The following is a 57,671-nucleotide window of genomic DNA, read 5'->3' on the forward strand; positions in this document are numbered from 1 at the left end:
CGACCCCGCCCGCGGAAAGCGTCCGCCCGTAGTGAAAATCAACGGCTTTACTTTATTTCATTGTAAAAGAAAAAAGAAGACTGTAGGCAAACTCTCAAATTTTTTGAGTTTGTCTACAGTCTGAGACCACCTAGAAAAGTGGTCTACTACATTTTTAGAAAATTTTCTTTTGATTTCTGTCATCCTTTAAAATTTCTAGAGCTGCAGCTAATTCCCCATCAGCATCACCATATTGCTCCGTTAAATACTTTGCGAGCATGGGATTACATGTACTAACCTTAACCGCAAAAATTATTCCTCCCGGACTCAGAATTTATACTTGCCATGGCCAAGGTGTATCAACCCAATTGAAAGGATAATCAGAATAACTTCTTCCAAAATTCATTAATGGCCCAAATTTTTGCTCAAATTTGACTTTAAGTTTCATACTTTTTTCAGTGTTTTCATTAAATTGCTGAATGGCATCATAGTCATCGGGATGAGTATCCAGATATAAGTTTAATTCAACAATGACAAAATCGATCGCTTGTATTTCTTCAAGTAGGGTATAAAATTCGGGTGGCATCTTTTTACTCACTTTTCATCCCTCCTTTTTGGTGGTGGGTAGGGACTAAACAATTGAGGCCATAAAGTTCCGGCTAGAAGTGCTTCTTGAGGGGTTGGGAATTGAGGTAATCCGGGTGGTTGAAAGCCCATATATAATTGTGGGGGTGTAGCATAAACTTTAACTTTTATAGGTGGACATGGATCGAATGGGCCGATATAAGGTTTCCAATACTTATATTGTGAAGACATGATATCCTCCCTTCTATAATCATTTGCATCAGTGCAATATATGGGGAGGCGATAAGTATTATTCTGAAGAAGTAAAGATATTTCAAAAGAAAGTCCTAAACCATTAAACAATTTTAAATTAAGTAGAGATTTTCAAACACCTGCCATATAATACTTATTATGCTAACCGATAATCTGGGGTACAAACTTCAATAACGGTCGTACACCCCCACTTGATTTACTTTTACAAACATTGATTTAACAATATCCTCTAGAATTACTTTAATGCGCCATTCTCTTATGATTGTGCGCCACAATGGACAATATTTATTCTATTTTAATTAAAATGAGTATGCTTGAGTTGCTTTTATTTTACGAAGTCATTAAAAACCCAACTACAAACAGTTTGTAGTTGGGTTTTCGTAGCAGGATATTCATAGCTTGTACTGCTAAATAGCTACTTAATTTTTATACATTAATTCAGTATACGTATCACCAATTGGAGTTGCAGTTTCAGTTATATACGTGTTGATGATTGTACCCATAGGGTTTTTCACTACATTTTTTACTTTGTGGTAAATAACGTCTTTTCTAACACCAACTCGGACATATTTATTAGGGTATTGCGATTCATAAGTCCTTGTAGAAGTAAAGCTATGTGAAAATGAAATACCGAACGTCGATGAACCTTGTGCAAAGGAGCCGTTTATACTCCAAGTGATGCCACCAGCAATGGATACACTTTTCACTTTATCCCAACCTGGTGTAGCAGGGTGGTAACCAATAAATGCCCGTGAAACAGTATATTTTTCAAGTGTAGTCTGTGTTGTTTGATTACATGTAGCACATAATAGTTGTTTGCTGTTATTCAGATAGGATTGATAGTCTGCTTCTGATTCAAACAGAATCATGCCGCCGTCTTCTGTTGTTATGCTATACCTATTATCTGTCACTAATTCTAATTCCTCAAAGGGTAGTAATTCTGAATCACTCTCGGCTGCATGGACTAAAAGGCTACTGCAACTAAACACTAAAAATAACACAAAGCTAAAGAGTAACGAACTAAGTAACTTATTTCCAGTTATTGCTGTCATCTTTTAACAACCTCCCCTATATTTGTAATTCAATTTCCATTATATACTAAGTGGCAATATTTGTATATAGAAGGTTTGCTTATTGTATAATATGTAAGTATTAACCAATGTTATTAAATTTTAAGAGAAGGTGGAATAAGAGTCGTGAAAAAGAGGTTAACATTTTGTGCTTTACTCGGATTATTGTTGATGCAAACGGCTTGTAGCTATGGAGTAAATGTTAACTACGAAGAAGTGAGCAATCCTGAAATGGTAATTTCCGAAAATACAAAATTGGAAAATGTAAGAGTACTAGAACTGGATATTAATCATGAAGAAAGTAAAAGGGTTCTTAACACATTTGGAGATGATTTAAAGGATGGAATTTATGCTTACGACAAGAATAAGCATAAAACATATATTTTGATAAATTCAACTACTAGGAATTACTCTGATTACTCGTTTAAATTTGATAAGGAAAAGAAAATTTTAACTCTTACCTATACAACGACAGAAGGAAGTAATACAAATAAAAAAACGCTATTTCTGTTAGAGAGTTATAAGAAGAATCCATATAATGAAATCAAACTCGTTAATAACGGGAACGATGATGGATTCATCGGAGTGTATACGCAGTAAACCATATTCAAAAAACATTTTATGTTGAGTTCAGGTACCAAAAAGATTATTCCTCCAACAGAAATACCCTGTATATTTCTACACAGAAAGAGGTAATGAATACATAGAAATGTACGAATTGTTATAGATAAGTGAAACAAACGTAACATGCCTTTGCTGATGCACGGAACTTGGAGTTTCCCCATCTCACGGTAAAGGGTGGGCTTCTACAAAACCAGTAAGACACAGATATATTGTGTTTTGCTGGTTTTGTTCTATTGGTGATAATTAAATTTTTGAACGGAATGAAGAATTACTCCATCTAATGGAGGAAGGAGGTGGAAAGGATAAAATTTGAATTAGAAAGGCACGCAATACGCAAAGGTATTTCGATTTCACGAGATGAGTAATACGTAGTGGAGTGAACACAATTTGAAGAATATAATGGAAAAGCAAAAACTTATTTGAATTATGATGCCAATCCCATGGGGGAAAATATTGAACTGAATATTCCTTTGCAATAAGAAAAAGATGTTCAAAAAGGCTCTCCTTTCTAGACATCTTTTTTATTACATCATTTAGTAGATGCATTAGGATTGATCAAAGCTGCCTAGAACCATAAAATCTACAACAACACCACTTACTGGATTTTCTGACCCTAATACATTAATGCCTAATACTGTTACACCGCTAATATTTGTCACATTTGCAGAAACATATTTTGCGGCAATATTCTTCTCTCTCATTTGTACCCGAGGTCTTAAATTAATGGTTGTATTTGTAGAGTATACGCTTGATACTGCGAAATCAATAGTTGTTAACAAAGGATTGCCACTCGCTATTGCATTGTCTGTGAAATAAAAAGTAGCGATACCATTTGCATCTGATGTAGCTTGTCCATAAATAACGCGCTTTTCTTTTTTAGGAATCGACTCTCCAGCTTTAAATACATGTAATAATGTTGGTGCGAGTTTAATAATTTCAATGCTCATAAACATTCTCCTTCGTTAAATAGTTTCGTACCCATCCTAATTATTTATGAATGATGCAATGCTATTCTATGAACTTTTTATTAGTTTATTACTTTTTTAAATCAGTTATTAAAGTGCATAAGAAAATTAAAATTTTGCTGTAGTGGCAATGCCTTGAAGTATTTGAAGGGTCACTTGGGATGTAGTGACCCTCGAACAAAAGGAATGTGAATTAATAACTCATTACGTTTGTGTAACTAATTCTACTGCTTCGATTACTAAAGGTGTACCTGCAGTAAGCGTGCCTGTAACGCCATTAAATGTTAATTCTGTCGCAGAAACTGTATAGGAGCCGCCTTCTTGTAATACCCCATTAATATAGAAATTATAGTAGCCATTAGTTACTACTGGGAAAGCAGTAGCGGCATTTCCACTATCGTTTAAAAAGGCAGTTGCAGCAATAGTTGTGCCATCTGTGACAGTTAAATTGGCTGCTAAAATATTAAAGAATTTAGTCGAAGTTCCTGTAACATTTACATGAATATTTATAATTGAAAGTGCCATTTTTTCACCTCCTTCCAAAACAATAATATTTACTGAAAAACTTCAAATTCATTTACCTATCCAATGAGATTTACGAGAGTTATACGGGTGAAAAAAGTTGATTATTTTCACAGTGAAACATGTAAGTTTTAAAAAAATACATCTTATCTTATTTTCATTAATAGTATATGAATCGAATATGGAAGATGATTGGTAATGTGTCTATTAAAAAAATTGAATATAGGATTAGAAAAAAATGGGAAATGGGAGGCAGTCGATGGCCGAACACTGCATAAACACGCGCGAGGCAAGACAAAAATGGCCGGCCGATAGATACAACATTCTTTTGGAAATTTCCTATCGACTATTATTGAAAGGCAATATGATGAGGGTAAGAATACTACTCGGATGCTTGAGTAAGTCAAGGATTATGATGAAATCAGTCGTCTAGTGTTAAAAGAGGAGACTAAACTTGTCATTTCTTGCGCTTACCCGGGAAATTATTTTTTTATTTCCTAGCTAGATAGCTTTTCACAAGGGAAATATAATACATCATCATGGGGGAATGAAATCATATCGACAAAGAGGAAATAGTCATGATCGTCTATTTCCTGTCTATTTATCTGTTGTTAACGTGTGATCTGCTTATAACCGCACTTTCTACAGGAGCAGTGAACTTTACATTTGCTCAATTCACCACGTTCTCATTCTCCCGTAGCATACTATTCTATTTAATGGCCCATTTCTTTTGAATAATTCGTACTCTTTGATGGCAAAAAATAGATTTTGAATGGGCTTTGATCCCAATCAGCTCTCTTGAGAAAGCAAGCTTGCAGGTGTTCAAGTTCAAGGGATGTGTTGGCACGCACTTCAAGCTTGTGTAGCTGATATTCTACACGAATCTTTTCATCTCATCATTTCCTCTTGATTAAAAACGCAACAGCATCACTTCAAGGGGTTTATGCCTTTTGGTTTTGCAGTTTGTTGTAAATTTGAACTCAGAAGCTTATTCACATAATGTTCTAGAAGGTGACGAAAGGAAATTTAGGCGTTCTGAAATGTGGGAAAAGGAAAAACTTATGTTGATAAAGACTTCTAATTTTTTTATTTCTACAATACATAATAATTAGAAAAAAATTCAAATTCTAACTAGCTGAGACCATTAATTCAATGAGATAATAATTAATGGGTAGGTTTGGAAATAAAGTGAATAGGTAGTGCCACTTTGATTTTATTTCCATGTTATTCACTCTTATGTAAGTTACTGTTAGTTAAAGGGGAGATTTTACATGAATGAGAAGGAGAACGTTTTAAAGGAAAAAAATAAAGAGGATATAAAATTTTCAGTTGTAATACCCGCGCATAACGAAGAACAGTACATTGGAAAATGCATAGAATCCATATTAAAAGCTTCCAAGCCATTTGAACATCAAGTGGAAATCATTGTTGTATTAAATCGATGTACAGACAGAACGGAGGATATTGCAAAATCGTACAATTGTATCGTATTAGAGAATAACGACAAGAACCTCTCTAAGATAAGGAATGCTGGTGTTGAGATAGCAAGAGGTGAAATCATCGTAACGATTGATGCAGATACACGGATGAATGACCATGTGTTGTTAAAGGCAGAGGAGTATTTAAGCTCTGGAAAATTCATTGGCGGTGGAGTTACAGGGAAGTTTGAGAGAATGTCTTTAGGAATTTTTGTTTCAGCTATGTTATTGATTGGTCCATTATTCTTTAAATATGGAGCCATATCTGTGGGAATCTTTTGGTGTAATAAAAAGGATTTTAAATCGATTAATGGTTTTAATGAAGAAATGCTTATGGCAGAAGATGCAGATTTTGCTAAACGATTAAAAGTGTGGGGAAAAAAGAACGGGAAAAAATATGGGACAATTCAAAATGGAATGATCACATCAAGTAGAAAATTTGATAAAAATGGGGATTGGATTTTACTTAAGCGTCCGACAATCATCCTAGCCTACCTAAAAGGAACAGACCGAAAATATGCGGATGAAGCTTATTATGAAAATCAAGATAGATGAATGATCTTAAGCTAGAGGTTAAAATGAGAGATAAAAAAAAGAAACATTTGTGACGTTAATCCTCCATTGATTAACGCTTTTTTTGCTGTGATAGTGATGTTGTAATAGATAACTAATAAAGGTGAATAGTAGGGTGAGGTAGAATTCTAAAGTATATGGAATGCTGGATTGGAAGGAGAGTGTATGAATGATTATTTCTAACAATAGTACCCCAATTAAAAACAGAGTGGGTGCTGTGTTTGTTCCAGTTCGTAACTTAGAGAAGGCAATAGAATGGTACAGGAAAATATTTGGTTTGGAGGGGGGAGAAGAACATTTTGGGCATTTATTCGTGGCACCCATGGAAGGAACGGCTGGGTTAATTTTAGATGCTATGCCAATGTGGAGAAAAGAGGATGGAGATATTGCCAACTACCAAGTTCCATCCATTCAGTTTGTGACGGACGATATCCAAGCTTCTTATCAATTTATGAAAGACAATCATGTTGAACTTTTAACAGAAATACAGGATGATTTTTATTTTGTGTTCAAAGATTTAGAAGGAAATGTATTAATGGTTTGTAAAAGTGTTGGAGCTTCGGAGGGCTAATAAAGTGTGAGTGATAATGAATTTTGGTAAGGTATGATCCTTATCTCATTATCAAAACATTAAAGAAAATAGTGTGGGGAGGAAGGGTGTACAGTGAAAACAACTGAAAATTTTACGGACAAGGCCGAAATATATGCGAAATATCGCCCTAGTTACCCTAATGAATATATTGATTATTTGTTTTCAGCAAACCAACTTAAAGGAGAACAGACGGTGGCAGATATTGGTTCAGGTACGGGAATATTGAGCCGTCAGTTACTTGAAAAAGGGATGAATGTTATTGGTGTGGAGCCAAATGACGACATGAGAAAGATGGCTGAGGAGTCTTTAAGCCTCCATTCTCGTTTTAAATCAATAAAAGGAACTGCTGAACATACCACATTAAAAGGCAATAGTATTGATTTAGTAACTGTGGCACAGGCATTTCATTGGTTTGATAAAAAAGCTTTTAAAATGGAATGTCAACGGATATTAAAACAAAATGCAAATGTTGCTCTTGTGTGGAATAGTAGAGATTTAACTAGTCCAATTATTCAAGAGAATGCAGCAATTTGCCAAAAGACCTGTTCGAATTTCAAAGGATTTAGCGGTGGAATGGAAGATACTCCAGCAATTTTTAACAGCTTTTTTAAGGATGGAAAGTATGAGCTTATAAAGTATCAAAATGATTTGATTTTTAATTATGAGGATTTCTTGGGAAGGAATTTATCAGCTTCGTATGCTCCAAAAAAACACGACGACGAATATGAAAATTTCATTTTTCTCCTGTCGGGGTTATTCGAAAAATACAGTAAGAATGGACAAATTGTTCTTCAGAATATAACACGAAGCTATCTAGGTAATGTATAAATAGCCAATAGAAGGGGGTTCGTTTAAGGAAATACAAAAAGCCCCAATATACAGCTTTTTAAAAGAATATTGGGGCTACGTTCCACATTAATTATTTATTCTTTTCATTTATAATTTGACTGAAATCTATTTCCTCGGCGAACTCTTCTCTGTTTTTACGCTCTCTGTTAGCATTTTGATTTTGATTCTGTTGTTTTTTGTTGTCTTGCGTTTTATTATTTTTATGTTTATTATTACCCATGATCATCTCACCTCCACCATTAGTGTGGGTGAAAGATGTTTTTTTATCCCCTTAATGTACATGAAGTGATAATAGGTAATATTTAGAGAAACTTTTACTCGTTTGTTTTAGTAGGTAAGCCAAAATGATAAGGTTGCTAATATGGATAAATTTAATGCATGAAATATTGAAACAAAAGACAGAATTTAATCTAAATGTATAGATTAAATCTGCCTTTTTGTTTTAACAGCAACAATCTTAGTAAAGCGCCATACTCTTTCTCTAGACAGTCACTTAACTTTTTTATAGGGATTTGTAAGAGCTATTGAATTAGCTGTTTACCAGATGGAAACTCGATCTTTCGGAGCTACATACATGCCATCTCCAGGCTTAATTCCATAGGTGTCATAGAATTCCTGGAAGTTTACAATCGTGCGGTTTACCCGAACTTTATTGGATGAATGTACATCATTTTTGCTCAAAATTGCTGCAAATTCTTTTGTTGTTGTGGATTTCCACATTTTTGCATTACTTTCGAAATATGCTTTAAAATCTGGTTTACTCATTTGAGAGACAACCTGCAGTGAAGCCGCCATTCCACCTAAATCAGCGCCATTCTCGCTTAATGTAAGCTGACCGTCATTCAAAACACCAGGAATAATCTCAATGGCATTATAAAACTCAATCAGCTTTTGGTTTTTCTCTTCGAATTTCTTAAAGTCTTCTTCTGTCCACCAGTTATTTGCATTTCCATTTTCGTCGTATGCAGATCCATTGTTATCAAATGCATGGCTGATTTCATGACCAATAATCATGCCAATGGCACCATAATTTTCTTCAGGTTTAGCGTTAATATCATAAAAAGGCGCTTGAAGAATACCAGCAGGGAACGTAATTTCGTTATTAAGAGGATTGTAAAAAGCATTAACGGTATAGACACTCGTTACCCATGCCGTTCTATCTACTGGTTTTCCTAGCTTAGCTTTTGTGTTATCAATGTATGCTTTGGTTACTGTGAAGGTATTAGAAAATAGCGAACCACCTTCGTCATATGTCTTGATAGTTACTTTATCTAATGTCGTATCCCACTTATCTGGGTAACCGATTTTAACAATCATTGTATCCAGCTTTTTAATTGCTTTAGCTTTTGTTGTTTCTGACATCCAATCAAGGGATTTGATTCTTTCCTCATACGTAGCAATTAACTTATCTACCATTTGTTCAACATCTTTTTTAGCTTTTGGTGAAAAATGTTCTTCGGCGAACAGTTGCTCCAAGTATCCGCTCATTGTGCTAGTTGTCTTAGCTATTGCGATTTCCTTATCTGTTTTTACGCCTGAAACTCCATATAACGTTGCAGAAAACTCATTAGCAGCATCTCCGAATTCATCTGACAACAGACCGCCAGTTGCCATAAGGAGCTGCAATTTAGAGTAAGCTTTCAGCACATTAAGGTTCTTTTCATTCAAGAGCTCCGCGCCTTTTTGCGCCAGCTTCACATCAAATACGATGACTTTATCAACACTGTCAACTTTCATCGAATTTAAAACTTGTTTCATATCTACTGTTTTGAACATGCTGTTAAATTGCTCGATTGTATAAGGGTTATAGTATTTCTTAACGTCGCCTTGTTCATGAGGGTCAAGTGATACGGAAGCTAAGCTTTTTTCCATTTCATAAATTTTCTCTGCTAGAGCAATTGCCGTAGATTCTTTTTCGCCCGATAGTACTAATAGTCTGGTCATATACTGAATATAGGCTTTTTTCGCGTTAGAGTCTTCAGTTACAAAACTGTTCTTATCCAAACCAGTAGCTAACCCAGTGTAATACAAAGCATTTTCACTGCTATTCTTTGCATCGTTCATAATGGCAAAGCTGAATAGTGAGCTTATACCTAATTCTTTCTCCAAATGAAGATCTGCTTGCACAAGTTCAGCAAGAGTTTTAGCTTCATCAATTGCTTTTACATATTTTTGAATGGGCTCAATTCCTTGTTTATTTCTATTGTTTGTATCCAATGCTGTCGAATAGAAATCGGCAATTTTCTGCTCTTTTGATCCTTTTGCAAATTGTTTGCCAGAGAGCTCATCTATTATCTTTTCGATTTTATCAGTATTCTGTTTTTGAAGCTCAGAAAATCCGCCGCCCATGATTTCTCCGACTGGAATAGTCGATTTATTTAACCATTCCTTATTGATGGCTTCATAAAAATCATCGTTTAAATGGGAGCCTTTAAGTGTCCATATTCTGGCAATCAGGTTTTGGAATTCATCGATAGTAATTTCTTCATTTGCTCCTAATGTACCGTCAGGGTTGCCTGTCAGTATGCCTGCTTTAGTCAGTTTATCGATATCTTTCTTAGCCCATGTAGGTACATCAGTATACTCAACTCCAAATGTGCCACTGCGAAGATCATTTCCAACAGGCTTTGGCAATTCGCCGAATGCTCTGCTCAACATAACTAAAGCTTCAACTTTCTTCGCTGGCTCATTTTCTCGTAAATCTTTGTTTTTAGAGCCTTGTATAATTGCCTCCTTATTTAGTCCAGGTTGATAGGTATCTGCAGCTATCAACAAGGTTTTAACAATTTCTCCTCTTGTCGCAGGTGGTGACTTTTCATCAGCATACACCGCTACACTTACGGACAGGACCATTATGACGGTCATGAGTAAGGATAAAAACTTCTTTTTCATGTTCGTGCTCCTTCACAGTAAATTTGTATAAATTAAGGTAATTGGGTAGATTTTAGAATTTCTACCATTTGTCCATTGTAGTTGATTTATTTCAGTTTGAAAATATGTTAGGAGCTTTTTCATTTTAAGGGAGCATTATCTAGCTAATTTTGCGCTAATAGAGCTGAGAAAGGTCACTTCTAACCGACTATAATAGCATTACTTTAGAGTGGATTATAGGATTTAAGTAATACTACACTCAGGTTTTATTTTTTACGAATAGTAATGAAACTATGCCCAGCTAAGGTTTTATGAACTGCTAAAATATAGCCTAGAATGACAGTGTAATTTCAGAAGAAGCAATTCAGGGATTTTGTATGAAAAAATCTATTTGACGTTTCGTACTATTTTTCGTATTATATGGAGGAAAAGAATGCCCGAACTTGATCGGGAGAGGTTCATAGCTGATACCCTCTATAAAAAACTATGGAAACATGACAATTTGCCATGTCCATATCGGACGTGGCTTTTTTATGTTTAGACGTATGTTTTAATAGATGAATTGGTAAAGCCTCTCTTGAAAGTGTTGGGAAACATTTTACAAGGAGGTTTTTTTATGTCTGGTCGAAGTCATGAAGAAGGACTGAAGGATTTAACATTATTAGGTAATCAAGGAACGAACTATTCATTTGAATATGCACCTGAGGTATTGGAGGCAGTAGATAATCTTCATTCCAATCGCGATTATTTCGTTAAGTTTAATTGTCCAGAGTTCACTAGTTTATGCCCGCTTACCAATCAACCTGATTTTGCAACGATGTACATCTCGTATATTCCAGACAAAAAAATTGTAGAGAGTAAATCACTAAAGTTGTATTTATTCAGTTTTAGAAATCACGGTGATTTCCATGAAGATTGCGTTAACATCATTATGAATGACTTAATTACATTGCTTGACCCTCGATATATCGAGGTTTGGGGGAAGTTTACGCCACGTGGGGGGATTTCAATCGATCCGTGGTGTAACTATGGGAAGCCAGAGACTAAATATGAAGAAATCGCAAATTACCGTTTAATGAACCATGACCTTTATCCAGAAAAAATTGATAATCGATAACGAGAAATTAGTTAGTCCAATCAAAAAAGAGGTTTTTAGCTACCCTCTTAAAAAAACTAAGGAGAAAGCAGCACCTTTTCTTAGCGTGCTGTTTTTTCCATCAAAGGGAGTTTTTATAGATGAAGCAGGAGAAAGCAATTGTTGTATTTAGTGGAGGTCAGGATAGTACAACTTGTCTGTTTTGGGCAAAAGAACGTTTTGCAGAGATTGAGGCCGTGACTTTTAATTATGGACAAAGACATCGCCTTGAAATTGAATGTGCGGAACAGATAGCAGAGGAGCTTGGTATTAAGCATCACATACTTGATATGACCCTCTTAAATCAGCTTGCTCCGAATGCATTGACACGACAAGACATTAAAGTGGAAGACGGTCAAAATGGTGAGCTTCCATCGACATTTGTACCTGGACGAAACCTTCTTTTTCTTTCATTCGCTGGTGTTTTAGCAAGTCAAATAGGAGCCAAGCATATTGTAACTGGTGTATGTGAAACGGATTTCAGTGGATATCCGGATTGCCGAGATGTTTTTATTAAGTCCTTGAATGTAACGTTAAATTTATCGATGGATAATTCCTTTGTGATTGATACACCGTTAATGTGGCTCAATAAAGCGCAGACATGGGAGCTTGCCGATCAGTTTGGGGCTCTAGAATTTGTTCGGGAAAGAACATTGACTTGCTATAACGGAGTAATCGCAGATGGTTGTGGGGAATGCCCCGCATGTAAACTGCGAAAAAAAGGGCTTGATGAGTATCTAAGCTATAGGAAGGAGTTTTAAGCATGTCAGATTTTAAAATCGTCGATAAGCTCCAAAAAATAGGGGTAGATATCCAAAGTAATCAATTGAACTATCATGCTAAGCGTGTGCTTGTAAGCAAAGAATTTACCTTCGATGCTGCTCATCATTTACATCATTATGAGGGCAAATGTAAAAACCTACATGGCCATACTTATCGTGTTGTATTGGGACTTAGTGGATATACAGATGAACGCGGCTTGATGATTGATTTTGGTGATATCAAAAGAATATGGAAACAAAAAATTGAGATTCATCTGGATCACCGTTATTTAAACGAAACGCTTCCACCTATGAATACCACAGCAGAAAATATAGTTGTTTGGATTTACGATACCATGGTAGTGGCCTTGCGTGATGAGCAAAGAAATAATGGTGCGCGTGTAGAATTTATCAGACTATATGAAACTCCAACAAGCTATGCAGAAGCGAGACGGGAGTGGATGGAAGTTGAGTAAGATACCTGTTATCGAGATCTTTGGACCGACAATTCAAGGCGAGGGAATGGTAGTGGGCCAAAAGACCATGTTTGTAAGAACGGCTGGCTGTGATTATTCTTGTTCGTGGTGTGATTCGTCGTTTACGTGGGACGGTAGCGGAAAGCATCTTATTGTTCAAATGACAGCGGAAGAGATTTGGGCAGAGTTGAAGCGTCTTGGGGGTAATGGCTTTTCATATGTTACGATTTCAGGCGGCAATCCTGCACTTTATGCTAATTTAGAGGCGCTTATTGCCATTTTAAAAGAAAACAACATAAAGGTTGCGGTGGAAACACAAGGAAGTAGGTGGCAGAACTGGATGTACGACATTGATGAATTGACCATTTCTCCCAAGGCGCCTAGTTCAGGTATGACAACAGAGTATTCAGTGTTGGTAGATATTTTTGGAAAACTTCATCACCATATTTCTCTAAAAATAGTCGTTTTTACTCAAGAGGATTACGATTTTGCTAAACAAATTCACCATCAATTTCCAACTATCCCCTTTTATCTTCAAGTCGGCAATGATGATCTCACAACGAATGACAATTCGCGATTAATGAAAAATTTACTAGATAAATATCATGCACTGATTGATAGCGTGTTGAAAGATGAGGAATTAAAGGATGTTAAAGTATTGCCACAGTTGCACACTCTTGTATGGGGAAATAAAAGAGGTGTATAGTGTGCCATTACGAAATGTCTAGAAATGTATTAGAGGAGTACCAGAATGAGAATTTTATTTTATTTATTATCGATTATCATCGCTAATGTGGTAACAGCAGCATTTGCGCCATTACAGTTTGGGATGTTTATTGTTCCAATGGGGACGCTTTTAATAGGGGCGACCTTTATTTTCAGGGACCTTGTGCAAAATAAATATGGTAGAACAAAGACATATTTCTTTATCGTTACAGCTTTAATTTTATCAGCAGTAGTGTCATTCATACTCGGGGATACACTTTTAATTGTGGTAGCATCGGCTGTCTCATTTGTTGTGGCTGAAACAGCTGATACAGAAATCTATAGTCGACTGAAATTACCAATGGCTTGGCGAGTGCTTTACAGTGGAATCGTGGGAGGGTTTTTGGATTCTGCAATCTTTGTAGTCATTGGATTGAGTCCACTTGGAGCTAATATATTGCCTTGGGAAGCAGTACCTGCCGCTATTGTAGGACAAATTATAGTGAAGACGATTATACAAATGTTCGGAGCCCTAATTCTTGGTCAAGTGGGATCATTAAAAGAAAAACGTCTTATTTCAGGTTAATTCTTTGTAGAAGAGGGCTACTCGTTTTCTGTGGGAAAAGTGAGTAGCCTGCAAAGAATAATCGTTATAACACATTGACATTTTCCATTTTAATACCAAATTGAAATCTAGTATGCTACAATCTTGTTTAAAGACAGGAGGTTTAGGATTTGAATAATTATAATAATGGAGATATTATATTTAGTTTATTTTCGATAGTAGGACTGTTGTTTTACATAATTCCGATTATTTTTATAATTTGGTTTGCTATTAGTACGATTAGGCAACTAAAAAGACAAACAAAATTATTAGAAGAAATGAAAGACAGTATAAATTATATCAATGGACATCCGACACGTAGTAAATGATAATGCCCTAAAAACTATAAAAAACGATGAAAAAAAACAGGTACTCGAATGAGACCTGAATTTTTTAGAACGGTAATCGCTATGAACTTGGGGATGGAATAAAGGGTTTAGGGTTTAGTCACATTAGTGTTCATAGCGATTCCCCCCTTACAAAACATATCATTTACTTATTTTGTAAATTGTATACCTTACTTGATGTAAAAAGAAAAGAATATCATGCCAGTACATATAAGCGCACTTCAATCATGGTTTATGCTTACGGCACCTATTGGAAGTTTGTTGAAAAATTGTAGAGGATGATATGGTATTCTGTGAATGAACACGCATACTAACCAAAAAACTAGGTACTCCACAAAGAGAGTACCTAGTTTTAATTGTGAAAAAAGGAAGGGCCACTTGGGATGGAGTAACCCTAGTAACAATTTCGGAGGTGTAAGGCTAATTTAGCTTTACACTATTAAGTATATGTTAGATTCGCTATGTTTAAATAGTTAATTGCCTCAGAGTCTTAAAAAGAAAATTCTTAATAATTTCAGTTATAAATTGAAAAAGAGGGATAGAAATGGTAATATGGCAATAACTTTAGGTAAAGGGGAGAAAGCTTATGAAAAAAAGATCTATCCGTTTTTTAAGCATGGGCATTGGATTCTCCACTGCTGTTTTTTTCTAGAATAGTTGAACAAGGGATAAGTCTGCACTTTTTTAGAAAAAAAGAACCTAAAGGAGATTCAACATGAAATCAAAACTAGTGCGTAAAAACCCAATACAGGCACCAAAGCCTGTAGGGAAATATAGTCATGTCACAATTATTCCAAAAGATGCAACAATGTATGTTTTTTCTGGTCAAATTGGTTTGGACCAAGATGATCAATTACCACAGACATTAGAGGAACAAATAACAAATACCTTTTATCATATTGAAACGATTTTAGCTTCAGAGGGAATTGATGCCTCTCACATTGTAAAGGTCAATATTTGGGCTACAGAGGAAATAGATTGGGATTATTTCGACGAGCAATGGCAAGGTATGTTTGGCGATTCCTATCCATCAATGACCATAGCCTATGTATCAGCACTAGGTTTGCCAGAGATTAAAATAGAGCTTGATATTTGGGCTGCTAAATGATTTGATGATTTGTCATTATCGTTTATACCCTTAAAAGTTCATTTTACGAAGACAGTTGGAAGGAAGGGCTATTCCGCCACCGAAAACAGACCATCCACCGTGAAGATTGCTTGCTTAACTTTATTTCATTGTAAAATTTAAAAACGAATATATCCTCTGAATATTGTCGTTTCAGACTGTAGACAAAAGCCGTCGAGAAGTTCATTCTCTATGGCTTTTGTCATTTTTCTTTCTCTTTCATATTCAATATTTGGTATATCATTGCTGTATCCAACATACTCTTCGAGCATAGATGCTCTCTTAAGCTGTCTGCCATGTCCAAGTAGCTAGTTTCTTTAACATGCGTGGAATCGATAAATAAATGGTCTGCATGGAGGAGTCCTTGATGCATAATCTCTTTTAAAATACCATAGAAAATCTGCTCAAATATATCGGTGTCTTAAAAGCGACGGACATAATTTTTACCGAAGGTAGAGAAATGCGGGACTTCTGTATGGAAGCCAAATCCTAAAAACCAACGATACGCCATATTCGTTTCAATTTCTTTGATGGTTTGACGCATGGACCGAATACCAAAAACGTACTGAATAAACGTCATTTTAAAGAGAACAACAGGATCAATACTAGGACGCCCATTAGGTGAATAGAGATGTTCGACTAAAGGATAGATAAATGAAAAATCAATAGCAGTCTCTAGTTTTCGCACTAAATGATTGTTGGGAACTAATTGATCACGTTAACATTTCTAATTGTTCACGTTCATTGGTTTGATTCTTCGTCATCATCGTTTATCACCTCAAAAATTTACTTTTCAACACCCTATATAGAAAAAGTAAGTACTTTATGTAGAAGTTGATGGGAACGAAGGGCGGCGACTCCTGCAGGAAAAGCGGGAAAGTCGAGATCCTGGACTGAGCGAAGCGAGGGAAGCAGCTCGACCCCGCCCGCGGAAAGCGTCCGCCCGTAGTGGAAATCAACGGCTTTACTTTATTTCATTGTAAAAGAAAAAAGACTGTAAGCAAACTCTCAAATTTTTTGAGTTTGTCTACAGTCTGAGACGACAATATCCTTTGAATATTGTCGTTTTTTTTACGTTCATGGCTACATTTTACCGAAGCATTCTTTTTAATTGCTTCATTTCATAATTTAAATCGTCAATTTGCTTTTGCAGTTTATCAATATCATTATTTTTACCTTGGTTCTCTTGTAACTCATCTTCCAAGGCAAGACCTGCTGCAATGGTCGCTAGTGCGTCACCAAGTGTTGTGATGGCTCCCGCAATAACAGCCAGCTTAGCAGCTTGACTCACTGACTCAGCTCCTTCACTATTCCGATAGCCTTTGTTATTTTTCATAAAATCCTCCCTGCAAAAAAGGGTATTATATGTATAGTATGCATGCTGTAAGAGACAGGTGCAGAACCATGGTGACTAGCAGCCAAAAAAGGTCACTTATTTTTCAATAAGTGACCAAAAAAAATGGGGATGTGTATCTTCCTGAAGATATGAGCAAAGATGGAAAGCGAGTAGGGTACATTACCAATATATGACGTTTTGCTTTATGCTGATAGGTATATATCCTTGGCTAAAAATCTTTTCTTTTTCTAAGGGGAGGGACTGTCCAATAGGTCCCCATTCGCCACAGCCACTCCAGTGGTCCGAAGCGGAAATAGTGTAACCATAGCTTACTGAAGATTAATTGGAAAACGTAAATACCTAGACAAATCCATAGTGACTCGAGGAATCGAAGTTGCCCAATTAGTTGAAATGTATGGCCGATTATTAAAATGAGTGCAGTTTGCCCTAAATAATTTGTTAGGGCCATGCGTCCATACGCCTTTAATGGTGATAATAGTCGTTGGAATAATACACTTTGTAAACATAGGATAATAACCCCCATGTAAAAAGCGGAAACAAATGGGCTAAACTGTAGTCCAATTAACGCAAATTGCTCCATATTAGTAATATGCTCTTCCAGTTGAATTTTGGATAAATGATTGATATTAACATTGGCTGTAGGGACATAGTGCCACTGATAAAGCCAGCTAACTATGCTAACACAGAACATTACAATCGTCACTAGCATGATTTTTTTTCGATGTACAGAGATGTTTTCAAATAGGCGGTATTGTCCAGCAGTTAAACCTAGCAAAATTAGTGGGAAAGGCATGAGGATCTTTATCCCAAAATAAGCTGACAGGGCTAATAGAATGATCCCAACTATTAAATTGATTTCTTTCCGTACTTTATAAAAAGGTAAGGCTAAAAAACCAAAAATGGCATAGACAGTTAATGCTTCTCCTGGTTGAAAATAGAAATGGATAAGCCCCATTAATAATAATATTAAAAGTCTGCGACTAAATAATACATAGGCTCTATCATTTCTAGCCATTGCACGCGAAAGAAAAAGATAAAATCCTATGCCAAATAAAAAAGAAAAAATAATAAAAAATTTACCCTCTATAAAAAGCGTGAGAAATCGACTATAGGCAATATCACTAGCTATTTGTGGTGGTGCAATCCACATCAATGCAGGGATATTCACTAAAATAATACCAAGTAAGGCAAACCCTCTTAAATAATCTAAAGTATCAATACGTTTGTTGTTGTCGGTTGGTTGCAACGTCATCTCCTCCTTACAACCAAGTATAAGGTCGTTTCCTAAAAATTAGTAACGAAGAATGTTACGTGAATCTTACAAAATCGTCATATTTGGAATTAGCTTTCTATAGGGTATGTCGCTAATATAGCATGAGCATGTTGACGCAAAAGCTGAATTAATTCAGGTGGTTCTTTGACAATCGCATCCGGACCTAAGCGATAAAAAAAGGAGCTAATAAAGTGAATCTCTCCTTGGTCAATCATTGTATTGATATAGCCAGTTCCATCACTATGACCAACCACCACCTTCTCGAAATTTGGCTCACTTCTGCATTGTCGTACACCTTCTCTTGTTAATTCGACATACAAGCGTATTGGCTGCTGAGGTTCATGGGGACTCTCTAGCCATTGCTGTAAATGAACAGATGTCTCATAGCCTTTATCGCTTTTATTCATTGAATGAATGCGATCAACTCGAAATAGAAGGATTTTCTCTGTTTGTAAATGAATAGCAGGCATATACCACAAGCCATCATGCGCATACACGCCAATAGGATGGACATGCTTAGTGGTGATGCCTGATTTTGATTCATATTGAATGTCTAATTGTAAATGGTTAATAACCGCTTCTAATACGTCTGATAAAAGAGGTGTAGAAATAGCGCGTTTAGGATTCCAAAAGGCAATATAGGATTGCAGACTATCTACCTTTTTTTGCGCCTCTTTCTGTAACGATTCATATAGTTTTTGTGAAACAGACTTCATTTCCGTATTAAATGGTAAATCACGATAATATTGCAGAGATTGGAACGCAAAGAAAATAGCAACCGCTTCTTCCTCTGTAAATAAAATAGGGGGAAGAATGGCACTTGAAAGCACTGTATATCCACCATTTCTTCCTTGCTCTGCGTAAATTGGCAGCCCCATATCACTTAAATCTAACAGGTAACGATGCACTGTTCTTACAGAAATGTTGAAGGCATCGGCAATTTCCTGGGCTGTAAATTGCTTTTTAGCGCTGACAAATAACAAAATATCAATTAATCGTTTAGCCTTGGACATATTCTTTCACCTTTTTTAATTAATCATGTCAATAGTTGTCATGTTTTATGTTTAGTATATACATTGTACGAAAGATTTTCAAAAGAAGAGGAGCTGACATGATGTCACGAGAAATAGTGGTATTTATCGGAATAAGTTTAGATGGGTTTATAGCTAAAGAAAATGATGACTTACAATGGCTGGAAGAAACAGAGGGGGAAGGGGATAATGGCTATGCTGATATGTATCAAACCATCGATACGATTATTATGGGGAAACGAACATATGATTATGTCAAAGAGCATCTCGATACATTCCCTTATCCTGATAAGAAATGTTATGTGTTCACCAAATCTCAAACAGGGAAAGATGAGCATGTGGAATTTGTCCAAGGGGATGTGGTGGCGTTCACTAAGAAATTAAAACAACAATCAGGCGCAAAAATTTGGATGGTCGGTGGAGCTCATATATTGGATGCTTTTTTACAGGAGCAGTTGGTTGATGAATGGATTATCACCATTACCCCGCATTTATTAGGGGCAGGTATTCCATTATTTAAACAACCGCGTCCATTTGAAGATTTAAAGCTACTCGAGACAAAGCGATACGGTCAAATGGTCCAAATGCATTATCAGGTGAGAAAAGAAGAGTAAGGTAGTACGGATTAAAAGAAAAGGATAGATGAAGAAAATCTATCCTTTTTTTCATGGAATAATAAGTTGCTTATTATGAAAAAGAACTTGCTTGACTCTGTATCTATTATGTTAACAAGACCAGCCTCAATCGGTTCATCTTGTTTTTAATTGCATAAAAATATTCACTAATATAACTAATAATGGGTGCATGATAAATGCTATGGCTATTTGAGCATAAAAAGCGCCAAAATATTCAGCATCGGTATCGAAAAGAAAGATGTTCAGCATCGTAAATAGCGTTAATACAGCTATTAGAGTGTAGCGAATGGCATTTTGAGAGCCAATAATTGAGCCATACACAAATAACAGTGTGGAACTAAATAGGAGTACATGTAGAATCATGGCTTCATCAATTGCATATGAAACGGGTATATCAGAAGTAATCAATAACCGATAAGCGAAGGCCCCTAGTAAAACAAACGTGCCAAATAAAAGTAATAGATTAGAAATTAAATTTTCTCTCATTGTCTCACCTTTTATTAAAATTTAGGTGTTAGTTTGGTTGCAAATCCTTTTTAAAAGACCTGAACAGCAAACAGTACAATCCGTTTTGAATTGGCAACAATATTAATTACTTAACAAAAACAACATATTCGTACCATTGGTTTAGAAAAACAAGCAAAGAGTATTTAATCCTTTTGCTTATGTTTGATTGCTAAATGTAATGAGAAACTTATCCCAATGGTCATTATTATAGAAAAAATAATCGTGAACATTTCTTTATAATAGATGGATGTAATAGCCATGATAATTGAACTGATGATAAGGGCTACACGTAATAATATTGCGGTTTTTTCACTTGGATTAAAAAAATCTTGAAGAATAGCAAATAAATAAGCGAATCCGAAAAATAGAATGTACTCATAAACCAACACAGGCTCAACAGAATCTGGAATTCCTAAATATAGGGCTTGAATTATGAGAATAAATAACGCTATATATTTTAAATATTTATAGGAGTTTTTTGACAAATGATCACCCTTTTTTATAATAGATTATCATTTTTAAACAAGTGTTGGTTATAAAATCCATTATTTTAAAAATTTAGTATATTCAGTAAGGAATGTTCTTTCCATTTGGATAAAAGGAGACAATTTGAAGTGAATGATAAGAGATATTACAGATTAAACTTAGCGTTCATTTGTGTTGTTTCATACCTGAGATTCATAATCAGATGGATTATTATAGGTTTGTACATTGTTTTGGATATTGGGTGGGTTCATGTATGGTCCTCCTATTTTATTGTATAATAAATGGACATTTCTACAAGGATACAGAGGGGGATACTACAATGTCATTGGAACTTCCGCGAAAAATACATATTATTGGCTCTGTTGGTAGTGGGAAAACAACATTAGCACGTTCATTATCCAAAATGCTCCAGCTTTCTTTTCATGAATTAGACAATGTAGTTTGGATTCGTAACCAATCGGGGGATATTAGAAGGACGGAGCAAGAGAGACAGGAATATCTACAATGTATTATCCAAACAGACGGGTGGATTATTGAAGGAATCCATCAGGAGGAATGGGTGGCACAAAGCTTTCAGCAAGCGGATTGTATTATCTTTCTAGATACGCCTTATAAAATTCGTACTGCTCGGATTATAAAGAGGTTCGTCAAACAAAAAATAGGAATCGAAAAAGCCCATTATCAGCCAACTTTTTCGATTTTTTTTAAAATGTTTCGATGGAATAAACGTTTTGAAGAGGTGGGGAAGCCACATTTTTTTACAAAAAGGGAAGATCTATTAGATAAAGTATTATTAGTTCAGCACCAAAAGGATGTAGACAATTATTTTCGTCAGTTTCAATCAATAAAAAGCGTATCCCGATGAGTGGATACGCTTCATTTTTAGGCATTTTTCTTTGTGCGTGTTGTACGCTTTCTTGTAGTAGGCTTTTTCGTTTTATCTAAAGATGCCTGTAGCGCAGTCATTAAATCTGTGACATTATCGGGAACTGGTCGTTGTTGATCGTTCGTAGCTACCGTATTGGTTGCTTTTTTCTCTTCGATTAAGTCCAGCAATGCATTCCGATAATCGTCTGTATATTTCTCTGGATTAAATGTGGTCGTTAATTGGTCGACCAGCATCAGAGCTGTCTCTAACTCCTTTGGTACAACGTCCTGCTCACTTGGAATATTCGGGACATCCCCGACACTCCTCACCTCATCAGGATAATGAATGGTCTCCATCACGAGTGCATTTTGATACACTCGCACAACAGCAAGCTGTTCTTTTGAACGAATAATGATTTTAGCAATGCCAATTTTGCCAGATTGCTCTAATGTTTTACGCAATAATGAATAGGCTTTAGCACCAGTAGAATCAGGGGATAGGAAATAGGTGCGTTCAAAATAAATCGGATCGATTTCCGTCAATTGTACAAAATCAATAATTTCTACGGCTTTATCTTCATTTTCTTTCCGTAAGTTTTCTAAATCCGCTTGATCCAGTACGACAAATTTATTTTTTGTATATTCATAAGCTTTTACAATGTCCTCATCTTTTACTTCTTGATTGCACCCCTCGCAAACCTTTTTATAGCTAATCGGTGTATGGCATTCCTTATGGAGCTGTCGCAGTTTAATATCTTTATTTTCCGTAGCGGCATGAAGCTTTACTGGGATATTGACAAGTCCAAAGGAAATGCTTCCTTTCCATACTGTATGCATACAAATGTCACCTCTTTTTCTTACTATGATATTTTTTGCAGTATTTTATGTATCGTAAATCGAAATCATCAAACACTGTAGATAAAAAGCAAGGTAGGTATTGTGACATGAAACCAATGCTTTTAACGGAAGCAAATGAAATTCCAATAGGGGATGACTGGCTTTATGAAACGAAATATGATGGCTTTCGATGCCTCTTAATATGGGATGAGCAACCGATACTTATTAGTAGGAACGGGCGTAATTTAAATCATTCGTTTCCTGAAATTATAGATTATTGTCACCAAATACATGCTTCAGTGAAAGCATTTTTACCACTCATTTTTGATGGGGAGCTTGTGTATTTAAGCAATCCATATAAAAGTGAATTTTCTGTTGTCCAGCAAAGAGGGAGAATGCAAAATCAAGATGTCATTGCAAAGCATGCTCAAGCCTTCCCCATGAGGCTTCTCGTGTTTGATATGTTAATGATCAAAGGGGAATCGTTTAGCAACCGTTATTTAAAAACTCGTAAAGAGCAATTGGCAAAGCTAGCAGCAAAGGTAAAGCTTCCCAATGTAGATGATCAAGATGGAAAGGCCATACAAATTGTGCAGGCTAAGGAGGAAAGTAATATTTTATGGCAGGCGATTAAGGTCTATAATGGGGAGGGCATGGTTGCCAAGAAGAAAACTAGTAAATGGCTGGATAACACACGTTCAAGCCATTGGTTGAAAATTAAAAACTGGCGTTATGTGACGGTCATTGTGACGCAATATGATCATAGTAATGGCTATTTCCAAGGTTCCATTTATGACGGAGGAAATTTACGAGAGGTTGTTACATTTAAACATGGCATGAAGGAGGAAGAGCATCAAACACTCGTTGCCTTTTTTCAGGCTCAGGGGCAACGTAAGAAAGAATTGTGGGAGTTAGAGCCTTCTATTTGTGTTGATATTGCCTGCATAGATTTTGATGGTAGTAAGCTCCGAGAACCAAAATTTCATGCCTTTCGATTGGAATTAACACCAGATATTTGCCAATGGCAGCATATGCAGCGACAGCTGTTTCCTATTCCTGAAACAGTTCCTATAACACATCCTGATAAACCTGTATGGCCAGAAATAGGTGTAACAAAGGATCATTATTTATCGTACTTACAAAGTGTTTCGCCCTATTTATTGCCATTTCTTCAAGATCGCCCATTAACTTTAATACGCTATCCACATGGTGTTCCTGGGGAAAGCTTTTATCAAAAAAGTAGACCAGATAAATTACCTGATTTTGTAGGCACAGCGATGATGGATGAGATTGATTATATGGTCTGTAATAATCTTGAAACATTGTTATGGCTGGGCAATCAATTAGCATTAGAGTGGCATATTCCATTTCAAACACGACAAACTATGAATCCGACAGAGATTGTCTTCGATTTAGATCCCCCTTCAACGGACCATTTTTCTTTGGCGATTGCAGGGGCACTAGATTTAAAAGGAATTATTGATTATTTTCAGCTACAATCATTTGTCAAAACTTCAGGCGGGAAAGGGTTACAGCTCTATATCCCGTTACCAGCAAATAAATTTACCTATGAGGAGGTTCGCGTTTTTACTGAATTTGCTTGTCGTTTTTTATGCCAACAAAAGCCACATTTATATACAATCGAGCGATTAAAAAAAAATCGCCATAATAAATTATATTTAGATTATGTGCAGCATGCTGAAGGTAAGACGATAATTGCCCCTTATTCCACTCGTGGAAATGAATTAGGCTTAGTCGCAACGCCACTCCATTGGGAAGAGGTTAATGACGATTTAAAGCCCTATTATTTTTCGATTCCTGCTGTTATGGAGCGAATGAAGAAAATAAGCAATCCCTTTAAATACTTTCGAGAAGTAGGGGAACAACAGGACTTTCAAGCAGTTTTAGATCGTATAAATGAATAATGCTCATCAGGTCAAGAAGTATTGTAAGCTACTTCTTGACCCTTTTTATGATTAAAGTGTAACCTGTGCTTTCACTTTTTCTAAATAATCCAATATTCCCATCGCTGACACAATCGTATCGAATGGAATGGTTTGATAGACAGGGTGGTCGGGTGATAGACCATTTGCTTGTAAGTAGCTAAATAACAGCTCCTTTAATCGAGCATCTAAATCGCGAATTTGTTCCTGGAGCTGGCTGGATGCTCCTTGTGCTTTACGGCCTTCTTCTAAAAAAAGAGGTGTCCAATAACGTACTTGACGATAGGCCTCTGCTGGGTTTTTATAAGCTCCATAATGGCCAAAATATAATTCGCTTGCCTGTAGCTTTTCGTACAATTGAATGGAATGCTCCATCGTTTCAGGATTGTATTGATTTGGGGAAGTGGAAGGTATGATTAGATCAATTGCTTCACCGTCCATTTCTGGGTAACGTACACCTGTTGTATCCCCAACAAAAAGACCGTTAGTAGCGGAATAAAGCATAGAAACATGATGTTTTGCATGGCCCTCTGTATGATAAAACGTTAAATGATGTTGTCCTAAATGGAGTTGTTGTTCATGACTTACTTCTATAATTCGGGCTGCATCGATCGGCACAATCGGATGAAAAAGGCGGTCAAATTCGGTCCCATAAACGCCTTTAGCGCTGGAAATGAGTCTGCCCGGATCGATCATATGGGCCGACCCTCTAGGATGAACAACTAATTTAGCATGAGGGCAGCTCTGTAAAAATAAGCCTGCACCACCGGCATGGTCTAAATGAATATGTGTCACAATGACGTAGTGAATATCCTCTAAAGCGATATTTAATTCCTTTAATCCTTCCATAATGTATGGAACGGATGGACTAGCAGACGTTTCAATTAAGGTTATTTTTTCATCAATTAATAGATAGGAGCTTGTTCGTTGCTCTCTATTTAGATCATGCGTATCAATACAATAAAAATTTGCGGCGATTTGTTGGACTCTGCTCAAAAGAATTCCCCCTTTAATTTCAATAATGTGAAGTATATGCTCTAAAAGTAAATTTTTAGCTACAAAAAGTAGTAGTTATACTATATAATAATAGAAAATCAAACTGAATGTCCATTCATTTTTTAGGGGGATCATTATGGAGAACAAAATTCGTTATGATACAAGGAAAGTGCACCGAGTTAATTTGGCAATAATATCGATTTTAGCCATTCTAATTTGTGGACCTATGATTATATCAAAAGGAATACTATTTTTATTTGTCGGACTAGCCGTTATCGCCTTAGCTATATGCAATTATTTTTTGCCGATAAAAGCTTATGTAAAAGGGTTTATCTTTGGTCTTATTCCATCAAGTATAGTGTTTACATTATTTTTGCTAGATAGTTTTTCATTGAATAAACATTATATTTTGCTGTGCACCATTGCCATTATCGCGCTTTATTTTAAAAAGGAATTAATTGTGTTTTTTGGGTTGCTAACTAACATTAGCTTTATCATTTTATATTTGGTCAATTCTTCATCTTTATTAGGGCCCTTTGATGACACCATTGTTTTCATCACGCTTCTAGCGATTATGAACGGTGTCATTATTGCTTTTTATTTACTTGCTAAATGGGGGAATGAGCTTATTAAACATGCTGAAATTCAGCAAAATGAAGTCCAAGCTTCTTTCAATCAATTACAAAATACATTTCAGGAAATCGAGAAAAGCAGTCAGGCTTTGGACGAACATGTGACGCAATTCCAGCAAACCATGCAAAGTATTTCTGGCTCTAGTAAACAAATATTATTAGCCACTGAGGATATTTCTGCCAGTATTCAGCAAGAGGCTTCTAGTTTGCAAATGATTCATGTCACTATGAGTGATTCTGTTCATTTTGTAAATGAAACGTTGACAATTTCAAAGGACACAGTGGAGAAATCTACTGAACTTCAGCAAGAGGTTTTGGCAGGATGGGCTAAAATGCAGGACGCGATGGCTCAAATGAGCGTGATGAGTCATGCCATGAGCTCAACCGGAGAAACCGTCAACGAGCTTCAATTCAGTTTGCAAACGGTGGATAGCTTGCTACAGGGGATCACACATATTGCGCAGCAGACAAATTTATTGGCACTAAATGCAGCCATTGAAGCTGCTAGGGCGGGGGAACATGGTAAGGGATTTGCTATTGTAGCGGAAGAGGTACGAAAGCTAGCGGAGGAAAGTGCTGCCATTACGGTCAGTATTACGAATGTGACGAAAACGTTGTTTGAGAAAGCGACGGAGGCTCATCAACGTTCTGATGATGGTGAAAAAGCATTACAGCACGGGGAACAGCTTTTACAGGATGTCAGTTATTTCTTTAATAGTTTAAAGGAATCATTTACGCAAACGAATACAGACTTGACAAGGGGGATGCACGAATTAAGCAGTGCCATCTTACAATTTGAGGCAATCCAATCTCAAATTGAAAAGCTGAATAAAATGACAGAGCAAAATGCATCATCAACAGGTGATATAGTGCATTCAGTGGAGGACGAAAATAAGCTCTTAGTGAAGATGACGGATACGACAAATCGTATTCAGACTTTAAGCGATACATTAAAATCATTGGTTATGGCAAAGGTTTGAAGGAAAGATTGAAATTGAAATAACTGGTAGGTTAAAATAACAGTATGATTAAACATCTTAGATGGAGGGTATAGTGTTGTTAGTCATCTGAGATATCCAAAGGACAAATTAAAGTCATATGCATCGGTAGCTTGACCTACATAACGATGTCCAGTTAAAAGGTGAAGTTGAAAGGGAGGAAGGATACCATGAACATTCGTAGCTTACAGAGTGCAGATTATTATACTTTATTGCCAGTAATTAATGAGTGGTGGGGCGGAAGGAATATGTCAGATAAACTGCCTAAATTATTTTTCGATCACTTTACGAACACAAGCCTCATCATGGAAAAGGATGGCGAGATCATTGGTTTTCTTGTCGGTTTTTTATCACAATCCAACACAAATGAAGCGTTCATTCATTTTGTAGGGGTTCACCCTGATTATAGAAAACAGAATATTGCAAAAAGGTTATATGATGTATTCTTTCATGTGGTGAAACAGTATCACCGTAATATCGTTAAGTGTGTTACATCCCCTATAAATGAAGTATCCATTGCCTTTCACAAAAATTTGGGATTTAGAATGGAGAAAGGTGACAAGGTGATGGATAATATGTCTATCCATAGTGATTATAGCGGCGAAAATCAAGACCGTGTGTTATTTTATAAAATTCTATCGTAATTTCCTTGAATGACCTTGCATATAGTCCCCAATAAGGGGGCTATAGATGTTTATCCAAAAACTATTTACCTTATGGTTTCTTATTTCCATCATTGTTAGTGTCGTCTTTTTCTTTTTTTCCCATACGCCTATTCAAAATGCTGAGAAATCAAATGCGTCTCTATCGCAACCTAGCAACGATGAACTATTAGGTTATATGCAACATTATCAATTTCTTATTAGTGATATTGTCATAGCCCTGCAAAAAGAATCTTATAGCTTTCAATTAGACTATGCTGTCCTGCCAAATGGGAAAATGGAGCTCCTTGTGTCTATACCTGAAACAATCAATCAGCTGTCCAAACAAAAAATAGAGGAAACGATACTTGATTGTATTCAAAAAAATGATTTAAACCCGATATCGTTTCAAATAACAATTAAAAATCTTTATGATCCTGTAGCCACTGACTCGACCAGGCTTAGCTATAATGATGTTATGGCTCATTTATTTGAAACGATGACTGCACAACATGTTGGTGTCTTCAGTATCGACCACACGATGACATCAGAACATGTCCACATCATCATCAATTTAACAGAAGAGAAGGATGATGTAATTCAAAAGGAAGTTCGACAAGTAGCCGAGGATGTTATAAAGCAGCATCAATTTGATATACAGCAATTCTATATTGAAATACAAAATAAAATGTTTGCGTACCATAGATGAATAAGGAGATGTGTGCTTCGAGCGCTCATATTCAAATGCCTAGCCTTTGTAGCAAGAAAAGGGATATACCATTGCCATCGTAACAGGTGTAAAAAGCATCCTAAAGATTTAGGAGCTGCATTTGTAGAAAATCAGCGGTTGATAGTATACATATTTTTTCACGCACTAGCAAGTATATCAAAATAGCATTTAAGTAGTAAAAGGAGACAACGTTTACTATCTCATCCTCTACGAAAGCACCTCGCTAATTGAAGAAGAACAGCGACGTTTATTAAACAATCGCGCTCGTTGTCTTAATTAGGGACTGTCACCAAAATGAATTATTTATTCTCGACCTATCTACAATGCATCCATTTTTACATAAACAGAAAAACACCACAAGTTAATAACATACTAATTAATCCCACACCTCGGCCCCTATTATCCACCAAACAACGGATTTAGTGGATGTCTCTTTTCCTTCTTTCCTCTATGCTTTTTTTCATTGACATAAGGACAAAAAGTCCAGCTACGATTAAACCAGCTGATATCCAAAGTAACAAATTCATTTTAACATCTCATTTTTTATAGTTTGCTATCTACGAATGGCACCAAATATAGATGTTATTTTTCTAGATAATAAAAGTTCCCTTTCTTTATAGCACCATTAACGGATCAAGCACGAAATTAACACTCAATTGACTACAGATAGAATTTAAGAGAGAATATATAAAGAATGCTGAAAGAAAGGAGGATTTCTGTGGAACATCGCTCACTAATTCTGCTTGGGTTATTAATGGGACAAAGTCAACATGGATATCAAATTAATGAATTTATCGAAAGAAACTTAAGTACAGTTACAGATATGAAAAAGCCAACCGCTTATGCTACTCTGGATAGACTAAATCAAAAGGGTTATATAGATATTCAATTAGTGCAAGAAGGAAATAGACCTACCCGAAAAGTGTACTCTATAAATGAAAGCGGCCGAACGTATTTTTATCAATTATTATTGGATAATCTATCCTCTGCAGAAAGTGTTAATTATCAAGGAGATATTGGGTTAATGTTTATTGATTTCCTTCCTATGGATCAAGCAATCCCGGCCTTGCAAGAACGATTAAAGAAAAACAAAAAACGCATAGATGTATTTAAGGAAACGCCGGCACATGGGATACGTACCGGTGTTAATCTAGCGGTCGAACATAAAATTATTATGCTAGAAGCAGAAATAGTCTTTCTTGAAAAAACTATTCAAAATTTTAATCATTCGGATTAAATAGTATATCCACAAAAAAAGGAACCAAAGAGGGTTCCTTTTTTTATTTGAGACAAAAATAAAATTATATAGTCACGCTTGACTAATCAAAAAGAAACTATTAGAATTCAATTAGTCAAACGTGACTATATATTAATGATAAAGGAGTGTCGTACATTGTTTCTTGCTATGAAAGAATTAAAGTATGGTAAATTACGCTTTCTGATGATTGGCGTTATAACTATTCTAATTGCTTGGCTAGTATTCATACTATCAGGATTAGGTAACGGCCTGTCTACTCTTAGTGCAGCAACCTTTAAAAATATGGATACCGATTATGTAACCTTTGAAGAGGGATCAAGAGCCTCTATGAGCCGATCGTTATTAAGTGAAACATTGACAGGGAAACTAGAAAGCCAACCTCATGTTTCAGCGGTATCAGCAATGGGTGCCACTATGGGAACAGTAACAAATAATTCGAGTTCGAATAAAAATGAAAAAGTAGATATTGCCATTCTAGGAATCAATCCAGGTAGTTTTCTGGAACCTACTGTAGAAGAAGGAAAGCCCCTCGATGCAAATCAGTCTTTGGAAGTAATCGCGAATGATACTTTAAAGAAAAAGGGATTTAAAATTGGTGATACGTTGAAAATAGAAGGATCATTAGAAGAGTTGAAAATTGTCGGGTTTGTAAAAAATGAAACATACAATCATTTACCTGCAATTTTTACTACCTTAGATAAATGGCGCTCCATTCAATTTGCAGCACCTGGTTCTGATAAAGGGATTGAAAAACCTGTAAACGCAATTATGCTGCAAGGGGAGGAAATTGACTCCGAGAAACTAAATCAGGTCTTCAAAAATACTGAAACAGTAACTAAGGCCAAAGCCATACAGGGAATGCCCGGTTATAAAGAAGAGAATGGCACAATTATGATGATGCTTGCTTTCCTTTTGGCCATTTCGGCATTTGTACTGGGGGTATTCTTCTACGTACTTACCTTGCAAAAATCAAATCAGTTTGGCATATTGAAGGCCATCGGCGCCAGCAATCGTTTCCTCGGGAAAGCTATTGTATCCCAAGTATTTCTATTATCATTCATTAGTATTGCAGCAGGAATCTTGTTAACCTATGGGACAGCCCTTATTCTTCCTGATGAAATGCCATTTTCACTTGACCTTAAATTAGTTGTCCTTTATGCCCTGTTCTTACTTGTCATTTCTATTTTAAGTTCATTAGTTTCAGTTCGGAAAATTACAAAAATAGACCCACTTCAAGCGATTGGGAGGATGGAATAAATGTCAGGTATACAATTAAAAAATGTCTCCAAACTGTATCAACAGGGGGAAAATCAAGTTCTTGCCCTTGATAATATATCCCTAACTGTGGAACAAGGTGAGTTTATAGCTGTTATTGGTCCATCAGGTTCGGGTAAAAGTACCTTTCTTGCCATTGCAGGCGCCTTACTCCAATCATCTGAAGGTGAAGTTATTCTTAACGGCAAAAGCCTTAATCAGTTAAACCAAAAGAACTTAGCTCAATTGCGGCTGGATGAAATAGGATTTATCCTACAAACTAGCAATCTTGTGCCTTATTTAACTGTTCTTGAACAATTACTTGTAGTAAAAAGAATGTCAGGGAAACTTTTAAAACAGGATAAGGAATATGCAAAGGAGTTATTGCAAAGTCTGGGTTTAACAGAAAAACTGAATAAGTTGCCAGAACAGTTATCTGGAGGAGAACGCCAACGTACGGCAATTGCCCGCGCATTTATAAACAGCCCGTCTATTATTCTAGCAGATGAGCCAACAGCTAGTCTGGATTCAAAAAGAGCTCATGAAGTGGTTCAACTCATAGCTATACAAGCAAAAACAAGAAACAAAGCAGCAATTATGGTTACCCATGACGAACGAATGCTTGAATACTGCGATAAAGTGTATCGAATGGAAGATGGCAAACTTAAACATGATGAATCTTTTAAAAACTTGAAAATTACCTCTACTAAAGGATAGAAATGTTTATAGAAAATTTAGGAGGACTAATCAATGATCATTGTAACAAACAGAATTAAAACGAAATTAGGTTTTGCTGCAAAAATGGCGCCCATGTTCACTAGGTCAGGTCCCTTACAAAAAACAGAAGGTTTTATAAAAGTGGAGGTTTTAATTGCTAAAAATCTAACCGGATTTGATGAACTGAATGTAAATATGTATTGGAACACGATTGAAGACTTTACTCAATGGAAAAATAGCGCTGCTTTTAAAGAAACCCATGCAGGGTCAAATAACACGGAACAGGAATCTCCAATTTTGGGAAGTGAAATTATTTTTTCAGAGGTTGCTTCGGCTTTAGGGCCAATTGCATAATTACTTTTATTTGCGCACTAGTAAAATAAAAAGTAATAAATCTAGAAAGAGCTTTAAATAAATTCATTTACTAATAGTAATGTTTAAATTGCATAATGCTATACAATATTTACTCCAACGACCGATTGTGGAGTAAGAAAACATTAGATTCATTTTATTGTTGTAATAAATAGGGTCATTTGTAGTAAAAAGAGGATAGATAGAGCGAATTTTATTTAAGCTCTTCTATCCTTTTAATGTATATACATTTGATGTGTGACATTTACTAAGTTTTTCTATTTAAAAAGCATCAGTTTTAACTTGGACTTGTAATCATTAACTGATTCCTTTTGCTTAATGAATGAAATTTTGAGGAATACATTCACGAACACCAGAATTTCTTAACGAGTTAAATAGGGCTGCACTGATTCTTAATAGAACATGGTTATCAGTGCCATTTTCTAAATCATAGATGACGAAGTAGGAATTATCCACCGAAAAAATACATTTTCGTTCTAAGTCAAACCCAGGTGGTACAGGTGGAAGCTTTAAAACGGGTACAACTACAGGTGTATCTCCTTCTTCTCTAATAAATCTGAAAGTTTGTCGGTCAATCTCATAGATATTTACTGGGTCAATCTCCACACCTTTATCTGGAACTGTAATTTCATCTTCAACTATTAGAAAAAAGCGCTCGTTCCGAAAGTTGAAAAGACTTCTTGCTCCAATTTCAAATGATGCCATTTTATTTTCACCTCCATTCCTATAAATAGGTTATTCGTATGGAATAAGATTCTTTGGACTATAAGGAAGGTAGAGTGAAGAATTATAAATAGAAATATTACTAAGAGTTGCTTTTACTACAGAAGCATACGTTGAACCATATACATTGTTATTTTCAATCGTGACAATATAATCCTATAGAACGAAAAGTAGAATGATTTATCCACTTCCATATACACTTACTAGCAATTGATAAAAAGTATTTACTATATTAATAAATATTTTTTAAAAATTGTTATAGTGAAATCCCTTCACATTCTGTATATTTGTGTAGGAGGAGGAGATTTAATGGCAAGAAAATGGATGTTACCATTACTTTTATTAGTAAGTGTTCTGATGGTTGCGTGTAGTCAGGATCAAGAAAAAGAGAGCAATAAGGGTGGGGAAGTAGAAGTAACCATTCCAGCTTTATTTTTCGAGGGACAGGATATTGATTCTGTTATTTCAAAGGCGAAAAATAGTGGAATTAAGGAAGTCATTAAGAATGATGATGGTTCTTTAACGTATAAAATGTCTAAACCTGAGCACGAAGAAATGATGAAAGGCTTAAAAGAAGGTATTTTAGCAAGTGTAGATGAAATTAAAGCTAGTCAAGATTACAAATCTGTTAAAGATATTACTTATAATAAATCCTTTTCAGAATTCACACTTTCTGTAAACAAGAAAGAGTTCGACGGTAGTCTTGATACAATGGCCTCAGTTGGACTTGCTTTAACAGGTATGTACTATCAATTATTTAATGGTGCAGACGTTGAAGATTATAAAGTCACAGTAATTTATAAAGATGCATCTAGCGGAGAAGTATTTAATACCATTGTTTATCCAGATGATGTAAATAAGAAGAAGTAATAAAAAGAAAACCCACATAGGTATATAGGAACGCTGTTGCCAAAAGTCGTTGAGACGTCCATTCTCGATGACTTTTGGCATTTTTTCTCTTTTATAGCCAGAATTTAATGAAAAGATTAATCAAAGACATGCCGACCGTTTATATTGGATGTTTTATCCTTACTAAAACATAAGTTTTTTGGACAATCCCTTAGAAAATCAGTATGGCTAAAAAACTATTCTAAAAGAAATTCTAAAATATGCTCTAAGTTGGTTGAGCTGCAGAAGGTTGTTGAGGCTGATGAAATGATACATGCAGAAGTTTCAGAGGACATATGATGTTATAGATGTCTTGCTTAAGAGAAAATAATGATTGAACCATTGTATCCCACAAGGTCCTTCTGCCTAATTGGACAGGCAAAGGGAAACGTTGATTATTTTTCCTTTCGGGGTTTTCTAAGGTACGAAAAGGACATAACAGAAAGTCCTATAAAAAAGAATAGTATCGCAACATATTTATTTGGAATAAGTGAATTGTAATCGAGGGAACCTGTTAATCTTCCCATTCCACTTGAAATTAAGAGGGCAGCTAAAATAAATATGATATGTTTAATTATAGAATACTGTGTTTTCATTGCATATATACTCCTAATATTTGGGTCATTAACTTATAAAGGATAACATAATTGGGTAATGTTTGAAAATGTAGATTTATTCATGTAGTGCATAATATAAATACTGAATATTTCAACATAGAAAGTAGTGGCAAACGGCGAATAGGAAGCACTTGCACCTTTTTATACAGGTAACGTAAAAATTGATGTAACAGTATTTTTACTTGTTTGGTTTGTTCTTCACTTTGCATAAAATTGTGTATATTTCTTAACGTTGTAAATCCATATAAATCTGATGGAACCCCATGTTTGCGGGAGATATCCTGATGCTGATGTAACTAGTGTAATGAATCCATTAAAAACTAGTGGTGGCCGCGAAAAAGAAACAGATGCCGAAGCTCGCGAAAAGAGCTGATATAACTGTGGATGGTATTGGATCAGCTACCACAGCAGCAATAAGAACAAATTTATTAAAAATTTCAAGCATTCGAGCAGCAAAAGTTATTGAAAATTTTAAAGATGAAGTAGATCCATATGGTACGCCTCCTATGGCCATTCAGGCATTTGTTTTAGGTGGGAATGATGAAGAAATCGCTAAAGCGATACATGAAAAAAATGGCAGGTGGCATTCAACCATTTGGAACTACATTTATTGATGTGCTTGATGAATGTATTTATTAAAGTAAATGCTAAAACTAATACCTCGTTTACATCTAATGGAGTAGAGCTACTAAAAACTGCTCTTGTCAAATATATCGGTGGTACTGATTATGACAACAATACTTATGCTGGCTTAAACATGGGAGAAGATGTGGTTATATTTCGATTAATAGCCAAAGCATACAGTGTTGATGGAATCGACGATGTAATGATAGAAGTATCTAAAGGCGGAGTAATTTACAATGATTCAAATATAATTATCGCCTTTCAAGAAGTGGCTCAAACGCATTTTAACGACATAGAGGTGATACTCAATGTTTAGTACTCAATCAATTGTCAAACGTTTATCAGATTACTTTGATAAAACGCCAGATTCGAATATATCCAAACTAATGAGTATATTCGCTGCTGAAGCAAAAGAAGTCAAAGCTACTAATGACCGTATTAGGCAGTGGAGGAATATAGACGACGCAGAAGGTGATGGCCTTGATTTAATTGGACAAAACGTCAATCAGCCTCGGGGAATTGCAACTGATGAAGTATATCGAATCTTATTAAAGTCGAAAATTGCCCGAAATCTAAGTGATGGAACAATTGATATGATAATTCAGGTCCTAGCTATCGCGTTATCTGTTGACCCTAAAATGATAAAAATTAAAGAGAAGTGGAATGATTCAGAAGAACCAGAACCAGCGGCTATTAAAGTAATAGAGTTACCACTAACAAAATTGAACGAGGCAGGGTTAGACCCTGCGAATTTCGTTCGAATTGTCCAACGGACAGGAAATTACCAGAGTGGAATGCAGTAGGTGTTGAACCTCCACAGTCTTTAAAAGATAGTGGTTGGCAACCAGGTATGAAACCTTCAGCACAACATATGAACTGGTTACTTAACAGAGCTTATAAATGCATACTAGATTTACAACAAAATGGAGGCAATATTGAAGAATTAGAACAAAGCGTGCATGCGCTAGAAAATAAGATTTCTTCACATGTTGATGATGTTGCCTTGCATACCAAATGGATAGAAACAGTAGGCGGCATAGCCAACGCATTAACTGCTACTGTTCCTGGCATTACAAGTTATAAAAATGGCTTGGCTGTTTCATTCCCTGCTACCTCCAACAGTACAGCAGCCGTAACATTAAATATTAATGGCTTGGGTGCAATACCAATCAAAAACTTAAATGGTGTTGCAGTAAGCAATTTAAAAGCAAGTGGAGTATATACAGTGCGTTATCGTGCAGGGGCTTTTATCTTACAGGGTGAAAGCGAGGTGGAAATAGGGAAACAAATCATTAAACCTTCAACGACTAAACAGACTATTCTTAAAGGGTTACATGATGGCACTGGTTATGTCGAAGGGGATTCTAATTTAACTGCTAGTAATATCTTAGCAGATAAACCTATATTAATGGACATGCCTAAAAGTGCTGAACAAGAACAGATAGATGCTTTGACACAAGCTGTTGCAGAATTATCTCTATTAGTTGGGGGCGGTGCATAATGTTTAATGCTCTTAGTGGATTGGTTATTGTATGGGGTGGGTTAGTTAAAAAAGGTACGTATCAAGTAGAACAAGTGCCAAATATCAGCAATCTAAAAGAAGTTGTGTCGGATCAGATAAACGCAGCATAAGCTAGCGTTATTTTTATTATATCAATTTTAAACTAATTAATAATGCTTTGTTAATTTAATGATAAAAATTTATTGAAGTAATTTCTTCTCTTTCTTATTAAGATATTATGAGAAACGGAGGAGATTGAGAAAAATGGAAATTATAAAACTAGATGTTCAATTATTAACAAATATCATAAAGATGATTGTTATTTTTTTATTTCTGTCTGCTATTATGAGTTTGTTTATGAAAACTAAACTAAATATAATTGAAAGATATTTGTCAATGTTTAAGCTAATTTTCTATGCGATATTAGCTACTTTAACTTATTTTTTAAATGTTACAGTAGTTGGGGAAGAAATATTAATGAATTTTGGTATTCCCAAAGAACTTACAATCGGACAAAGCCTGTTAATTCTACTTTCCGTATTAGAAGCTTTATCTAATTTGGTTACAATGTTACGAGTTCCGAAAGGTGAATATCATTTGGTTTCGTGGCAAGAATATAATGATAGTAAAACTAAGGAAAGATTTGAAAAGATAAAAATTTATCAACATATAGGCAATTTGGAAAGAGAAGTAGAATTAATAAAACTAAATAATACAGGACACCAAAAAAATAAAAAAAAGAAAATACATGGTAAGAGAAGAAGAGTTAGAAATTAATTTTAATATTTAATTATAAATACTAGTTTTTCTCTAAATAGATTGTAGTTAAATTTTAATATTAAAAATTTCTATATAAATATAAAGCACTCTCAAATTGAGGGTGCTTTTATATTGGGACAAGGGAAGTGTTCAGATGAAAAAATGGATTGCTGCAGTAAGTGGAGCAATAGGCACAATCGTTTCATATTCAGTGGATGGTCTAGGAATGGCTGTTACTGTTTTGATTGGCTTTATGGCTATTGATTACCTTACAGGAATTATGGGCGTATCGTTAATCAAAATTTAAACAGTCGTATAGGCTTTAACGGTATCATTCGAAAAATTTATTATTTAATGTTAGTTGGTTCTGTTTACTTATTATCCGTTGTGATACCTGGCATTGAGTATGCAGGGGATGGGGCTGCCATTGCATTTTGTGTACTAGTATAGAATTTATTTCAATCACTGAGAATGGTACTAAAATGGGCTTGCCGATGCCTGACTTCATTAAAAATACTTTAGCAATCGTGAAGGATAAAACAGGAGAGGGTGAGGTTAAATGAGCTACATATTCAAACAAACTCTTTTACCTTCAAACAAGTATTCATTAAAGGCTCGGCACCACAGTTCATTACCGTACACAACACAGCAAATGATGCACCTGCAGCTAACGAAATTTCGTACATGATTGACAATAATAATCAAGTTTCTTATCACGTTGCTATAGATGATAAAGAGGTAATTCAAGCAATACCTTTCAACCGTAACGCATGGCATTGTGGGGATGGCGGAGGGAGTACCGACCCTAACGCTTTAAAGAAAGGTAATCGCCTTTCTATTGGTGTAGAAATATGTTACAGCAAAAGTGGTGGTGTACGTTATGGCGTTGCAGAGGAAAACACTGTTCAATTCATTGCAAAGCTATTAAAACAGTTTGGGTGGGGCATTGAGCGAGTGAAGAAGCATCAGGATTGGAACGGTAAGTATTGCCCACATCGGATATTAAGTGAAGGTCGTTGGAATAGTTTTTTGAACCGTATTAAGAAAGCTATGGAACCAAATGAAATTGAAAAGCCAACAGAAAAGGATGATGATAATATGAAATTCACTAGCACAACTGCAAAAGCTGCAGTACGTGATTATATTCAACAAGCAATCGATAAAAAGGTGATTGATAAATCTTGGTTGGAGAAATTCGATAATGGCACTATGACAAGTGGTGATTTTGAAGGATTGAGGATTATCATTGCACAGCGTAGTAAATAAGTAAGTATAAGAAGGCTTAATTACAATGGATATTCAAAAGACTATTATTTTTAAGTCAAACTTTATACAATTTGAACAATGTCAAATGACCGATTAATAGGGTTGTAAATTACTACGATTCAAAAAGCCGTAGTTAATGAAAATGAAGACTGCAAAGCTCTTTCATATTCTTCTTGTAAAGAATTTAAAAGAGCTTTGCAAATAATCTTTTTAATTAGTTAACATTAAATTAGTCTTTATATTTAATAACACCAAAACATACACCAATAGGTTTTAATGCTGTGCCATCACCTGTTTTTTTACCATCTCTATAAACATCATATTGTTTTGATAAATACGTTGGGTTAGCAACAATGTTCCATGTTTGTCCAGCTGGAACTTTATCAGACCAAGTTTCTTTTACCGTATATTCCTTGCTTACATCAAAGCCGAGTGCTGCGGATATTACACTTAAATCGACTTTAACATTTGCACTGAGCTGTGCTCTAACTTTTTGATTAATTTCCATTTTTGCATTTCCGGCAGGAAAGTAAGATGATCGTAGCAGTTCTACCCCACAAACTTGGCCAGTATTTGTAACCTTAATAGATGGAGGTCCTGCAAAAGTTGTAAAATTCGGTAGTGAATCGGCATCTTCTATTACTTCATTGCTTTCTGGCAAATAAATAGATATACCCATTATTTCCTTGCCATCTAATTCTAATGGGATGTCGTTATCAACTGCTGCTTTTTCAAAATCAATAACATCATATATTTTACTTCCGTTATTTGACTCGAGGTCAGATTCTTTTAAGTTGTAGCTAGATAAGTCATATGTACATGAATTAACTAACGTATTTGCTGATGCATCATTGAAATTACTTAACGCGAAAATAAAAGTAAATGCAGCCGCAAAAACAAGTTTTAATGTATTTTTCTTCATTTTATTCTCCTTTTTGGTATAATTAACAATTATGTACCGGTACGCATAAATTGTAACATATTTACAAAATAAAGCAAGATTGGAAGTGCTCGTCATGAAAGTAGTTGGAGTTGTGCTTTTAGTTATGTCTGGATTGATTTATACTTTAGAAAGAGGATTTACAATGCTATCAACCAGCATTGCTCAAGCAGGTTTTTTTGCAGGCCAAATGTCCGGAGAAGTTCCGGATATTAAAATGAGTTCGTTTATCGACAATTTATTTGTTCCACTTTTTTTTGTTTTAGGAATAATTACACTAGTTTATAGCTATCTTAAGAAATAAAAAAACAAAGTATGTTCCTTATAAAGTTAAAGAAGCCCTAGTACTAATTAATTTGGTCCTAGGCTTTTTTTATTTCCACAAATTAATGCTTGTCAAAACAGAAACGTTTGTTCTAAAATAATACAAACAAATGTTCCGATTGAGGGGGAGAAGTTGTATGCTGAAACCTGAACAAAGAAGACTATTTCATAAATTTTTAATTCTAGAAATGGCAGTTCAATCATTGCAACGTGATTTCTCTGTAATTGAAAATTTGAAAATGAGTAAAGTTTATTTACCCATCCTCGAAAAATTACTAAAAGACATAACCCAAGATTATTACCATTCAAAAAGATTATTGGTAAAAGACAAAATAAGGTTAGTAAGGATAGAGAAGATTGACGAGTATTTTAGTGATGTCCAAATTGCAACAGCTGGTAATGATGTTGTACTCAGGTATGCTAATATGGCTCTTAAAACACAAGTAGAAAAAACAAGTAGAAAAATTATCAATCAGTCATTAAAATAAAAACCACGCTTTAAAATGAAAATCAGTACCTGGTAAAATTTATAGGTATTATTCTCGGAAGAGTCTACACATCATGCTAAGTAATAGAGAAATAAAAATAAAAAGTGTTGAATTAAAAAAGAATTTCTCCAAATGTATTTACGCTCTTGTTAGTTATTTGTAATAATAAAATTGTATCGATATTGTGGGATGTAGTCAGTACATAAAAAAATGCCACAGGATGTGGCAAAGAAATAATTTTAACTTTAAGCACTTTAAATTTTTTCTTCTATATTATATAAAAAAGTACTGACCACACTTTTTTTACATTTTCATTTTACTAACTGGGGTACCTTTTTTTAAAAAAACTACGAGTACCCCAGCAAGTGCCCCACAAAGTACCCCAGTTAAATACATTTAAATACACTTAGTTAGATAGGTATAGAATCCCTCATAAAAACAAAACCTTGATATTATGCACATTAAAAAATTAAAAACATCAGGGTAGAAACCAAGGTCATAAGTAATGCTTATCAAAAAAGATAATATTAATGTAATTTACTTATGAATATAAATACGTTATCATGGGTATTGGAGAAAAGATGCTACACTTTTATAAAGCCTTTTCAAAAAGATATATTTAGGGGGATCCGCAAATGGCACAAGGTAATTTACACAACAGCCGTGCATCATTCGAAGTGAATGGTAAAACTTACAATTACTATGACTTAGCTGCGATTGAAAAAGCTGGCGTTGCAAAAGTTTCAAACCTTCCTTACTCAATTAAAGTATTATTAGAATCTGTTTTACGTCAATATGATGCATATGTAATTAAAGAAGAGCACGTAAACGAATTAGCAAAATGGGGCAATGGTGCTGATCCAGAAGCAGAAGTACCATTCAAACCTTCTCGCGTTGTATTACAAGACTTTACTGGTGTACCAGTAGTTGTTGACCTTGCATCTCTTCGTTCAGCAATGAAGGAAATGGGCGGCGACCCAAGCAAAATCAACCCTGCTATTCCAGTTGACCTTGTAATTGACCACTCAGTACAAGTTGACAAATATGGTAATGCATCTGCATTACAAGCAAATATGGACCTAGAATTTGAACGTAATGCTGAGCGTTATAACTTCTTAAAATGGGCTCAAACTGCTTACAATAACTTCCGTGCTGTACCACCAGCAACAGGTATCGTTCACCAAGTAAACTTAGAGTACTTAGCTCCAGTTGTACACGTAAACGAAAATGCTGATGGCACATTCGAAACATTCCCAGATTCAGTAGTAGGTACTGACTCTCATACAACAATGATTAACGGTATCGGCGTTCTTGGATGGGGCGTAGGCGGTATCGAAGCTGAAGCAGGTATGCTTGGTCAGCCTTCATACTTCCCAATCCCAGAAGTTATCGGTGTTAAATTAGTGGGCGATCTTCCAAACGGAACTACTGCTACTGACTTAGCATTAAAAGTAACACAAGTATTACGTCAACGTGGCGTAGTTGGTAAATTCGTTGAGTTCTTCGGACCTGGCGTATCTAAATTACCACTAGCTGACCGTGCGACAATCTCAAACATGGCTCCTGAATATGGTGCTACATGTGGTTACTTCCCAATTGACGAAGAATCATTAAACTACATGCGTTTAACAGGTCGTGACGAAGAGCACATCGCGGTTGTTGAAGCTTACTTAAAAGCAAACCACATGTTCTTCGATCCATCTTTAGAGCCAGTTTACACTGACGTGTTAGAAGTAAACTTAGCTGATATCGAACCAAACCTTTCTGGTCCTAAACGTCCACAAGACTTAATTCCACTATCTCAAATGCGTTCTCGTTACAAAGAAGCAGTAGTGGCACCACAAGGTACACAAGGTTTCGGTTTAACTGAAGACGAATTCGCAAAAACTTCTGTAGCTAAATTTGCTGAAGGCGATGTAGAAATTCCAACAGGTGCTGTTGCAATTGCTGCGATCACTTCTTGTACAAATACATCTAATCCATATGTATTAATTGCTGCTGGCTTAGTTGCGAAAAAAGCTGTAGAAAAAGGTCTTACAGTACCTAAATGGGTAAAAACTTCTTTAGCACCAGGTTCTAAAGTTGTAACTGGTTACCTTGAAGATTCAGGTTTACAAACATACCTTGACCAAATCGGCTTCAACACTGTAGGTTACGGCTGTACAACATGTATCGGTAACTCAGGTCCATTATTACCAGAAATCGAAGATGCTATTAAAGCAAAAGACTTATTCGTAACATCTGTTCTTTCTGGTAACCGTAACTTCGAAGGTCGTGTACACCCACTTGTAAAAGCTAACTACTTAGCTTCTCCACCACTTGTTGTTGCTTATGCACTTGCTGGTACAGTGGATATCGATCTACAAAAAGATTCATTCGGTAAAGACAAAGATGGTAATGAAGTATTCTTCGCTGATATCTGGCCATCAACTGAAGAAGTAAACGCAGTATTAGGTACTGTTGTTAACCGTGAGCTATTCCAAAAAGAATACGAAACTGTATTCACAGCAAACGAAAAATGGAATGCAATTGAAACATCAACTGAGTCTCTATACACATTTGATGATAAATCAACTTACATTCAAAACCCACCATTCTTCCAAGGTCTTGCGAAAGAACCAGAAGCTATTAAAGGCTTAGACGGTTTACGCATTATGGCGAAGTTCGGTGACTCAATCACAACTGACCATATTTCTCCAGCTGGTGCAATCGGTAAAGATACACCTGCAGGTAAATATTTAATTGAAAACGGTGTTGCTATCCGTGACTTCAACTCTTATGGTTCTCGTCGTGGTAACCACGAAGTAATGATGCGTGGTACATTTGCAAACATCCGTATCCGTAACCAAGTTGCTCCAGGTACAGAAGGTGGTTTCACTACTTACTGGCCAACAGGTGAAGTAGAGTACATCTATGACGCGTGTATGAAATACCAAGAGCAAGGTACTGGCTTAGTCGTACTTGCTGGTAACGACTACGGTATGGGTTCTTCTCGTGACTGGGCTGCGAAAGGTACATTCCTACTTGGCGTGAAAACTGTTATCGCACAATCTTACGAGCGTATCCACCGTTCTAACTTAGTAATGATGGGTGTTCTTCCACTTCAATTCATGCCAGGTGAATCTGCTGAAACATTAGGCTTAACTGGTAAGGAAGAAATCTCTGTAAACATTACTGATAACGTGAAACCACGTGAAATCTTAACAGTAACTGCTAAATCTGAAGACGGCACAGTTAAAACTTTCCAAGCTTTAGCTCGTTTCGACTCAGAAGTAGAAGTAGACTACTACCGTCATGGTGGTATCCTACAAATGGTTCTACGCGCAAAAGCTGCTGAGTAATCATCACATTAGAAAGCCGATCTCTTAGGAGGTCGGCTTTTTTGTTTGCTCATGAAATCCTTATGAAGTCATGGAGAGAAAATGAGAGAACAGCCAAAGTGATGGATAAAACGAGAAAGTGACGGATAGCGAGGCAGAAGTGACGGATAAAGCCCTAATGTGACAAAGAGGAAAAATCAAGAAGCTCGAATATTTCCAAATACATAGCATTTTCCCAAATGTTTATATAAAATTAAAGGGTAAGCCTTTAAATTTTTACATAAATGGGGGAAGATTTATCATGACAAAGAAAAATAAAAAGTTTTTTACGGCGGCAACTACGGCAGTGGCCTTGACGGCTGTAGCAGTTGTACCTGCATCGGCAGCTAGTCCATTTTCAGATGTGAGCGAAGATTATGCACATTTTAAAAGTATATCTACATTACATGCAGCAGATATAATTAATGGATTTCCTGATGGAACCTTTAAGCCAACATTGGACGTAACACGCGGACAAGCAGTGAAGATGATTGCAGGGGCTTTCGATCTTACAACAACGGATGTTGAAAATCCGAATTTCAAGGATGTCGATTCAACTAGTCCATACTATAAGGCGATTGTTACATTGGTTAATTTAGGTATTGTAAATGGCTATGAGGATGATACTTTCAGACCTGATGAGACGATTACGCGTGGACAGATGGCGGTTATGGTGGCACAGGCAACAGGCTTAACAGCAGAAGGAAAAAGTCCATTTACGGATGTACCTCAAACTAGTCCATTTGCAGATGCTGTAACGGCATTGCATGAAGCAGGAATTGCGAAGGGCGTGACGGCAACAGAATTCGGGGTGGATAAAAATGTAACGCGTGGTCAGTTAGCAACATTTATTGTTAACGCCTTAGGCTTAGAACAGCCTTCAACTGGGGAAGATAAGGAGCCGGTAACGGAAGAAAAGCCTGAAGTAAACGATCAAGCATTGCTAGAAGAAGTGTTTACTAAGGCTTTAGCTAAGCAAAAAGAGGTAAAAAGCATGAAGGCTTCTATGACGATTTCACAGTCTGTAGAAGCAAACGATGGTAAGGAAACCATGAAAATGGATTCTAAAGGCAATATGAAGATGGAGATTGTTACAGAGCCGATGCAATTCTTTGCAGATGGTACCATGTCACTAACAGATCCAACTAGTGGTGAAGCGATTAATTTACCCATTAAAATGTATATGACAGCTAAAGATGGTATGTATATGTATGAGGCAGACCAGAAGGCTTGGGTAAAATTCCCGAAACAATTATTTGACGACGTTCTAAGTCAAACAGGCATGCAGCCAGATGCAGCGGAGCAATTAGAGATGCTTCAATCCTTTGCTGAGGATTTCACTTTAAAGGAAACAGCGAATCGTTATGAATTAACCTTGAAAGGTGCTGGTGATAAATTTACAGAGTTGGTGAAGCAGCAAATTGGTGCCATGGATTTAGGTATGGATGCTGATTTAGATAGCCAATTAGGCAATATGTCTTTTGATAGCCTCACATACAAATTGGTGATTAATAAAAAAACATTTGATGTAGAAGAAATTGCTATGGATATGACATTAGGTATGAAAGTAGAAGGCAATTCCATTAAAACAAAACAGCAAATGACAATCAAATATCATGATTTCAATGCTGTGACGACTATTACCATTCCAAAAGATGTGTTAGACAATGCGAAGGAAATCGATTTAAGCACAACTGAAACAGTACCACCAGTAAGCAAATAAACGTGAATCAAAAAGTAGGCTACGCCAAATATATGGTGTAGCCTACTTTTTTATCAATTAACGAAAGCCCATTAAGTCTTTTACTCTTGCTGTATTTGAGGTAGATGTCAGTGTTTCCAGTAAACAAAAGGCTACATCAAAGCCTGTTCCTGGATTGGAAGAAGTAATAATATGGTCTGTTTGTACAATTCGCTCGTTGACAACTGTCGCCCCAAAGCTTGCTAGCTGCGCTAATCGTTTACTAGTTGGATGATTGTAGGTTGTCGCCTGACGATTGTGGAGAATACCGCTATGTCCTAATATTAAGGAAGCCACACATATCGTTGCTATTGGTTTTTGCTGATCGTCAAAATGTCGAACAACCCTTTGAAATTCCTCGCTAAAGGCATCCTCATAAAATCCCGCTTCCTCAAAGCCACCTGGAATAGCCAAGGCATCAAAGTCGGCTAAATCAATTTCATGCAGCAATTTTTCAGGAGTGACCTTAAAATTCCATGTGCATTGAAGCTGTGTATGTAATCCTACCGTGACAACCTCTGTTGTTCCATCACCCTCCCATTTATTCCAACCTAGTACATCTGTAAAAACACTTGCTTCCACAGCCTCGAAGCCATTTGCTAAAAGTAACATTATTTTTTTCATTTGTTCTGCCTCCTTTATGCTTTTATTGTAATTAAAGAAGCTAATCGTTAACAGAAGCTATATAATGTAATTTAGATAAATCTCCTTATTAAAACAGGAATTATATAAATAAAAGTTAATTAAGAAAGGTGATTAATGGTGGATCAAATTGATATTCACATTTTACAGCAGTTACAGCAGAATGCTAAAATTTCGATGAAAGAATTAGCCGCTACTGTTCATTTATCTTCTCCCGCTGTAATAGAACGCGTCAAAAAGCTCGAGGAACAAGGTGTGATTGAAGGGTATCACACTAAAGTAAACATCAAAAAAATGGACCGTACGATTCAAGCGATTATTTTATTTAAATCCATCGATTGTAAAAGTCTATCTGCTTTTTGTAATAGCCACCCGGATGTACTCGAATGTTATCGCGTAGCAGGGGAGATTAGCTATATTGTCAAACTAGCAACCTATTCTGTAGAAACATTAGAGCAATTTATTGATGCGACCATGCCCTATGGTACACCCTCTACTAATATCGTGTTATCTGCAAACGAAAAAATGGTGATTACACCTTTTACGGATCTTAACGATAATATGTAGGCTCAGGCGACTTCTGCAAAGCTTCCCTTTAGTAATGTCTTAAAAATGGTGATGGAGTGGAAGTGCCATATTACGAGACGAATGGCAAATCAGTATGAATGTGCACATCGACCAACATGTTCAATAACTAAGTCTGTTTCAAATGGCAGGCTTTTTTTTGTTTGTATCCAACCTTTTAATCTTTTCTGGTTTCAGTTACAATAGTTGTAATATTTTTCTAATTAAAGAGGTGGTCAGTTGATATTCGCTCTATTGGATAATGGGACTGCTTTTTTCCTAAGCCTGCCACTCCTACTCATTTATTTAAAAAGTAGGTCCGGGGATGAGTCCACTTGGCGCTGGTCGATGTCATTATGGATTGTTAATTACTTAGGCATTCGATATTTTGTCTCGTTTGGAGATGTGTTTTGGGTAGTCCTATGTTGGCAGTTACTATTTTTGTGGCCTATAAGTATTGCTATGTATATCCATTTATTCAACAAAGAAAAGAATTGGGCATTTTACATAGGTTTGAAGAAGAAGCATGTACTTCTTGTAGCGTCCTTCATGGTTCTATTCGGTGGTACTCTAGTTTATTCACTATTTCAGGCAAATGAGCAGGTAATTGCTTTTCACCGGCAGGTAATGGAAGAAATTGAGTCTAATCCGGATCGTCAAGAATATTTAATGTATCATACAATTGCACCTTCTACACTTCTTGGTGTAACCGATGATATAGCTGAGGTTCGTAGAGGGCAAATATATGCTTCCACCTTACCCTGGCGTAGCAGGGTAATTGTGCACACGGATGATTGGCAAAAGGAATTTACATATGTCCGTTTTAATAATGGTTGGAAGTTAGAGGGGCTCTACCGGGAGAACATAACCATAAGGAACAAAGGGGAGTTTGACAAATGATACAGGATATATTGATGGCAGGTGATTTAAAAGATAAGCTAAGCACAATAAAACAGGGTCAAACAACATGGGAACAAGTGAATCAAGAACAGCTATTACAGTCCATGCTAGCCCATATCGGCTCGACCGATAGTGAGCTAAGAGATACCTATATTTATAGTGGCTTCTATGAATGGATACTCGAAAAAAATTTGTTAGATATCGTTATAGGACAGACCTCTGGCATTACTGCTTGAACCATTTATTATGGAAAGATATTGAGGAAGTGGCATCAGATGGGGTCTTTACTCGTTCCTTTACAACTTTATTGGTTGCATTTATTTTAGCAAGAGATTTAGAGGATGATTTTTTAACGCAGGACAGGGTAGACGAAGGTCAAACAAAATTACTGGCTTATGTAAAAGAAGAAATGGATGGAAGGGCTTTGTACCTGGCAAGGGAAGGGCGCATAGTGTAGCACATGTATCAGGTGTGATCGATGAACTTGTGAAAAATCCTAAAATAAAGAAAACTGCCTATGTTGATATGTTACATGCATTAGGGTCCATTTATTTACAGCCTCAATATATCTTTATTCATGATGAGGATGAAAGGCTGTTAGTACCCATTTTTGCGATGTTGGAGCGAGGCTTAGCACAAAATGAGGTAGTCTGATCATTCCAGTAAATTCCATCAATCCTATCCACATTAAAAGATTAAGTGGACGAAGAGTATTTTTATCATGTAAGGTTTAATAGTAAAACATTGCTAAAGAGCTTTTTTATTCAAACGAATCAACAAGCTCAGTATGCAACCTTGCATCAAAGCATTATCACTTGTCTAAATGAGATTAATTAAGATTGTCCACCGTTGACAGACAATTGGTAAATCTGATAAGATGAGTGACAATAAAAGCATACAAATTCGTTGATGAGAAAAAGTAATGTTTCATTTTGTTCTACAGAGAGCCGACATTTGGTGGAAGTCGGTGTGCAGGTGTTACATGAAAATCCTCTCTGAGAAGGTTGGCTGAAAACAGTAAGCTAACCCGGGTGTCTACCGTTAAAAAGAACACGTATGATAGTACGTTGCTGAGTGCTATTGACTGGCGTCAATAGAATTAGGGTGGTATTCGCGGTTAACCCCGTCCCTTTCTTGGGACGGGGTTTTTTGTATGCCTTTTATACAAAATAGAATTGTATAGGAGGAATTAAATGCAAACAGAACAAAAGAAAGAAACGACGCTTGAACGAGAAACACGGATACGGACATTGTGGGAGCAAGAGGGAACATTTTTAGCCTCTGTCACAAATCGAGCTGGACAGCAGCCCTTTGTATTTTATGAGGGACCACCGACAGCAAATGGTTTACCACATGTTGGGCATGCCTTTGGAAGAACGATTAAAGATGTAGTGGCCCGCTATAAAACAATGCAAGGTTTTTTTGTTGAACGAAAAGCAGGCTGGGATACACATGGTTTACCTGTAGAACTAGGAGTAGAAAAAGCCTTAGGTATCTCAGGGAAGCAGGAGATTGAGAAGTATGGAGTGGAGCGCTTTATTCAAGCGTGTAAAAATAGTGTTTTTACCTATGAACAGAAATGGCGTTCCTTTACAGAACAGCTTGGCTATTGGCTTGATATGGATGATCCCTATCTCACATTAAGCAATGATTATATAGAATCGGTGTGGCAAATTTTAAGTCATGTTCATAAGGAACAGCTTTTATATAAAGGGCATCGTGTTTCACCATATTGCCCGAGTTGTCAAACATCCTTAAGCTCACATGAGGTAGCTCAGGGCTATAAGGATGTGAAAGATTTATCTGTCACAGCTATGTTTAAGCTTGCTGATTGTGATGAATATTTCTTAGGCTGGACCACAACACCATGGACATTACCCGCCAATGTAGCGTTGGCGATGAACCCATCTTTACAATATGTACGGGTAAAGCAAGGGGATCAGGTATTTATTTTAGCCAAATCTTTGGTTTCTAAGGTTTTCACTGAAGCTGTGGAAATTTTAAGTGAGCATACTGGGCAGGAATTTGCTGGTGTGTCTTATCAGCCACCATTTTCATATGTAACGGTTCATCAAGGTCATGTTGTCGTGATGGCTGATTATGTCACGGAGAATAGCGGTACAGGGATTGTGCATATTGCTCCAGCATATGGGGAGGACGATTATAAAACGGTTCAACAGCATGGCTTGTCCTTTGTCAATGTAGTGGATCTGAAAGGCTGTTACACAGAAGAAGTGCCAGAGCTTGTCGGACGATTTGTAAAAGATTGTGATGTGGACATTATAAAAATGCTTGCGAAAAAGGAGCTCTTATTTAGTAAAGAAAAATATGAGCATAGCTACCCGCATTGCTGGCGCTGTGATTCTCCATTATTGTACTATGCAACGGATAGCTGGTTTATCAAAATGACCGCTTTAAAAGAGCAATTATTACAAAACAATCAGCAAGTGACTTGGTATCCTAGTCATATTAAGGATGGGCGATTTGGCAACTTCCTCGAAAATATAGTGGATTGGAATATAAGCCGCAACCGCTATTGGGGTACGCCGTTGAATGTCTGGATTTGTCAGAATTGCGGTCATGAGGAGGCTCCTCATAGTATCACAGCGTTAGAAAAATTAGCCAAGGGAGCTGTCGATCAGCAAATAGAGCTTCATAAACCGTTTATTGATGAAATTGTTTGTACTTGTCCTACATGTCAAGGAGATATGACGCGGACACCAGAGGTAATGGATGTATGGTTTGACAGCGGCTCAATGCCATTTGCACAGCAACATTATCCATTTGAAGATGTCAAGGCTTTTCACAATCAGTTTCCAGCAGATGTTGTGATTGAGGGAATCGACCAAACACGTGGTTTTTTCTATAGCTTATTAGCGGTTTCGACGTTATTTACTGGAAAGCCTGCTTATAAACAGGTGTTATCGTTAGGGCATGTGTTGGATGAACATGGACAAAAGATGTCAAAAAGTAAAGGCAATGCATTAGAGCCTGTAGAGTTAATGGACCAATATGGGGCAGATGCATTACGTTGGGCATTTTTAGTTGATAGCTCTCCTTGGAATCCAAAGCGTTTTTCCAAAAAGATTGTGGTGGATGCCAAATCAAAGCTAGTGGATACATTGGATAATACATTTAAATTTTATCAGCTCTATGCCAACATTGATGGATTTACGTATGATGCTACAAATACTGGTACACGAACACCTTTAGATCAGTGGATATTGTCACGATTGCATCACACAATTCAGCTTGTGACGGCAGCTATGGATGAATTTCAATTTACGTATGCTACAAGAGAAATCGCACAATTAATGGAAGAACTAAGCAATTGGTACATTCGTCGATCACGTGCAAGATTTTGGGCACATGGGCTGACAGCGGATAAACGAGGTGCATTTAGTACCCTTTATGAGGTTTTAACGAACATTTGCCGATTACTTGCACCATTTACGCCCTTTATCACCGAAGATATTTACCGACAATTAACAGGCAAGAGTGTGCATGTAGAAGACTACCCAATCTACGAAGAAAAGCTTGTGAATCCTCAGCTGGAACAAGAAATGTCTACGGTTTTAACGGTTGTAGAGCTGGGTAGGAGTATACGTAATAGTCAAGGAATGAAGGTCAAACAGCCTTTAAGTGAGCTTATTGTTGAGGTGTCTGGAGAGCTGACTGGCTATCAAGCTTATAGCCAGTTAATACAAGAGGAATTAAACATTAAGGCTTGCATATGGACGCATGATTTTTCAGCTTATGAAAGTGTCCAATATAGGCTTAATTTTAAAACAGCTGGTACTGCTTTTGGTTCACAGGTCAATCAAGTAAAATCGTATATGCTGACGTTAACGGATGAAGAGAAAGAACAGCTACAGCAAAATGGGGAAGTGCCCATCATAGTGGAAGAGCAACAGCTAACATTATTATCAAGTCATGTCATAGCTGAAGCGATTGTGAAAGACGACTATATTTTAGCTGAAGATAGCAAATGCCGTGTATTGATGAATGTTCAATTAACCGAGAGTTTGCTACAAGAGGGACAAATACGAGAATTAATTCGGTTCATCCAAGATTCTCGTAAAAAGTGGCAGCTGCCTGTTGAACAATATATATCCATCGCCTTTTGCGGTAGTGAAGAGCTACTTTCCGTCATTCAACAGCATGAAGTGTTATTACAAGCCAATGTACTAGTCAAATCCATACATTATGGCGAAGAATGGACAGAAGTGAGATCGGCAGAAACAGAGCTATTTGATGAAAAGCTCACTGTTTGTATCTCCTTATAAAAGAAATGCTCAGGATTCATCCTGAGCATTTTCTCTGTAGGTTACAGTAAGCCAATTGCTAGATAACAAGCTGTCGCCCAAATGAAAATCGCTGAGCATCTATTAAAAATTCTCATCACCTTTCCGGAGCTATCAAGCTTTTGGAAAGAGGATCCAGTTACAGTAAGGCCAAAAAACCATAGCCAAGAAATAAGGACACATGCTGTAGTGAAGATGAATTGCTCTGTACCACTATATTTTAAGGCACTTGTACCAATCACCCCAATAGTATCTAAAATGGCATGTGGATTTAGAAGTGATACAGAAAGTGCAAAGAGAATTTGTTTTTTTACGGGAAGTGCATCATTCTTATTGCCAGTTACTGGACTTGAACGCCAAATCGTATAGCCCATATAAAGTAAGAACAATATACCAACCGACATTAAAGTAATGCGTAACCATTCAAATTGTAAGACGATTATTGACAGACCAAATACCGCCAGTAATATGAGCAATGTATCGCAAATGGCAGCTGTCAAACTAGCTGGCAGCGCTCGCCATATAGTTGGTTGTGTAGCACCTTGAGAGAAAACAAAAACATTTTGTACGCCTAATGGCAAAATGAGACCAAATGCTAAAATGATGCCGTGAAGAAATGCTTCCAATGATTAATCCCTCCTTTCCTTCATCATTTTAGCTATGGTATAACTAAAAGAAAACGACCAATTGGATGGTTTTTTATCCACCCAATTTTAAATGGAGGCGATAACCATGGGCTGGCAACCAAGTAGAAAAAGTGGCCATACATTACAGCAACAAATTGTTCAGTGGGTTACTGCCCAAGTCGAACGAGGAGATTGGGCAGCAGGGACTAAACTGCCTACTCAAAGACAACTGGCTATGCAATTCGGTGTAAATCGCAGTACAGTTCAACAGGCTTTAGATGAATTAAAAGCGATCGGTATTCTTGAAGCAAAGGTAGGATCAGGAGTTTATGTCACTCGCAATTCCTGGCATGCATTACTTCAACAAACACAGCCAAATTGGCAAAAATATATCGAAACGAGCCTGCATAAACCAAATTACCATACAATCCAATTAATTAACGAATATGAGCAGCGTGATGATGTGATTCGATTAGGGACAGGAGAACTAGCACCAAGTCTGTTACCAACAGAGGAAATTGAAGCTTCACTAAGGGAGCTATCCTTGCAGCCCAAAACATTAGGCTACTCATCACCACAGGGCAATGATCAACTCCGGGCAGCTATCTGCGATTATGTACAAAAACGAGGCATCGAAGCGGAGCCTCAGAACGTTTGTATTGTCTCTGGTGCATTACAAGCTTTACAGCTAATTGCCGTTGGTTTACTAGAGCAAGGGTCCATCGTTTTTCAGGAATCAACCTCCTATTTGAATTCTGTTCATCCATTTCAATCGGTTGGTATGCAAATGATTGGGATACAGCGAGATGAACAGCTTGCTCAAACACTATCTCAAAGGAAACGAAAAAAACAAGCCGTGTTTTATGCCATTCCTACATTGCATAATCCAACTAACCATGTATGGGCATCTTTGGAAAAAAAACAGCTATATGAGGTCTGCCAAGCAGCACGCATTCCTATAATTGAAGATGATGTTTATCATGAATTGCTTTTTGATGACCCGTCACCACCCATTAAGGCAATGGATAGTAGTGGACAAGTTCTATATATTGGGAGTGTCTCCAAAACCTTAAGTCCTGGGTTACGCATTGGCTGGCTAATCGGTCCAACGACTGTTATCGAACGATTGGCAGATATTAAAATGCAAACGGACTACGGCTCAAGTGCCATTTCACAAGAACTTGTGCTACATTGGCTACAATCAGGGAAATATGAAAAACATCTTATACGTTTACGACAGCAATTACAGGATCGTGCTGATTTTACAGAACAAATATTACAGGAAAAGTTTAGAGAGTTAGCTGATTGGAATAAGCCAAAGGGAGGCTTTTACATTTGGCTCAAGTTCCATTATCATGTTGTCGATAAGGACTTCTTTGTCAAGCTATTACAGCATCGTGTCTTAATTAACCCAGGCTATATTTATGATCCTCAAGATCAGCATCATATTCGTTTATCCTACGCCTATGCAACCTATGAGGAAATGCAGGAGGGTTTACAAATTTTATATGATTATGTAGTGGAGGCTACGGATATTGGTAACGGTAGCAAAGTGAGTAAGAAGTAAGAAGGGGACACTCTGAAATTGTTGAACAGAAACGATTGATTGCATAATTACCTGTGAATGTAAAGGGCATAATCCGAGCTGTATACCCATACATTTTAGAGAATCATAGCATTTCAGTTCGATTTCTAACATAAAGAGGTGAATGATTGGAAAATTTGTCGTCAGGTTATTTTCAGGTGCCCCAACCCATACGTAGTGATGGGGCAGGAGGCATAGATAAAGGACCACGCGATATAATGAGAGATTTAGAAAATCCCGATATGCTGGTGCCCCCAACAACAGATGCAGGTTTGATTCCGAACCTACGATTTTCATTTTCAGACACACATATGACCTTAAATCAAGGGGGCTGGTCTCGCGAAATTACGGTACGTGAATTACCAATAGCGACCACATTGGCTGGTGTTAATATGAGTTTGACACCGGGCGGCGTACGTGAGCTACACTGGCATCAACAGGCAGAGTGGTCCTACATGTTATTGGGGCATGCACGTATTACGGCGGTCGATCAAAATGGCTGTAATTTTATTGCGGATGTAGGCCCTGGCGATTTGTGGTATTTTCCACCAGGAATACCGCATTCCATACAAGGCTTAGCGGACGGCTGTGAATTTTTATTAGTATTTGATGATGGGAATTTCTCTGATCTCAATACGCTTTCCATTTCTGATTGGTTTGCTCATACGCCAAAGGAAGTGCTATCAGCGAATTTTGGTGTTCCAATTCGTGCCTTTGATGATATTCCGAGTGAACAGGTGTATATTTACCAAGGCAATGTACCAGGATCGATTGACTCGCAAAAAATTCAATCTCCCTATGGTAAGGTGCCACAAACTTTTAAACACCGTTTGTTGGCTCAGCCACCATTGAAAACACCGGGTGGCAGTGTACGCATTGTTGATTCGACCAATTTCCCAATCTCTAAAAATATTGCGGCAGCATTAGTGGAAATTGAGCCAGGTGCAATGCGGGAGCTGCATTGGCATCCGAATAATGATGAATGGCAATATTATTTACAAGGAAAAGGGCGTATGACGGTATTCACTGGGGATGGAACTGCTCGAACATTCGATTATCGCGCAGGAGATGTCGGCTATGTGCCGTTTGCGACCGGTCACTATATTGAAAATACAGGTACGGAGCCATTATGGTTTTTGGAAATGTTTAAAAGTGACCGATTCCAAGATGTATCGTTAAATCAATGGATGGCACTAACACCAACTGAGCTGATACAAAGCAATCTACAGGTTGGTCCGGAGCTAATACAAGCATTAAGAAAGGAAAAGTGGCCAGTGGTGAAATATCCTGGATTTTCCTATTATCCGAAATGAAAAACGCAGGTGAAGTAATTCTCACCTGCGTTTCATATTAATATTGATATTTGCGTCGTGTCATGAGCACTATAGCGATGGCTGGAACGGTACAAATTAACATGGCTGCAAAGGATAAACCAGGCGATAGCTCGTATAAATAGCCTCCCAAAAATGTCAGGATGGCTGTACTTAACCCCATCGCTAATGCTGAATATATACCCTGTGCGTTTGGAATTTGCTCCTTCGGTAGGGTTTGTGTGAGATAACGAATAAAAGCAAAATGTGCCAGAGCAAAGGAGAATGCATGCAATGTTTGAGAGGCAATAAATACCCAAACATTTGGGAACATAAATATGAGTAACCAACGTAGAGAAGACCCGCTAGCTGCTAACAGTAATAATGAAGAAGAACGCCATTTCGTAAATAAAGTATCAGCCTTCATAAAGTATAGGATTTCGCAAATAACGGCGATATTAATAATCATGCCCATATAAAATGGATCTACTTGTAAATCTTCTAAATAAATATAACCATAGCTATAATAGGAGGCATGTGCACCTTGCAATAAAATAACAATGAATAAAACAATTGGGAAACCTTTAATAGTCCATAGTGTTTTCATGGACAATGATTTCGCACGTTGCTCCTTTGTTGGCACAATAAGCAATTCCTTTGGTGTAGCGAATAGCTGCATAAGCAGCATGCCGATTAAGCCAAGGATCATGCTCCAAAAGATAATATTTTTACCGAATACCCCTGTTAGCATACTTATAATTAATACGGCAATCACAAAGCCAAAGGAACCATAGGAGCGGCTTTTACCATAATGAATGTTGCCAGATTGGACAAGCGTTGCAGCACTACTTTCAACAGCTGGTAACAGTGCTGGGTAAAAAATACTAAACAAAATTGTGACCACTAATAATGCACTAAAGCCCGAACTTGGTATGTACAGCAGTGCTGTCAGAAGTGCACCGACTGCTAAAATGGTAATGAGACGTTTATTGTTAACATATTTAGCGAGCGTGGGGAAGAAGAATAGATTAGACGTGGCTCTAGCGAGTAACCCACAGCCCATTACAACGCTTGCTTGTGATACTGTCAAATGTTTAGCATCCACAAGCCAGCCTGTCCAGTAGGGTAAGAATATGCCCCAAGTAATAAAAAATGTAAAGAAATTTTGAGAAAGCCATCGTTGATTATTCATAAATTTACCGTACCTCCATTTAACTATGTTGAATAATAGCACGTTCATCGCTACAATAATGTGAGATATCTCATATTTTTCAGAGGAGAGAGTAAAAAATGCATATTCTAACAGCTGAAACACGCACCCATTATCTCGAAAAATACCCTATTCATGATTTCTTCTCCTTTGACATTAATCCCTATTTAGAAGTTTGTGAATTTGACAAAGGAGAATGGATTTTCCAGGAAGGCTCTTTTCCAGAGACATTGTATTACATGATTGAGGGTAAGGCGAAGCTCTATATGACGCATAAAAATGGCAAGGTTTCACTCATCGAATATTTAGAGGCACCACGTTTTATGGGGGAGATTGAATTGCTGAATGAGGCAAGATATACAAAGGGCATTCAAACGGTATCTAAGACAATTTGTTACTCCATTACCCAATCATGTAAGGAAAAGTTACTTGCTGACGCTTTATTTTTACGACGACTTTGTGTGTTTTTAGGGGAAAAGGCCACAAAAATAACCTCCAAATATACACAAAATCAGGCATATCCTTTTGAAAGTCGTTTAGCAGCCTTTATTCAATTATCGGCTGATCAAGGTGTTTATAAGGAAAAGCATACAGAGATCTGTGAGTATTTAGGGGTTTCCTATCGCCATTTATTATATGTATTGGCACAGTTTTGTGAGGAGAAAATTTTAGAAAAACGCAAGACAGGCTACCATATTATTGATGAAAAACGTCTCGCACAATTGGCTCAGGAGATTCAGTTGTTGGGGAATTAAAAATAGGTGGAGTATATAAACCGTCGTTCAGACTTCAAATAAAGAAGTCATGGATAGATTTGTTATATTCACTTTTTTTAATGAGCCAGCGAGCAATTTCCTTGCCGCTATAATAAAAGTCTACTTCATTAACCCTGTTTTTTTGGATGGATTTGTCTAAGGTGCTTTCCATAACGTCAAAAGGTAGAACACCGATACTTACATGCTTGTTTGGTAATAAACTTTCAAGCGGCTTCCTTACAGTTTGTATCGTTTCACTGCTTTGGTTTACAGAAAATGTAAGTAGTTCTCCTTGTGCCGTTGTTGTGCTTAATGAGTAACCAGTACTTTTCATTCAACATGCCCCCTTTTGTCGTTACATTTATTGTACAAGACTGGTTCGAAAAATAGCCGTCATTTACAAGTCTTTTACGAAAACTTAAAGGTCCATGGAATATTTAGTAATTTGTAACCGTATTCATACCATCATTGGATGAAAATCATAGAAAACTGATATA

Annotated in this window: 63 protein-coding genes, 3 pseudogenes, 2 riboswitches and 1 other annotated feature; of the genes and pseudogenes, 44 read left to right on the forward strand and 22 right to left on the reverse strand. The window is 36.6% G+C overall.

Translation table 11 applies throughout. From position 1 onward, the window contains the following. Positions 1-187 precede the first annotated feature (187 nt). The 4 genes and pseudogenes from ACP3VS_RS10170 to ACP3VS_RS10185 all read right to left on the reverse strand — a co-directional run. Positions 188-313 (reverse strand): annotated as a pseudogene (locus ACP3VS_RS10170) (manganese catalase family protein); the annotation flags it as partial. Next, complete coding sequence (locus ACP3VS_RS10175; protein ID WP_080695204.1) at positions 314-577, reverse strand: spore coat protein CotJB; 264 nt, start codon at positions 575-577, stop codon at positions 314-316. It lies immediately after the preceding pseudogene. Further along, complete coding sequence (locus tag ACP3VS_RS10180) at positions 574-795, reverse strand: spore coat associated protein CotJA (protein ID WP_031418574.1); 222 nt, start codon at positions 793-795, stop codon at positions 574-576. Before ACP3VS_RS10180 ends, ACP3VS_RS10175 begins: the two co-directional genes overlap by 4 nt. Positions 796-1,235: 440 nt before the next feature. Next, the gene (locus tag ACP3VS_RS10185) at positions 1,236-1,868 is read right to left on the reverse strand and encodes a hypothetical protein (protein WP_012294697.1); all 633 of its coding nucleotides are present in this window, start codon (positions 1,866-1,868) and stop codon (positions 1,236-1,238) included. A 144-nt stretch (positions 1,869-2,012) separates the two neighbouring features. Here ACP3VS_RS10185 and ACP3VS_RS10190 point away from each other — a divergent pair, with 144 nt between their 5' ends. Then, the gene (locus ACP3VS_RS10190) at positions 2,013-2,486 is read left to right on the forward strand and encodes a hypothetical protein (RefSeq protein WP_031418573.1); all 474 of its coding nucleotides are present in this window, start codon (positions 2,013-2,015) and stop codon (positions 2,484-2,486) included. A gap of 569 nt (positions 2,487-3,055) precedes the next feature. Here the strand turns inward: ACP3VS_RS10190 and ACP3VS_RS10195 are convergent. Both ACP3VS_RS10195 and ACP3VS_RS10200 read right to left on the reverse strand, forming a co-directional pair. Then, positions 3,056-3,457 carry a hypothetical protein gene (locus ACP3VS_RS10195; protein ID WP_031418572.1) on the reverse strand — a complete coding sequence of 134 codons (402 nt, stop codon included), beginning with the start codon at positions 3,455-3,457 and terminating at the stop codon, positions 3,056-3,058. A gap of 222 nt (positions 3,458-3,679) precedes the next feature. Beyond that, positions 3,680-4,000 (reverse strand): DUF4183 domain-containing protein, encoded by a 321-nt coding sequence (locus ACP3VS_RS10200; RefSeq protein ID WP_031418571.1) that lies wholly within the window; start codon positions 3,998-4,000, stop codon positions 3,680-3,682. Between the two features lie 1,268 nt (positions 4,001-5,268). Here ACP3VS_RS10200 and ACP3VS_RS10205 point away from each other — a divergent pair. The 3 genes from ACP3VS_RS10205 (at position 5,269) to ACP3VS_RS10215 (ending at position 7,468) form a co-directional block, all read left to right on the forward strand. After that, positions 5,269-6,030: a glycosyltransferase gene (locus ACP3VS_RS10205; protein ID WP_426388608.1), complete on the forward strand. Its 762-nt coding sequence runs from the start codon at positions 5,269-5,271 to the stop codon at positions 6,028-6,030. A gap of 187 nt (positions 6,031-6,217) precedes the next feature. Then, positions 6,218-6,619, forward strand: a complete 402-nt coding sequence (locus ACP3VS_RS10210) for a VOC family protein (RefSeq protein WP_426388610.1) — start codon at positions 6,218-6,220, stop codon at positions 6,617-6,619. Between the two features lie 93 nt (positions 6,620-6,712). Further along, entirely contained in the window at positions 6,713-7,468 is a 756-nt protein-coding gene (locus ACP3VS_RS10215; protein ID WP_426388612.1) for a class I SAM-dependent methyltransferase, read from the forward strand. 91 nt (positions 7,469-7,559) lie between these two features. Here ACP3VS_RS10215 and ACP3VS_RS10220 read toward each other — a convergent pair whose 3' ends face one another. After that, positions 7,560-7,709, reverse strand: coding sequence for a hypothetical protein (locus ACP3VS_RS10220; RefSeq protein WP_180276664.1), 150 nt, complete (start codon positions 7,707-7,709; stop codon positions 7,560-7,562). Positions 7,710-8,026: 317 nt separating this feature from the next. Next, the gene (locus ACP3VS_RS10225; protein WP_426388614.1) at positions 8,027-10,381 is read right to left on the reverse strand and encodes a M13-type metalloendopeptidase; all 2,355 of its coding nucleotides are present in this window, start codon (positions 10,379-10,381) and stop codon (positions 8,027-8,029) included. 426 nt (positions 10,382-10,807) lie between these two features. Continuing rightward, positions 10,808-10,854, forward strand: a riboswitch (PreQ1 riboswitch). A gap of 122 nt (positions 10,855-10,976) precedes the next feature. Here ACP3VS_RS10225 and queF point away from each other — a divergent pair. The 7 genes from queF (at position 10,977) to ACP3VS_RS10260 (ending at position 15,496) form a co-directional block, all read left to right on the forward strand. Continuing rightward, on the forward strand, positions 10,977-11,477 hold the full coding sequence (queF, locus tag ACP3VS_RS10230) for a preQ(1) synthase (protein WP_031418567.1): 501 nt from the start codon (positions 10,977-10,979) through the stop codon (positions 11,475-11,477). 22 nt (positions 11,478-11,499) lie between these two features. Continuing rightward, a riboswitch (PreQ1 riboswitch) is annotated at positions 11,500-11,543 on the forward strand. Positions 11,544-11,596: 53 nt separating this feature from the next. Continuing rightward, complete coding sequence (gene queC, locus ACP3VS_RS10235) at positions 11,597-12,256, forward strand: 7-cyano-7-deazaguanine synthase QueC (RefSeq protein WP_012294686.1); 660 nt, start codon at positions 11,597-11,599, stop codon at positions 12,254-12,256. A gap of 2 nt (positions 12,257-12,258) precedes the next feature. Beyond that, positions 12,259-12,732 carry a 6-carboxytetrahydropterin synthase QueD gene (gene queD, locus ACP3VS_RS10240; RefSeq protein ID WP_012294685.1) on the forward strand — a complete coding sequence of 158 codons (474 nt, stop codon included), beginning with the start codon at positions 12,259-12,261 and terminating at the stop codon, positions 12,730-12,732. Then, positions 12,725-13,438, forward strand: coding sequence for a 7-carboxy-7-deazaguanine synthase QueE (queE, locus tag ACP3VS_RS10245; protein WP_426388616.1), 714 nt, complete (start codon positions 12,725-12,727; stop codon positions 13,436-13,438). The genes queD and queE overlap by 8 nt, the downstream gene beginning before the upstream one ends. Before the next feature lie 45 nt (positions 13,439-13,483). Beyond that, a complete protein-coding gene (locus tag ACP3VS_RS10250) occupies positions 13,484-14,023 on the forward strand; it encodes a VUT family protein (RefSeq protein WP_012294683.1) in 540 nt (179 codons plus the stop codon). 149 nt (positions 14,024-14,172) lie between these two features. Continuing rightward, positions 14,173-14,370: a hypothetical protein gene (locus tag ACP3VS_RS10255; protein ID WP_036161826.1), complete on the forward strand. Its 198-nt coding sequence runs from the start codon at positions 14,173-14,175 to the stop codon at positions 14,368-14,370. A 733-nt stretch (positions 14,371-15,103) separates the two neighbouring features. Then, entirely contained in the window at positions 15,104-15,496 is a 393-nt protein-coding gene (locus tag ACP3VS_RS10260) for a RidA family protein (RefSeq protein ID WP_012294682.1), read from the forward strand. 325 nt (positions 15,497-15,821) lie between these two features. Here ACP3VS_RS10260 and ACP3VS_RS10265 read toward each other — a convergent pair. From ACP3VS_RS10265 to ACP3VS_RS10280, 4 genes and pseudogenes are all read right to left on the reverse strand, one after another. Continuing rightward, positions 15,822-16,281: pseudogene (locus ACP3VS_RS10265) on the reverse strand (transposase); the annotation flags it as partial. A gap of 323 nt (positions 16,282-16,604) precedes the next feature. Continuing rightward, positions 16,605-16,850, reverse strand: coding sequence for a hypothetical protein (locus ACP3VS_RS10270; RefSeq protein WP_012294680.1), 246 nt, complete (start codon positions 16,848-16,850; stop codon positions 16,605-16,607). 229 nt (positions 16,851-17,079) lie between these two features. Further along, positions 17,080-18,123: a DUF418 domain-containing protein gene (locus ACP3VS_RS10275; RefSeq protein WP_012294679.1), complete on the reverse strand. Its 1,044-nt coding sequence runs from the start codon at positions 18,121-18,123 to the stop codon at positions 17,080-17,082. Between the two features lie 89 nt (positions 18,124-18,212). After that, positions 18,213-19,157, reverse strand: a complete 945-nt coding sequence (locus ACP3VS_RS10280; RefSeq protein ID WP_012294678.1) for a helix-turn-helix transcriptional regulator — start codon at positions 19,155-19,157, stop codon at positions 18,213-18,215. A 101-nt stretch (positions 19,158-19,258) separates the two neighbouring features. Between ACP3VS_RS10280 and ACP3VS_RS10285 the strand changes: the two genes are divergently transcribed. Next, positions 19,259-19,789 (forward strand): dihydrofolate reductase family protein, encoded by a 531-nt coding sequence (locus ACP3VS_RS10285; protein ID WP_036166404.1) that lies wholly within the window; start codon positions 19,259-19,261, stop codon positions 19,787-19,789. Positions 19,790-19,924: 135 nt separating this feature from the next. Here ACP3VS_RS10285 and ACP3VS_RS10290 read toward each other — a convergent pair whose 3' ends face one another. Together ACP3VS_RS10290 and ACP3VS_RS10295 are read right to left on the reverse strand one after the other, a co-directional pair. Continuing rightward, the gene (locus tag ACP3VS_RS10290) at positions 19,925-20,296 is read right to left on the reverse strand and encodes a hypothetical protein (protein WP_426388619.1); all 372 of its coding nucleotides are present in this window, start codon (positions 20,294-20,296) and stop codon (positions 19,925-19,927) included. Positions 20,297-20,460: 164 nt separating this feature from the next. Next, positions 20,461-20,802, reverse strand: coding sequence for a hypothetical protein (locus tag ACP3VS_RS10295; RefSeq protein ID WP_036161823.1), 342 nt, complete (start codon positions 20,800-20,802; stop codon positions 20,461-20,463). Positions 20,803-21,122: 320 nt separating this feature from the next. On the opposite strand from ACP3VS_RS10295, the gene ACP3VS_RS10300 reads away from it, so the two are divergent. Next, positions 21,123-21,668, forward strand: coding sequence for an AAA family ATPase (locus ACP3VS_RS10300; protein WP_200990372.1), 546 nt, complete (start codon positions 21,123-21,125; stop codon positions 21,666-21,668). 17 nt (positions 21,669-21,685) lie between these two features. Here ACP3VS_RS10300 and ACP3VS_RS10305 read toward each other — a convergent pair whose 3' ends face one another. Next, complete coding sequence (locus ACP3VS_RS10305) at positions 21,686-22,507, reverse strand: Ku protein (protein ID WP_012294673.1); 822 nt, start codon at positions 22,505-22,507, stop codon at positions 21,686-21,688. A 107-nt stretch (positions 22,508-22,614) separates the two neighbouring features. Here ACP3VS_RS10305 and ACP3VS_RS10310 point away from each other — a divergent pair, with 107 nt between their 5' ends. Next, complete coding sequence (locus tag ACP3VS_RS10310; protein WP_426388621.1) at positions 22,615-24,432, forward strand: DNA ligase D; 1,818 nt, start codon at positions 22,615-22,617, stop codon at positions 24,430-24,432. Positions 24,433-24,483: 51 nt separating this feature from the next. Here ACP3VS_RS10310 and ACP3VS_RS10315 read toward each other — a convergent pair whose 3' ends face one another. Further along, positions 24,484-25,446: an MBL fold metallo-hydrolase gene (locus ACP3VS_RS10315; protein ID WP_012294671.1), complete on the reverse strand. Its 963-nt coding sequence runs from the start codon at positions 25,444-25,446 to the stop codon at positions 24,484-24,486. Between the two features lie 136 nt (positions 25,447-25,582). On the opposite strand from ACP3VS_RS10315, the gene ACP3VS_RS10320 reads away from it, so the two are divergent. From ACP3VS_RS10320 to ACP3VS_RS10350, 7 genes are all read left to right on the forward strand, one after another. After that, positions 25,583-27,058, forward strand: a complete 1,476-nt coding sequence (locus tag ACP3VS_RS10320; RefSeq protein WP_099805903.1) for a methyl-accepting chemotaxis protein — start codon at positions 25,583-25,585, stop codon at positions 27,056-27,058. A gap of 188 nt (positions 27,059-27,246) precedes the next feature. Further along, positions 27,247-27,720, forward strand: coding sequence for a GNAT family N-acetyltransferase (locus ACP3VS_RS10325; RefSeq protein ID WP_012294669.1), 474 nt, complete (start codon positions 27,247-27,249; stop codon positions 27,718-27,720). Between the two features lie 46 nt (positions 27,721-27,766). Continuing rightward, the gene (locus ACP3VS_RS10330; protein WP_036216377.1) at positions 27,767-28,426 is read left to right on the forward strand and encodes a hypothetical protein; all 660 of its coding nucleotides are present in this window, start codon (positions 27,767-27,769) and stop codon (positions 28,424-28,426) included. Positions 28,427-29,165: 739 nt separating this feature from the next. Then, complete coding sequence (locus ACP3VS_RS10335) at positions 29,166-29,684, forward strand: PadR family transcriptional regulator (RefSeq protein ID WP_036161815.1); 519 nt, start codon at positions 29,166-29,168, stop codon at positions 29,682-29,684. Positions 29,685-29,840: 156 nt separating this feature from the next. Further along, positions 29,841-30,962, forward strand: coding sequence for an ABC transporter permease (locus tag ACP3VS_RS10340; RefSeq protein ID WP_197149555.1), 1,122 nt, complete (start codon positions 29,841-29,843; stop codon positions 30,960-30,962). After that, complete coding sequence (locus tag ACP3VS_RS10345) at positions 30,963-31,676, forward strand: ABC transporter ATP-binding protein (RefSeq protein WP_012294666.1); 714 nt, start codon at positions 30,963-30,965, stop codon at positions 31,674-31,676. 33 nt (positions 31,677-31,709) lie between these two features. After that, positions 31,710-32,030 (forward strand): heme oxygenase, encoded by a 321-nt coding sequence (locus tag ACP3VS_RS10350; protein ID WP_426388625.1) that lies wholly within the window; start codon positions 31,710-31,712, stop codon positions 32,028-32,030. A gap of 333 nt (positions 32,031-32,363) precedes the next feature. On the opposite strand, the gene ACP3VS_RS10355 is transcribed toward ACP3VS_RS10350, so the two are convergent. Beyond that, positions 32,364-32,753, reverse strand: coding sequence for a hypothetical protein (locus tag ACP3VS_RS10355; RefSeq protein WP_012294664.1), 390 nt, complete (start codon positions 32,751-32,753; stop codon positions 32,364-32,366). A 327-nt stretch (positions 32,754-33,080) separates the two neighbouring features. Here ACP3VS_RS10355 and ACP3VS_RS10360 point away from each other — a divergent pair, with 327 nt between their 5' ends. From ACP3VS_RS10360 to ACP3VS_RS10410, 11 genes are all read left to right on the forward strand, one after another. Continuing rightward, positions 33,081-33,641 carry a hypothetical protein gene (locus ACP3VS_RS10360; protein WP_012294663.1) on the forward strand — a complete coding sequence of 187 codons (561 nt, stop codon included), beginning with the start codon at positions 33,081-33,083 and terminating at the stop codon, positions 33,639-33,641. A 1,015-nt stretch (positions 33,642-34,656) separates the two neighbouring features. Beyond that, positions 34,657-34,890 carry a hypothetical protein gene (locus ACP3VS_RS10365; RefSeq protein WP_155273096.1) on the forward strand — a complete coding sequence of 78 codons (234 nt, stop codon included), beginning with the start codon at positions 34,657-34,659 and terminating at the stop codon, positions 34,888-34,890. Next, positions 34,872-35,216 carry a hypothetical protein gene (locus tag ACP3VS_RS10370; RefSeq protein WP_198695936.1) on the forward strand — a complete coding sequence of 115 codons (345 nt, stop codon included), beginning with the start codon at positions 34,872-34,874 and terminating at the stop codon, positions 35,214-35,216. The genes ACP3VS_RS10365 and ACP3VS_RS10370 overlap by 19 nt, the downstream gene beginning before the upstream one ends. Next, complete coding sequence (locus tag ACP3VS_RS10375; RefSeq protein WP_426388628.1) at positions 35,209-35,703, forward strand: DUF2612 domain-containing protein; 495 nt, start codon at positions 35,209-35,211, stop codon at positions 35,701-35,703. The genes ACP3VS_RS10370 and ACP3VS_RS10375 overlap by 8 nt, the downstream gene beginning before the upstream one ends. A gap of 47 nt (positions 35,704-35,750) precedes the next feature. Next, entirely contained in the window at positions 35,751-36,401 is a 651-nt protein-coding gene (locus tag ACP3VS_RS10380; RefSeq protein WP_416277643.1) for a hypothetical protein, read from the forward strand. Further along, positions 36,401-36,532, forward strand: a complete 132-nt coding sequence (locus ACP3VS_RS10385; RefSeq protein WP_269818801.1) for a hypothetical protein — start codon at positions 36,401-36,403, stop codon at positions 36,530-36,532. The genes ACP3VS_RS10380 and ACP3VS_RS10385 overlap by 1 nt, the downstream gene beginning before the upstream one ends. A gap of 133 nt (positions 36,533-36,665) precedes the next feature. Beyond that, the gene (locus tag ACP3VS_RS10390; protein ID WP_416277644.1) at positions 36,666-37,178 is read left to right on the forward strand and encodes a hypothetical protein; all 513 of its coding nucleotides are present in this window, start codon (positions 36,666-36,668) and stop codon (positions 37,176-37,178) included. A 136-nt stretch (positions 37,179-37,314) separates the two neighbouring features. Continuing rightward, positions 37,315-37,467, forward strand: coding sequence for a hypothetical protein (locus ACP3VS_RS10395; RefSeq protein WP_155273095.1), 153 nt, complete (start codon positions 37,315-37,317; stop codon positions 37,465-37,467). Positions 37,468-37,502: 35 nt separating this feature from the next. After that, positions 37,503-37,610, forward strand: a complete 108-nt coding sequence (locus ACP3VS_RS10400; protein ID WP_416277673.1) for a hypothetical protein — start codon at positions 37,503-37,505, stop codon at positions 37,608-37,610. Then, on the forward strand, positions 37,595-37,723 hold the full coding sequence (locus ACP3VS_RS10405; RefSeq protein ID WP_416277645.1) for a phage holin family protein: 129 nt from the start codon (positions 37,595-37,597) through the stop codon (positions 37,721-37,723). Before ACP3VS_RS10400 ends, ACP3VS_RS10405 begins: the two co-directional genes overlap by 16 nt. Then, positions 37,710-38,426: a peptidoglycan recognition protein family protein gene (locus tag ACP3VS_RS10410; protein WP_329800115.1), complete on the forward strand. Its 717-nt coding sequence runs from the start codon at positions 37,710-37,712 to the stop codon at positions 38,424-38,426. The genes ACP3VS_RS10405 and ACP3VS_RS10410 overlap by 14 nt, the downstream gene beginning before the upstream one ends. Before the next feature lie 229 nt (positions 38,427-38,655). Here ACP3VS_RS10410 and ACP3VS_RS10415 read toward each other — a convergent pair whose 3' ends face one another. Next, on the reverse strand, positions 38,656-39,348 hold the full coding sequence (locus ACP3VS_RS10415) for a hypothetical protein (RefSeq protein WP_051800317.1): 693 nt from the start codon (positions 39,346-39,348) through the stop codon (positions 38,656-38,658). Between the two features lie 94 nt (positions 39,349-39,442). Here ACP3VS_RS10415 and ACP3VS_RS10420 point away from each other — a divergent pair, with 94 nt between their 5' ends. The 4 genes from ACP3VS_RS10420 (at position 39,443) to ACP3VS_RS10435 (ending at position 45,260) form a co-directional block, all read left to right on the forward strand. Further along, the gene (locus ACP3VS_RS10420; protein ID WP_198695953.1) at positions 39,443-39,670 is read left to right on the forward strand and encodes a hypothetical protein; all 228 of its coding nucleotides are present in this window, start codon (positions 39,443-39,445) and stop codon (positions 39,668-39,670) included. A gap of 157 nt (positions 39,671-39,827) precedes the next feature. Beyond that, positions 39,828-40,178 (forward strand): aconitate hydratase, encoded by a 351-nt coding sequence (locus tag ACP3VS_RS10425; RefSeq protein WP_171364932.1) that lies wholly within the window; start codon positions 39,828-39,830, stop codon positions 40,176-40,178. A 635-nt stretch (positions 40,179-40,813) separates the two neighbouring features. Further along, positions 40,814-43,519 carry an aconitate hydratase AcnA gene (acnA, locus tag ACP3VS_RS10430; protein WP_426388632.1) on the forward strand — a complete coding sequence of 902 codons (2,706 nt, stop codon included), beginning with the start codon at positions 40,814-40,816 and terminating at the stop codon, positions 43,517-43,519. Between the two features lie 280 nt (positions 43,520-43,799). Next, entirely contained in the window at positions 43,800-45,260 is a 1,461-nt protein-coding gene (locus ACP3VS_RS10435; RefSeq protein ID WP_036163764.1) for an S-layer homology domain-containing protein, read from the forward strand. Between the two features lie 57 nt (positions 45,261-45,317). Here the strand turns inward: ACP3VS_RS10435 and ACP3VS_RS10440 are convergent, their stop codons facing one another. Beyond that, entirely contained in the window at positions 45,318-45,902 is a 585-nt protein-coding gene (locus ACP3VS_RS10440) for a DJ-1/PfpI family protein (RefSeq protein ID WP_036161802.1), read from the reverse strand. Between the two features lie 138 nt (positions 45,903-46,040). On the opposite strand from ACP3VS_RS10440, the gene ACP3VS_RS10445 reads away from it, so the two are divergent. From ACP3VS_RS10445 to ileS, 5 genes and pseudogenes are all read left to right on the forward strand, one after another. After that, the gene (locus tag ACP3VS_RS10445; RefSeq protein ID WP_031416066.1) at positions 46,041-46,487 is read left to right on the forward strand and encodes an Lrp/AsnC family transcriptional regulator; all 447 of its coding nucleotides are present in this window, start codon (positions 46,041-46,043) and stop codon (positions 46,485-46,487) included. Between the two features lie 237 nt (positions 46,488-46,724). Continuing rightward, positions 46,725-47,384, forward strand: coding sequence for a hypothetical protein (locus ACP3VS_RS10450; RefSeq protein WP_426388635.1), 660 nt, complete (start codon positions 46,725-46,727; stop codon positions 47,382-47,384). Continuing rightward, positions 47,381-47,620, forward strand: coding sequence for a hypothetical protein (locus tag ACP3VS_RS10455; protein WP_230586011.1), 240 nt, complete (start codon positions 47,381-47,383; stop codon positions 47,618-47,620). Before ACP3VS_RS10450 ends, ACP3VS_RS10455 begins: the two co-directional genes overlap by 4 nt. Continuing rightward, a pseudogene (locus ACP3VS_RS10460) lies at positions 47,557-48,038 on the forward strand (DUF2785 domain-containing protein). Before ACP3VS_RS10455 ends, ACP3VS_RS10460 begins: the two are co-directional and overlap by 64 nt. Before the next feature lie 243 nt (positions 48,039-48,281). Next, positions 48,282-48,518: a binding site (T-box leader), on the forward strand. 59 nt (positions 48,519-48,577) lie between these two features. After that, positions 48,578-51,670 carry an isoleucine--tRNA ligase gene (gene ileS, locus ACP3VS_RS10465; RefSeq protein ID WP_426388637.1) on the forward strand — a complete coding sequence of 1,031 codons (3,093 nt, stop codon included), beginning with the start codon at positions 48,578-48,580 and terminating at the stop codon, positions 51,668-51,670. Positions 51,671-51,711: 41 nt separating this feature from the next. Here the strand turns inward: ileS and ACP3VS_RS10470 are convergent, their stop codons facing one another. Beyond that, a complete protein-coding gene (locus ACP3VS_RS10470) occupies positions 51,712-52,314 on the reverse strand; it encodes a LysE/ArgO family amino acid transporter (RefSeq protein WP_426388639.1) in 603 nt (200 codons plus the stop codon). Between the two features lie 106 nt (positions 52,315-52,420). On the opposite strand from ACP3VS_RS10470, the gene ACP3VS_RS10475 reads away from it, so the two are divergent. Beyond that, a complete protein-coding gene (locus ACP3VS_RS10475; RefSeq protein WP_426388641.1) occupies positions 52,421-53,881 on the forward strand; it encodes a PLP-dependent aminotransferase family protein in 1,461 nt (486 codons plus the stop codon). 146 nt (positions 53,882-54,027) lie between these two features. Continuing rightward, positions 54,028-55,212 carry an oxalate decarboxylase family bicupin gene (locus ACP3VS_RS10480; protein ID WP_036161794.1) on the forward strand — a complete coding sequence of 395 codons (1,185 nt, stop codon included), beginning with the start codon at positions 54,028-54,030 and terminating at the stop codon, positions 55,210-55,212. A 37-nt stretch (positions 55,213-55,249) separates the two neighbouring features. Here ACP3VS_RS10480 and ACP3VS_RS10485 read toward each other — a convergent pair whose 3' ends face one another. Then, positions 55,250-56,401, reverse strand: a complete 1,152-nt coding sequence (locus ACP3VS_RS10485; RefSeq protein WP_036161791.1) for an MFS transporter — start codon at positions 56,399-56,401, stop codon at positions 55,250-55,252. A gap of 98 nt (positions 56,402-56,499) precedes the next feature. Here ACP3VS_RS10485 and yeiL point away from each other — a divergent pair, with 98 nt between their 5' ends. Next, positions 56,500-57,174: a transcriptional regulator YeiL gene (gene yeiL / locus ACP3VS_RS10490; protein ID WP_426388644.1), complete on the forward strand. Its 675-nt coding sequence runs from the start codon at positions 56,500-56,502 to the stop codon at positions 57,172-57,174. 34 nt (positions 57,175-57,208) lie between these two features. On the opposite strand, the gene ACP3VS_RS10495 is transcribed toward yeiL, so the two are convergent. Next, positions 57,209-57,508, reverse strand: coding sequence for a hypothetical protein (locus ACP3VS_RS10495; protein WP_036163751.1), 300 nt, complete (start codon positions 57,506-57,508; stop codon positions 57,209-57,211). Positions 57,509-57,671: the final 163 nt, after the last annotated feature.

Source organism: Lysinibacillus sp. VIII_CA, from assembly GCF_049943995.1.
GTDB lineage: Bacteria > Bacillota > Bacilli > Bacillales_A > Planococcaceae > Lysinibacillus > Lysinibacillus pinottii.

Bases quoted from the DNA above. Each gene is read 5' to 3' on its own strand.
- ACP3VS_RS10180 (WP_031418574.1), bottom strand. From the start codon at position 795: ATGTCTTCACAATATAAGTATTGGAAACCTTATATCGGCCCATTCGAT.
- ACP3VS_RS10185 (WP_012294697.1), bottom strand. From the start codon at position 1,868: ATGACAGCAATAACTGGAAATAAGTTACTTAGTTCGTTACTCTTTAGC.
- ACP3VS_RS10195 (WP_031418572.1), bottom strand. From the start codon at position 3,457: ATGAGCATTGAAATTATTAAACTCGCACCAACATTATTACATGTATTT.
- ACP3VS_RS10200 (WP_031418571.1), bottom strand. From the start codon at position 4,000: ATGGCACTTTCAATTATAAATATTCATGTAAATGTTACAGGAACTTCG.
- ACP3VS_RS10205 (WP_426388608.1), top strand. From the start codon at position 5,269: ATGAATGAGAAGGAGAACGTTTTAAAGGAAAAAAATAAAGAGGATATA.
- ACP3VS_RS10210 (WP_426388610.1), top strand. From the start codon at position 6,218: ATGATTATTTCTAACAATAGTACCCCAATTAAAAACAGAGTGGGTGCT.
- ACP3VS_RS10220 (WP_180276664.1), bottom strand. From the start codon at position 7,709: ATGGGTAATAATAAACATAAAAATAATAAAACGCAAGACAACAAAAAA.
- ACP3VS_RS10225 (WP_426388614.1), bottom strand. From the start codon at position 10,381: ATGAAAAAGAAGTTTTTATCCTTACTCATGACCGTCATAATGGTCCTG.
- queF (WP_031418567.1), top strand. From the start codon at position 10,977: ATGTCTGGTCGAAGTCATGAAGAAGGACTGAAGGATTTAACATTATTA.
- queC (WP_012294686.1), top strand. From the start codon at position 11,597: ATGAAGCAGGAGAAAGCAATTGTTGTATTTAGTGGAGGTCAGGATAGT.
- queD (WP_012294685.1), top strand. From the start codon at position 12,259: ATGTCAGATTTTAAAATCGTCGATAAGCTCCAAAAAATAGGGGTAGAT.
- ACP3VS_RS10250 (WP_012294683.1), top strand. From the start codon at position 13,484: ATGAGAATTTTATTTTATTTATTATCGATTATCATCGCTAATGTGGTA.
- ACP3VS_RS10260 (WP_012294682.1), top strand. From the start codon at position 15,104: ATGAAATCAAAACTAGTGCGTAAAAACCCAATACAGGCACCAAAGCCT.
- ACP3VS_RS10270 (WP_012294680.1), bottom strand. From the start codon at position 16,850: ATGAAAAATAACAAAGGCTATCGGAATAGTGAAGGAGCTGAGTCAGTG.
- ACP3VS_RS10275 (WP_012294679.1), bottom strand. From the start codon at position 18,123: ATGACGTTGCAACCAACCGACAACAACAAACGTATTGATACTTTAGAT.
- ACP3VS_RS10280 (WP_012294678.1), bottom strand. From the start codon at position 19,157: ATGTCCAAGGCTAAACGATTAATTGATATTTTGTTATTTGTCAGCGCT.
- ACP3VS_RS10285 (WP_036166404.1), top strand. From the start codon at position 19,259: ATGTCACGAGAAATAGTGGTATTTATCGGAATAAGTTTAGATGGGTTT.
- ACP3VS_RS10290 (WP_426388619.1), bottom strand. From the start codon at position 20,296: ATGAGAGAAAATTTAATTTCTAATCTATTACTTTTATTTGGCACGTTT.
- ACP3VS_RS10300 (WP_200990372.1), top strand. From the start codon at position 21,123: ATGTCATTGGAACTTCCGCGAAAAATACATATTATTGGCTCTGTTGGT.
- ACP3VS_RS10305 (WP_012294673.1), bottom strand. From the start codon at position 22,507: ATGCATACAGTATGGAAAGGAAGCATTTCCTTTGGACTTGTCAATATC.
- ACP3VS_RS10310 (WP_426388621.1), top strand. From the start codon at position 22,615: ATGAAACCAATGCTTTTAACGGAAGCAAATGAAATTCCAATAGGGGAT.
- ACP3VS_RS10320 (WP_099805903.1), top strand. From the start codon at position 25,583: ATGGAGAACAAAATTCGTTATGATACAAGGAAAGTGCACCGAGTTAAT.
- ACP3VS_RS10325 (WP_012294669.1), top strand. From the start codon at position 27,247: ATGAACATTCGTAGCTTACAGAGTGCAGATTATTATACTTTATTGCCA.
- ACP3VS_RS10330 (WP_036216377.1), top strand. From the start codon at position 27,767: ATGTTTATCCAAAAACTATTTACCTTATGGTTTCTTATTTCCATCATT.
- ACP3VS_RS10345 (WP_012294666.1), top strand. From the start codon at position 30,963: ATGTCAGGTATACAATTAAAAAATGTCTCCAAACTGTATCAACAGGGG.
- ACP3VS_RS10350 (WP_426388625.1), top strand. From the start codon at position 31,710: ATGATCATTGTAACAAACAGAATTAAAACGAAATTAGGTTTTGCTGCA.
- ACP3VS_RS10355 (WP_012294664.1), bottom strand. From the start codon at position 32,753: ATGGCATCATTTGAAATTGGAGCAAGAAGTCTTTTCAACTTTCGGAAC.
- ACP3VS_RS10360 (WP_012294663.1), top strand. From the start codon at position 33,081: ATGGCAAGAAAATGGATGTTACCATTACTTTTATTAGTAAGTGTTCTG.
- ACP3VS_RS10375 (WP_426388628.1), top strand. From the start codon at position 35,209: ATGTTTAGTACTCAATCAATTGTCAAACGTTTATCAGATTACTTTGAT.
- ACP3VS_RS10380 (WP_416277643.1), top strand. From the start codon at position 35,751: ATGAAACCTTCAGCACAACATATGAACTGGTTACTTAACAGAGCTTAT.
- ACP3VS_RS10385 (WP_269818801.1), top strand. From the start codon at position 36,401: ATGTTTAATGCTCTTAGTGGATTGGTTATTGTATGGGGTGGGTTAGTT.
- ACP3VS_RS10390 (WP_416277644.1), top strand. From the start codon at position 36,666: ATGGAAATTATAAAACTAGATGTTCAATTATTAACAAATATCATAAAG.
- ACP3VS_RS10395 (WP_155273095.1), top strand. From the start codon at position 37,315: ATGAAAAAATGGATTGCTGCAGTAAGTGGAGCAATAGGCACAATCGTT.
- ACP3VS_RS10415 (WP_051800317.1), bottom strand. From the start codon at position 39,348: ATGAAGAAAAATACATTAAAACTTGTTTTTGCGGCTGCATTTACTTTT.
- ACP3VS_RS10420 (WP_198695953.1), top strand. From the start codon at position 39,443: ATGAAAGTAGTTGGAGTTGTGCTTTTAGTTATGTCTGGATTGATTTAT.
- ACP3VS_RS10425 (WP_171364932.1), top strand. From the start codon at position 39,828: ATGCTGAAACCTGAACAAAGAAGACTATTTCATAAATTTTTAATTCTA.
- acnA (WP_426388632.1), top strand. From the start codon at position 40,814: ATGGCACAAGGTAATTTACACAACAGCCGTGCATCATTCGAAGTGAAT.
- ACP3VS_RS10435 (WP_036163764.1), top strand. From the start codon at position 43,800: ATGACAAAGAAAAATAAAAAGTTTTTTACGGCGGCAACTACGGCAGTG.
- ACP3VS_RS10440 (WP_036161802.1), bottom strand. From the start codon at position 45,902: ATGAAAAAAATAATGTTACTTTTAGCAAATGGCTTCGAGGCTGTGGAA.
- ACP3VS_RS10455 (WP_230586011.1), top strand. From the start codon at position 47,381: ATGATACAGGATATATTGATGGCAGGTGATTTAAAAGATAAGCTAAGC.
- ileS (WP_426388637.1), top strand. From the start codon at position 48,578: ATGCAAACAGAACAAAAGAAAGAAACGACGCTTGAACGAGAAACACGG.
- ACP3VS_RS10475 (WP_426388641.1), top strand. From the start codon at position 52,421: ATGGGCTGGCAACCAAGTAGAAAAAGTGGCCATACATTACAGCAACAA.
- ACP3VS_RS10485 (WP_036161791.1), bottom strand. From the start codon at position 56,401: ATGAATAATCAACGATGGCTTTCTCAAAATTTCTTTACATTTTTTATT.
- yeiL (WP_426388644.1), top strand. From the start codon at position 56,500: ATGCATATTCTAACAGCTGAAACACGCACCCATTATCTCGAAAAATAC.
- ACP3VS_RS10495 (WP_036163751.1), bottom strand. From the start codon at position 57,508: ATGAAAAGTACTGGTTACTCATTAAGCACAACAACGGCACAAGGAGAA.